This window comes from Pseudonocardia sp. DxW, assembly GCF_058448985.1.
Window position 1 is genome coordinate 167,164 of sequence record NZ_JBZFLK010000011.1, and the last position, 56,618, is coordinate 223,781.

Sequence of the window (56,618 nt, forward strand, 5' to 3'; positions counted from 1 at the left end):
GGATCAGTCGTCGTTCAGTGACCGCCACTCGTCGTCGGTGAACAGCCGGGAGCGGATCAGGAACCGGACGCCCTCCGGCGCCTCGACCGAGAACCCGCTGCCCCGTCCCTTCACCACGTCGACGGTGAGATGGGTGTGCTTCCAGTATTCGAACTGTGACGCCGACATCCAGAAGCCGATCGGCTTCTCGATCCCGTCCACCCGGAGGTCCCCCAGATGGACGTCCGAGCCGCCGGTCTTGAAGTCACCGTCCGGGTAGCACATCGGGGCGCTGCCGTCGCAGCATCCGCCGGACTGGTGGAACATCAGCGGACCGTGCAGCTCGGTGAGCTTCACCAGCAGATCGGCGGCGGCCGGCGTCAGCGCCACCCTGGGGGTGACGGCGGCGTCCGGCTGCCCCATCAGAAGAAGCCCAGCGCGTTCGGCGAGTAGCTCTGCAGGACGTTCTTGGTCTGCTGGTAGTGGTCGAGCATCTGCTTGTGGTTCTCCCGCCCGATGCCGGACTGCTTGTAGCCTCCGAACGCCGCGTGCGCCGGGTAGGCGTGGTAGTTGTTCACCCACACCCGGCCGGCCTGGATGTCGCGGCCCGCCCGGTAGGCGGTGTTCGCGTCCCGGCTCCACACGCCGGCGCCGAGGCCGTAGAGCGTGTCGTTGGCGGTCCGGATGGCGTCGTCGTAGTCGGAGAAGCGGGCCACCGAGACGACCGGGCCGAAGATCTCCTCCTGGAAGATCCGCATCTGGTTGTTGCCCTCGAACACGGTCGGCTTGATGTAGTAGCCGCCCGCGAGGTCGCCACCCAGATCGGCCTTCTCGCCGCCGGTGAGGACCTTGGCCCCCTCCTGACGACCGATGTCGATGTAGGACAGGATCTTCTCGAACTGGTCGTTGGACGCCTGCGCACCGATCTGGGTGTCGGTGTCGAGCGGGTTGCCCTGCTTGATCTGCTCGGTGCGCTTGACCGCCTGCTCCAGGAACTCGGAGTAGATGCCGCCCTGGATCAGCGCGCGGGACGGGCAGGTGCACACCTCGCCCTGGTTGAGGGCGAACATCGCGAAGCCCTCGAGCGCCTTGTCGTAGAACGCGTCCTGCTGGGTGGCGACGTCGTCGAAGAAGATGTTCGGGCTCTTGCCGCCCAGCTCCAGGGTGACCGGGATCAGGTTCTCCGAGGCGTACTGCATGATCAGTCGGCCGGTGGTGGTCTCACCGGTGAAGGCGATCTTCGAGATCCGCTTGTTCGACGCCAGCGGCTTGCCCGCCTCGACCCCGAACCCGTTGACGATGTTGACCACACCCGGCGGAAGCAGGTCGGCGACCAGGTCCAGCAGCACGTGGATCGAGGCCGGGGTCTGCTCGGCCGGCTTGAGGACGACCGCGTTGCCCGCGGCGAGCGCCGGTGCCAGCTTCCAGATCGCCATCAGGATCGGGAAGTTCCACGGGATGATCTGGCCGACCACGCCGAGCGGCTCGTGGAAGTGGTAGGCGACGGTGTCGTCGTCGATCTGGGACAGCCCGCCCTCCTGCGCGCGGATCGCCCCGGCGAAGTAGCGCAGGTGGTCGATCGCCAGCGGGATGTCGGCGGCCAGGGTCTCCCGGCAGGCCTTGCCGTTCTCCCAGGACTCGGCGATCGCGACGGCCTCGAGGTTCGCCTCGATCCGGTCGGCCATCTTGTTCAGGATGTTCGCCCGCTCGGTCGGCGAGGTCTTGCCCCAGGCCGGCGCGGCCGCGTGCGCCGCGTCGAGCGCCTTCTCGACGTCGTCGGCGGTGCCGCGGGCGACCTCGGTGAAGTTCTGCCCGGTGATCGGCGTCGGGTTCTCGAAGTACTGCCCCTTGGCCGGCGCGACGTACTCGCCCCCGATGAAGTGGTCGTAGCGGGGCTTGAACGAGACGACGCTGTCCGGCTGACCCGGTGCCGCGTACGTGGCCATCGTTGGTCCTTCCCGTGGGAGATGTCGCAGTCGTTGCGCGTGATGCCGGACACTAGGAAGGTGGGGGTTGCACGGGAGTTGCACGCAGATGCGGAACCTGAACCTCCGGTGAGTGCCGATCACGCGGATTCGATTCAGGTAAGGCTGAGCTAACCGTAGGGTGAGTGTCGTGACGCGTGAACGAGCCGCACTGGAGCGGGCCCGCGGTGCCGCGCTGACCGGCTCGGCCGCGCCGGAGCTGCGCCCGGAGATCCGGGCGTCCTGGGAGCGCTCGCTGGCCGCCGCCGTCGATCCGGAGCGGTCCCGGCCGACGCACCCCTACCAGCCCGGCGAGGTCGCCGAGCTGCGCGCGGGGCATCCGCTGGCGCGGGTGCTGCCCGTGCTGCGGGAGACCCTCGTCGCCGCGGCCGAGCAGGCCCGGCACATGATGATCGTGACCGACGAGCGCGGGCACATCCTGTGGCGCGAGGGCGCCCGGGAGGTGCTGCGCCGGGCCGAGCGGGTGGAGCTCGTCGAGGGCACCCGCTGGAGCGAGGACGCGGTCGGGACCAACGCGATGGGCACCGCACTGTCCGACGACCGGCCGGTCCGGATCCACTCGGCCGAGCACCTGGTGAGCGCCTACCACCCGTGGACCTGCGCGGCCGCGCCGGTGCACGACCCGGAGACCGGCCGCCAGCTCGGCGCGGTCGACGTCACCGGGCCGGAGGAGACCTTCCATCCGATGACGCTGTCGCTGGTCACCGCGGCCGCCCGGCTCGCCGAGCACCGGCTGGCGGCGCTGACCGAGGAGCGCGACCGGCGGTTGCGGGACACCAACCTGCCGCACCTGGCCCGGCTCGGCGACGTGCCCGGCGCGCTGCTCTCGCCACGCGGCCGGGTGCTGGCGGCGACCCCGGCGCACCGCTTCCCGGCCCGGGTGCCGCTGCCCGAGCGCGGCGACCGGATCGTGCTCGACGACGGCGCGGAGGCCGTCCTGGAACCGCTCGGCGAGGGCTGGCTGCTCCGGGTGCCCGCGCCGGCCGGTCCGGTGCTGCCGACGATGACCCTGCCGTTCCTCGGGGCCCGCGCGCCGGTGGCCCGCCGGGAGGGGCGGCCGCTGCGGCTCGGCCTGCGGCACGCCGAGGTGCTCACCCTGCTCGCGCTGCACCCCGAGGGGATGACCGCCGACCAGCTCGCCGGCGCGCTCTACGGCGACGAGGGCCGCCCGATCACCGTCCGGGCCGAGATGCACCGCCTGCGCCGCTGCGTCGGCGAGGGCACCGTGCGCACCCAGCCCTACCGGCTCGCCGCCCGGGTGGACGCCGACTTCCTCCGGCTGCGCGAGGCACTGCGCGACGGCCGGGTGCGCGACGCCGCGGCCGAGGCGGCCCGGGGGCCGTTGCTGCCGACCTCGGAGTCGCCGGGGGTGCGGGCCGAGCGGGAGCACCTGGTGGCCGCGACCCGGACCGCGGTGCTCCGCTCCGGCGATCCGGACGCGCTGCTCGCGCTGCTGCGCACCGACCCGGACGACGAGCTGCGGGAGCGGTTGCGGGGCGCGCTGCCGGCCGGGGACCACCGCGTGCTGGACCTGCCCGGCCCGGACCTGCCCGGCTGATCCGTCGTGGCCGTCAGTGCGGGTCGGTGTGGTCGGGGATGCCGTCGTCGTCGGAGTCGGGCAGCCGCGGGTCGTCCTCACCGGCCCGGACGGCCTCCAGCTGCGCGGCCAGCGCCACCCCGGCCAGCAGCGCCACCCCGGTGACGTTCGCCCAGATCAGCAGCGCCATCACCGCGGTCAGCGGGCCGTAGGTCGCGCCGAAGTTGTCGGCGGAGGCCACGTACAGCGCGAGCAGCCCGGATCCGGCCAGCCAGGCCAGCACCGTCACCGTCGCACCCACGCCCAGCCAGGACAGGCCCGGCTGGCGGCGCCGCGGGGCGAACCGCAGCAGCGCGGTGGCCGCGACGACCAGCAGGGCGAGCCCGGCCGGCCAGCGGACGACGTCCCACACGGTCTCCGCGGCCGGGCCCCAGCGGTACACCTCGCGCACCGCGTCCCCGAACGGCTCACCGGCGACGATCAGCAGCAGCCCGGCCGCCATCGCGACCCCCGCGGTGGCGGTGAGCAGCGCGGCGCGGGCGTACTTCGCGAGCGCCGGCCGGTCCCGTTCGGTGCCGTAGATCCGGTTCGCGCCCCGCTCCAGCTGGGCGAACGCCGAGGTGGCCGCCGCGAACGCGGTGAGCAGCCCCAGCCCGAGCACCAGCTCGCCGCGCTCCCCGGCCGGGGTGTCGTCGCGTTCGGCGCCCGCGCCGGGCGGTGCCGGATCCGCGCCGGTCACCGCCTGCTGGACGAGTTCGTCGCTGGTGCCCGGCGACAGCGCCAGCACGGTCCGCGCGACGACCTCGGAGACGCCCTCGGCGCCGGCCGCCGCGGACAGCCCGACCCCGGCGATCACCAGCGGCACCGCGGCCAGCGCCAGCTGCAGGCCGAACGCCCTGGCGTGCGAGAAGCCGTCGCCGTAGCGGAAGCGCAGGAACCCGGTGCCGAGCAGGTGCCGCACGCCGTAGCGGCGCAGGGTGTGCGCGGCGTCGTCGGCGGAGAGCCGGTCGCCGGACATCAGCCGGGTCTCCGGCACCGGGCGCACCGAGCTCATGGCGAGAACGTAGCCCCGGCGGCCGCCGCGCGGGCACGATCCCTGTTCCGGGAGTGCAGGAGCCGGTTCCGGCGCGCCACACTCCCGGGACAGGGATCATGGTGCGCATGCCGGAGCAGCGGTTCGACGACCTGGTGGACCGGGCGGCGCGGCTCGTCCCGGCGGGCGGGCGGGCGCTGCTCGGCGTCGCCGGGGCCCCGGGGGCCGGCAAGACCACCCTGGCGCTCGCCCTGGTCCGCGCGCTGACCGCGGCCGGGGTGGCCGCGGTGCACGTCCCGATGGACGGCTTCCACCTCGCCGACGTCGAGCTGGCCCGGCTCGGCCGCGCCGGCCGCAAGGGCGCGCCGGACACCTTCGACGCGGCCGGCTACGCGGCCCTGCTGCAGCGGCTGCGCGCCGCGCCGGGGCGCGAGACCGGGCCGGTGTACGCGCCGGCGTTCGACCGGGAGATCGATCAGCCGGTGGCCGGGTCGATCCCGGTGCCGCCGGAGTGCCGGCTGGTCGTCAGCGAGGGCAACTACCTGCTCGTGGACGCGCCGCCGTGGCACGCGGTGCGGGCCGCGTTCGACGAGATCTGGTTCCACGAGACCGACGAGGCGCTGCGCCGCGAACGGCTGGTGGCCCGGCACGTGCGGTTCGGCAGGTCCCCCGCCGCGGCGCGGGAGTGGGTGCAGCGCACCGACGAGCCGAACGCGCGGCTGGTCGGGTCCACCCGCGGGCGGGCCGACCTGGTCGTGGGCCAGGCCGGCCCCCCGGCCTGACCCGTCTGGTGCGACATCGGGACGAGCCTCTACGTCGGCGACGACCGTGCGGGTCCTCGACATCATCGACGACCTCGTCGTGACCGACGGACCGCTGCACCCACAGCACGAGTGGAACCCTGCGCGAGGTGTGACCGCGGAGACGATGCAGGGCCCGCCCCGGACGTCCGGGACGGGCCCTGCATCAGGAACCGAGTGGGCTCAGCTCACTCCTCGCCGGCCAGTGCGGTCGGCGGGGTGTCCGGGACCGGCTCCGACGGCTTCGGCTCTCCGCGGAACACGAAGTGCGCCTTGTCGTCGTAGGCCTTCGAGTCCTCCGGTGCGTCGGTGTCGAGCCCCTCGACATCGACCAGGACGATCTGGCCGCCCTCGATCTCGCCGAAGAGGATCTTCTCCGACAGCTGGTCCTCGATCTCGCGCTGGATCGTCCGGCGCAGCGGCCGGGCGCCGAGGACCGGATCGAACCCGCGGCGCGCCAGCAGCTTCTTGGCGTTGTCCGTGAGCTCGATGGCCATGTCCTTGTTGGCCAGCTGCTTCTCCACCCGCCCGATCATCAGGTCGACCATCTCGATGATCTGCTCCTGGTTGAGCTGGTGGAAGACGATGATGTCGTCGATGCGGTTCAGGAACTCCGGGCGGAAGTGCTTCTTCAGCTCGTCGTTGACCTTGGTCTTCATCCGCTCGTAGTTCGACGCCTCGTCGTTGCCGGAGGAGAAGCCCAGCCCCACGGCCTTCGAGATGTCCTGGGTGCCCAGGTTGGAGGTGAAGATCAGCACGGTGTTCTTGAAGTCGACCGTGCGGCCCTGGCCGTCGGTGAGACGCCCGTCCTCCAGCACCTGCAGGAGCGTGTTGTAGATCTCCTGGTGCGCCTTCTCGATCTCGTCGAACAGCACCACCGAGAACGGCTTGCGCCGCACCTTCTCGGTGAGCTGGCCGCCCTCCTCGTAGCCGACGTACCCGGGAGGGGCACCGAACAGCCGCGAGGCGGTGTAGCGGTCGTGGAACTCACCCATGTCGATCTGGATGAGCGCGTCGTCCTCGCCGAACAGGAAGTTGGCCAGCGCCTTGGACAGCTCCGTCTTACCGACACCGGACGGGCCGGCGAAGATGAAGGAGCCGGACGGGCGCTTCGGGTCCTTCAGACCGGCGCGGGTACGGCGGATCGCCTGGGAGACCGACTTGACCGCGTCCTCCTGGCCGATGATGCGCTTGTGGAGCTCGTCCTCCATGCGCAGCAGCCGGGTGGTCTCCTCCTCGGTCAGCTTGAACACCGGGATGCCGGTCCAGTTGCCCAGCACCTCGGCGATCTGCTCGCCGTCGACCTCGGCGACCACGTCGAGGTCACCGGACTTCCACTGCTTCTCGCGCTCGGCCTTCTCGCCGAGCAGGGTCTTCTCCTGGTCGCGCAGGTGCGCGGCCCGCTCGAAGTCCTGCGCGTCGATCGCCGACTCCTTGTCCCGGCGGACGTTCGCGATCTTCTCGTCGAACTCCCGCAGGTCCGGCGGAGCGGTCATCCGGCGGATGCGCATCCGGGCCCCGGCCTCGTCGATCAGGTCGATCGCCTTGTCCGGGAGGAAGCGGTCGTTGATGTAGCGGTCGGCCAGCGTGGCGGCCGAGGCCAGCGCGTCGTCGGTGATCGTGACGCGGTGGTGCGCCTCGTACCGGTCGCGCAGGCCCTTCAGGATCTCGATGGTGTGCGCGACCGACGGCTCGGACACCTGGATCGGCTGGAAGCGCCGCTCCAGCGCGGGGTCCTTCTCGACGTACTTGCGGTACTCGTCGAGCGTGGTCGCGCCGATCGTCTGCAGCTCGCCGCGGGCGAGCATCGGCTTCAGGATCGAGGCCGCGTCGATCGCGCCCTCGGCGGCACCCGCCCCGACGAGGGTGTGGATCTCGTCGATGAACAGGATGATGTCGCCGCGGGTGCGGATCTCCTTGAGCACCTTCTTGAGGCGCTCCTCGAAGTCACCGCGGTAGCGGGAACCGGCGACCAGCGAGCCCAGGTCGAGGGTGTAGAGCTGCTTGTCCTTCAGCGTCTCCGGGACCTCGCCCTTGATGATCGCCTGGGCCAGCCCCTCGACCGCGGCCGTCTTGCCGACGCCCGCCTCGCCGATCAGCACCGGGTTGTTCTTGGTCCTCCGGGAGAGGACCTGCATGATCCGCTCGATCTCCTTCTCCCGGCCGATGACCGGGTCCAGCTTGCCCTCGCGGGCCTGCTGGGTGAGGTTGCGACCGAACTGGTCCAGCACCAGCGACGACGACGGGGTGCCCTCGCCGCGACCGGCGGTGCCGCTCTCGGCGGGCTCCTTGCCCTGGTAGCCGGACAGCAGCTGGAGCACCTGCTGGCGGACCCGGTTGAGGTCGGCGCCGAGCTTGACCAGCACCTGGGCCGCGACACCCTCGCCCTCGCGGATCAGCCCGAGCAGGATGTGCTCGGTGCCGATGTAGTTGTGGCCGAGCTGCAGCGCCTCGCGCAGCGACAGCTCCAGCACCTTCTTCGCCCTGGGGGTGAACGGGATGTGGCCGGACGGGGCCTGCTGACCCTGGCCGATGATCTCCTCGACCTGCTGCCGCACGCCCTCCAGAGCGATTCCGAGGGACTCGAGTGCCTTCGCGGCGACGCCCTCACCCTCGTGGATCAGGCCAAGGAGGATGTGCTCGGTCCCGATGTAGTTGTGGTTGAGCATCCTGGCCTCTTCCTGGGCCAGAACGACAACACGTCGCGCTCGGTCGGTGAACCTCTCGAACAATTCGCACTCCTTGCCTGCTGCGCCTCACGTACGGCGCGACCAGCATCTTCTGCCCGGACCCGGCACGCCAGGAACCGGCACTGCGCCTCGCGTGACACTGCGCCGGCCCGCCCCCGCGGGGGAAGGCCTCATACCACTGTATCGGTCGACCGGCCTCCGGCGCCTCCACCTGACGTGCACAGAGGGACTGCCGGGCGTAACAGCCGATCCGCCGGCCGTGTTCCCGGGTGCGGTCAGCCGGCCTCCGCGGCCGCTTCCTCGCGGGCCCGCTCGGCCGCCTTGAACTCGCGGAAGCCCTCCTCGTCGCGGCCGCGCCGCCAGTACCCGGAGATCGACAGGTCGTCGCGCGGGACGCCGCGCTCGCGGCCGAGATGGCGGCGCAGCTCACGGACCGCGATCGCCTCGCCGTGCACGAAGGCGTGCACCCGGCCCGGGCGGAAGTCCAGTGCGCGGACGGCATCGGGGAGCTGGACGCTGTCCGGGTCGCCACCGACGGCCGAGCGGTGCAGCCAGTGCACGGTGAGGTCGGCGTCGCCGGGAAGCTTCAGCTCGTCGTCCGGACCGTCGACCTGCAGCACCGCGACGGCCCGCCGGCCGACCGGGATCCGCTCCAGGGCGGCGCAGATCGCGGGCAGCGCGGACTCGTCGCCCACCAGCAGATGCCAGTCGGCCTCGGGATCCGGCGCGTAGGCGCCGCCCGGCCCGACCAGCCGCAGCCGGTCGCCGGGCCGGGCCGACGCCGCCCACGGCCCGGCGAGGCCGGTGTCGCCGTGGTGCACGAAGTCGATGACGAGCTCGCCCGCGTCGTGGTCGAGTGCGCGGACGGTGTAGGTGCGCTGCACCGGCCAGTGCTCGCGGGGGAGCTCGGCGTGCACCCGGTCCAGGTCGAACGGCTCCGGGTAGTCGACACCCGGCCGCAGGAAGAGGATCTTGACGTAGCGGTCGGTGTACCCGGTCTCCGGGAACGCCGCGAGGCCCGGGCCACCGGCGACGACGCGCACCAGGTGCGGGCTCAGACGCTCGGTCCGGAGGACCTCGAGTTCGGTGACGCGACGGGCCATGGCGGCTGCCTCCCGGTGCGGGGGTGGGAAGGGGCCCGGGCGACGGTACCCTTCTCGGCCGCCCCGCTCAGGTGAGCCTTGCCTGGTGTGACCGGTTCAACGCGCGGGGCCCTCAGTTCTCCTGGTGGTAGGCCTCGAGCACCTCGGCCGGGATCCGGCCGCGGTCGGAGACCTTCATCCCGCGCTTGCGGGCCCACTCGCGGATCGCCTGGTTCTGCTCGCGGTCGACCGACGGGCGACGGGCGGCGGAACCCGACACGGAACCGCGCCGCCGGGACGGCCCGGCCGCACGCCGGGCGGCGGCCACGTAGTCGGCGAGAACGTCGCGCAGCTTCTTCGCGTTGTCACCGGTCAGATCGATCTCGTAGTTGCGGCCGTCGAGACCGAACTCGATCGTCTCATCCGCCGCGTCGCCGGTCAGATCGTCGACGAGTCGGACCTCTTTGATCTGCGCCATCGTCGCAGCCTCCCTGAAAGACCGTGCAGGTATATGCGGGCGAACCGGTCCGGCGGACGCCGAAGCAATACCCGGACGCAATGACACTGACATGCAGAGCACCGGAACCGACTCGATTCAACAGTAACCGAGAATTGTTGGCGGCGTCGAGCGAGGGTCGAGTTCAATGCAGAATCCGGCCGAAAGCCACTCGATCGGGCCGCGCATAGCCGTCGTCCCCGGCCGCGGACGACGCGACCGGGGACGCCCGGCGGGGGGCCGGACCGTGCCTAGGATTCCCCGCGGACCAGCGGGAACAGGATGGTCTCCCGGATACCGAGTCCGGTCAGCGTCATCAGCAGCCGGTCGACGCCCATCCCGAGTCCGCCGGTCGGCGGCATCCCGTATTCCATGGCGCGCAAGAAGTCCTCGTCCAGCTGCATCGCCTCGGGATCGCCCGCCGCGGCCTTGAGCGACTGCGCCTGGAGCCGCTCCCGCTGCTCCACCGGGTCGACCAGCTCGGAGTACGCGGTCGCCAGCTCGACCCCGAACACGATCAGGTCCCAGGACTCCGACAATCGCGGGTCGTCCCGGTGCGCGCGGGTCAGCGGCCGCACCTCGACCGGGAAGTCGCGCACGAACGTCGGCTCGACGAGGGTGTGCTCGACGAGCTTCTCGAACAACTCCAGGACGATCTGTGCGGCCGTCGGATAATCGGTCACGTCGACGTCGTGCTCGGCCGCGATCCGCTGCAGATCCGACAGTTCCGTGTCCGGGCTCACAGCGCGTCCGACGGCATCGGAGACGGCGCCGTAGAGCGTGATCGAACGCCACTCACCGCCGAGATCGTGTTCGGTGCCGTCGTGGTGCCGGACGGTCGTCGAGCCGAACAGCGCCCGCGCCGAGGACTGGATCAGCTCGCGCGTCAGCACGGCCATGTCGTCGTAGGTCGCGTATGCCTGGTACGCCTCGAGCATCGCGAACTCCGGCGAATGCGTCGAGTCGATCCCCTCGTTACGGAACACCCGGTTCAGCTCGAAGACCCGCTCGATACCGCCGACCACGCAGCGCTTCAGGAACAGCTCCGGCGCAATCCGCAGGTACAGATCGGAGCCGAGCGCGTTCGCGTGCGTCACGAACGGGCGCGCGGTCGCGCCACCGTGCAGCAGCTGCAGCATCGGCGTCTCCACCTCGATGAAGTCGCGGCCGGTGAGCGCCTCGCGGACGGTCCGCAGCACGGTGGAGCGGGCCCGCACGGTCTCCCGCGCCTGCGGGCGGACGATCAGGTCGACGTAGCGCTGCCGGACCCGGTTCTCCTCGGAGAGCTCCTTGTGCGCGGTCGGCAGCGGGCGGACCGACTTCGAGACCATCGACCACTCGTCGGCCTGCACCGACAGCTCCCCCCGCCGGGAGGTGATCACCTCGCCGCGGACCAGCACGAAGTCGCCGAGATCGACCACCGACTTCCAGCGGGTCAGCTCGTCGGCGCCGACCCGGTCCAGCGACAGCATCGCCTGCAGCTCGGTGCCGTCGCCCTCGCGCAGCGTCGCGAAGCACAGCTTGCCGGTGTTCCGCACGAAGATCACCCGGCCGGCGACGGCGACCTTCTCCCCGGTCGCGGTGTCCGCGGGCAGATCGGGATGGGCGTCGCGGACCTGGCGCAGGGTGTGCGTGCGGGGCACCTGCACCGGATACGCCTCGGTGCCCGCGGCCAGCAGATCCGCGCGCTTCGCCCGGCGCACCCGCAGCTGCTCGGGCAGGTCCGCCTCGGATCCGGGGTCGCTCGGGGTGCCGGGAGTGTTCACGACCGGTCAGGCTATCGGCGCCGCCCGGGCCGCCCGGCCGTCACCCCCCGACGACGACCGAGCGGGCACCCACCGCGTCGGAGGTCCCGCGGGCCCGGGCGTCCCGGGTGGCGGGTACCGCCGGGAGCAGCTGCGGACCGGCGCCGTACCGCGAGACCTCTAGGGTCGGGGCCGCCGCCGAGATCGCACGGGTGCTGCGTCCGGACGGTTCGACCTGCCGATGCGCACGATCGTGCAGCGGGCCCGGCGCCGCTGAGCACTCAGCGGGCCGGGCGGTGGTGGCGCAGGTGGGTCAGTCGCAGGCCGTGCAGGGTGAGGTCCGGGACGTGCACGGTGACCGTGTCCGCCCGGCCGTACACCAGCTCGGCCAGTCCGCCGGTGACGGCCACGGTCACCGGCTGCGCGTCCGGGCCGAGCTCGGCCAGGATCCGGCGGACCAGGCCGTCGACCTGCCCGGCGGCGCCGTAGAGCACGCCGGCCTGGACGGCCTCGACCGTGGTCCGGCCGATCACCGAGCGGGGCTCGAGCAGGTCGACCGGGCGCAGCGAGGAGGCGCGCTCGGCGAGCGCCTGCATCGCGATGTCGATCCCGGGCGCCAGCGCGCCGCCGAGGAACTCGCCGCGCGCCGAGACGACGTCGATGTTCGTGCAGGTCCCGAGATCGACGCAGACGCAGGTGGTGCCGAACAGGTGGTGCGCGGCGAGGCTGTTCACCACCCGGTCGGCGCCGACCTCGCGCGGATGGTCGACCAGCAGCGGGACACCGGTGCGCACCCCCGGGCCGACGACCAGCGTCCGCATCCGGTCCGACCAGCGCGCCAGCAGGGTGCGCAGCTCGCGGGACGGGCCGGGGACGGTGGACAGCGCGGCGACCGCCGTCACCGCGGCGAACCGCGGCCCGAGCATCCCGGTGATCGTCAGGTCGAGCTCGTCGGCGGTGGCCCGGGTGTCGGTGCGCATCCGCCAGCCGTGCTCCGGCTCCGGGGTGAGCGAGGACGGGTCGGTCCCCGGCCCGGGCTCCGGGTAGAGCCCGAGCGAGACGTGGGTGTTCCCGACGTCGATGCAGAGCAGCACCGGCTACCGCGCCGCGGAGGACAGGAGCCCCGAGCCGGCCGGGGCGTGGCCGGGATCGGTGCCCAGCTCGGCGATCCGGTTGTCGGCGTCGACGAACACCACCCGGGACCGGTAGCCGCGCAGCTCCGCCTCGTCGTAGGCGCCGTAGGAGATCAGGATGACCAGGTCGCCGGGGTGCACCAGGTGCGCGGCGGCGCCGTTGATCCCGATCACCCCGGAGCCGGGCTCGCCGGTGATCACGTAGGTCTCCAGGCGGGCGCCGTTGGTGATGTCGACGATCGAGACCTGCTCGCCCTCCAGCAGGTCCGCCGCGGCCATCAGATCGGCGTCGACGGTGACCGAGCCGACGTAGTGCAGGTCGGCCTGGGTGACGGTCGCGCGGTGGATCTTGGACTTCATCATCGTGCGGTACACGGGATCTCCTCGGATCAGAGCGCGACGGGGACGTTGTCGATCAGGCGGGTGCGGCCGAACCGGGCGGCGACCAGCAGCCGGGCGGCACCGGTGCCGGGCGGCGGGTCGAGGTCCGTACCGCGCAGCGTCAGGTAGTCGAGCTCGATCCCGGGCACGCCGTCGAGCGCGGCCCGGGCGGCCGCCAGGACCGCGTCGTGGCCGCGGGCGGACACCCCGGCGCCCGCGGCGAGCGCCCGGGACAGCACCCCGGCGCGGACCCGCTGCTCGGGATCGAGGTAGACGTTGCGCGAGGACAGGGCCAGGCCGTCGTCCTCCCGGACGGTCGGCACGCCGACGATGTCCAGGCCGAAGTCCAGGTCGCGCACCATCCGGCGGATCAGGGTGAGCTGCTGGTAGTCCTTCTCGCCGAACACCGCCGCGTCCGGGACGACGATGTGGAACAGCTTCGCGACGACGGTGAGCACGCCGTCGAAGTGGCCCGGCCGGACCGCGCCCTCCAGCTCCGCGCCGAGCGGTCCGGCCGAGACCCGGATCTCCGATCCGGGCGGGTACATGTGCTCGACGCCGGGGGTGAGGACCAGTTCGACGCCCTCCTCCCGGCAGGCGTCGAGATCGGCCTCCAGCGGGCGCGGGTAGCGGTCCAGGTCCTCCCCGGCACCGAACTGCAGCGGGTTCACGAAGATCGACACGACCGGGACGACGGCGCCCGGCATCCGCCGGGCGTGCCGGATCAGCTCGCGATGGCCCTCGTGCAGGGCGCCCATCGTCGGGATCAGCACGACCTTGCGGCCGGCGCCGCGCAGCGCCCGGGTCACCGGGGCCAGCTTCGCCGGATCGGCGTGCACGGTCAGCCGGCCGGTCGCGTAGCCGTTGCGGGTGGCGGTCACCGGTCCTCCTCCAGGGCCTTCTCGACGTCGTCCAGGGCGGCCCGGTCCAGCAGCCCGGCGGCCGCGGCCCGCCGGGCGGTCCGCCCGGCCAGCGCGCGGTAGCCCGCGGCCAGGTCGGGATCCGCGGCCGTGATGCGTTCCAGATGGGTCCGGACGGTGCCCGAGTCACCCCGGGCGACCGGCCCGGTGAGCGCCCGGTCGCCGTGCCGCAGCGCGTTGTCCAGGGCCGCCGACAGCAGCGGCGCGACCAGCCGGTCGGCGGGCCGCACGCCCGCCGACTCCAGCAGCTGCACGCAGTCCCCGACCAGCGTCATCAGGTGGTTGGCGCCGTGCGCCAGCGCCGCGTGGTAGAGCGGTCGCACCGCCTCGGGGATGCGCACCGGCTCGGCGGACATCTCCAGGACCAGCGCCTCGGCGACGCTCCAGCCGACGGCGTCGCGCGGGTCCGCCTCCCCGGTGTCGGCGGTGCCCGGCGCGGTCACCCCGACGCAGCAGGAGGCGAGCCGCTCGACGTCCTCGGAGCGGCCGGTGAAGGTCATCGCCGGGTGCAGGGCCAGCGGCAGCACCCCGTGCGCCGCGGCGGGCTCCAGCACGGCGACGCCGTGCGAGCCCGCGGTGTGCACCACGATCTGGCCGGGGCGGAAGCAGTCCGCGGCGGCGAGGCCGCGGACCAGGCCGGGCAGCACGTCGTCGGGGACGGCGAGGAGCACCAGGTCGGAACGGGTGCAGACCTCGTCCGGCGGCAGCAGGGGGACGTCCGGGAGCAGCTCGGCGGCCCGGCGCAGCGAGGCGCGGGACACCCCCGAGGCGGCGACGACGTGATGGCCCGCGTTGGCGAGGGCGGCCCCCAGCACCGAACCGACACGGCCGGCGGAGACCACGCCCACGGCGAGCCGCGCAGGGCGGCCGGCATCGTTCACTTCTCAGTCCGTTTCCTCCCGCTCCGGTCCGTGTCGGTACCGGTCGGGCAATCCGCGGTGCACGCGACCTCCCGTGGCCGCGCCAGCCGCGAGGGTAGACGCGCCCGGGAACCCCCGAGCACCCGCTATGACGGGATTCACCTGATCACGGCCTGCGCATCGGGCGGGTCGGACCGGGGTCGCCGGGATCGTCGTGGTGGCGGCCGCGGGGCTCGGGTCCGGCGGGGCGCTCGACCGGCCGGGTGGCGCCCTCGCCCGGGTCCGGCCCGGGGCGTGCCGGATCGGGTTCGGCGGCGCGGCGCGGATCGGGGCCCGGCGTCGGCCCGGCACCCGGGTAGGGGCCAGGGCCCGGGTTGTGGCCGGGTCCCGGGCCGGGTCCCGGTGCCCCCGCCCACGGCGCTCCGCCCCTCGGGCGGGGCGGCGCCCAGCCCCGGGGCGGGCCGTCGCCCCCCGGCGGCACGTCGTCGAAGGTCGGGATCCGGTGCGCGCCGGAGAAGCTGCCGTCCGGGGCGGCGGGGGGCGGCGGCTCCCAGCCCGAGGGCCGCTGCCGGGCCCAGGCCGCGACCAGCGCCTCCGGCACCCCCACCGCGATCGCCCGGGTCCGCAGCACCGCGGCCAGCTTTTCGTCGTGCAGGGCGCGCGCCGACTCCCGCACCGCACCGCGCGCGATCCGGTTCCGCATGAACGCCAGCTCGGTGACCGCGGCCTGGTAGTCGGCGACCGCCTTGGCCGTGGCCCGGCCGGAGCGCTTCCGGACCAGCGCCCGCCAGCCCTTCCGCCGGGACAGCCGGGCCAGCAGCGGCACCTCGCTGGGCGCGATCCAGCCGGCCGCGGCGAACCCGGGGAGCTGGGCGGCGACGATCCGCGCCTCACGGCGGCGGGCGTAGACCACCAGCATGACCAGGCCGGCGAAGATCGGGACCATCACGAAGGCGTAGATCTGGAAGAAGCCGCCGGGCGTCGCGGCCAGCACGGAAGCGCCGTTCCACAGCGCGTGCAGCACCACCGCGGCGACGTAGCCGGCGGCGAGTGCCAGCACCCGGAGGCCGACGCTGCGACTGGCCACCGCCACCCCGGCCGCGATGCCGATCATGCAGGTGAACAGCGGGTGCGCGAACGGCGAGGCGACGCCGCGCATGAACAGCGTCGCGAGCACGCCCGCCGTCTCCGGGTCGGAGACCGCCCGGCCGAGATAGAGGATGTTCTCGCTGAACGCGAAGCCGGCGCCGACGATCCCGGCGTAGACGATGCCGTCGATGATGCCGTCGAACTCGCGGCGCCGGAACAGCAGCAGGCCGACCAGGAACAGCCCCTTGGCGAACTCCTCCACGATCGGCGCGACGACGACCGGGCCGAACAGGTCGCCGGCGCCGCGCCCGGCCGCGGCGTCGAGCACCACCGAGGCGCTGGTGTTGATCAGCAGCGAGACGAGCGCCGCGAAGCCGGCGCCCCAGAGGAACGCGCCCATCAGCATCCGCGGCGGTTCCGGCTCCCACCGGTCGACCCACAGGAACGCGGCGACCACCGGGACGACCGGGAGCAGCGCGGCGAGGGTGCCGACGACGACGCCGGCCGTCCCGACCGCCCGCTGCAGGATCCCGATCGTGATGACGGTCAGCAGCGCGAGGACGACGAGCCCGACGACCGGGAGCAGGACCCCGCGCCGCTTCGCCGAGGGGGCCGGCACCGGGGCGTAGGTGCGTCCGGACACGGCGGGAGATCCCATGGTCCGGAAGCCTAGAGAACTCGCCGCCGGTGCACCCGTCGCACGCGCCGCCGGTCCGGCTCACACCGGCGCGGGATCAGGAGCGCGCGGCGCCGTCGGAGTCGTCGGGGTCCTCGGGCGCCCGGCAGCAGTACTCCAGCCAGAGCGCGCCGCCGACCAGCAGCAACGCGCAGACCAGCCCGATCCCGGCGGTCACGCTGTCCCCGAACGCGGCCACCACGACGTCGGCCCGCGGCACCGTGTGCACCAGCAGGCCCGCCCACAGCCCGGCGATCACCGCGCCGGCCACCGAGGACGCCTTTGCCAGGAGCACCGCCCGCGCGGCCACCAGCGGGGGCACCGGCGCGGCGCCGCCGCGGCGCTCGATCCGGCGGCGCAGCACGATCCCGACGCCGAACTCGGCGACGGCGAGCACCCCGATCGTGACCCCGGCCGCGACCGGCAGCGGCGGGATGGTCGAGTACGTCAGCTGGACGAGAATGTTGCCGAGCAGGGTCGCGACCACCGCGATCGCGATCAGGTCGCGGTACCGGGTCGGCGTCACCGTGGGCCGCGGGTCCTCGCCGGAGCCCGGGCGGTACCGGCCGGGTCCGGGGCCGGTCATCGCGGGCCGTCCGGGCGCAGCGGCAGCAGGTCGTCGCGCCGGTGGACGCCGGCGCAGCCGTCCGGGCCGAGCCGGTCCAGCAGGTCGGCGACCGGTCCGTGGCCGTACAGGACGGCGCCGGGATCGGCGAGCAGCCACGGCAGCAGCACGGTCGCCCGCGCGGGCGTCCCGGGATGGGGCAGCAGCAGCTCGGGATCGTCGGAGAGCACCGGCCCGTCCGGGCCGTCCACCTGCACGACATCGACGTCGAGCGTCCGCGGGCCCCACCGCTGCTCGCGGACCCGGCCGGCGGCGTCCTCGAGTGCCTGGCCGCGGCGCAGCCAGCCCCACGCGTCCCGCGCGGGATCGTCGGCGACGACCACCGCGTTCAGGAAGTCCGGCTGGTCGGTGACCCCCCACGGTGCGGTCTCGAACACCGGCGAGACGGCGACGAGGGCAGGCCCCAGGTCCGCGACGACGGCCCGCAGGTGGCCGATCCGGTCGCCCAGGTTGGAGCCGAGGGAGAGCACGGCGCGGGTCACGCCCGGCTCCGGCGCAGCACGACCGCGACGTCGTCGAAGGTCAGCGGGATCGGCGCGGACGGCTTGTGCAGGGTCACCTCGACCTCGCGGATGCGCCCGTCGGAGCCGAGGACCGCGTCGGCGACGGAGCCGGCGACCGACTCGATCAGGTTCCGCGGCGGCCCGCCGACGACGGTCGCGGCGAGCTGGGCGAGCGCGCCGTAGTCGAGGGTGTCGGCCAGCTCGTCGGACGCCGCCGCGGCGGTCAGGTCGGCGTGCACGACCAGGTCGACGACGAACTCCTGGCCGTCGCGGCGCTCGTGGGCGAAGACCCCGTGCGTGCCGCGGACCCGCAGCCCGCGCAGCTCGATGCGGTCACTCACCGCCCGGCCCCCGGGACGATCCGGGCGTGGACCGGGCCCGGGTCGCACCCAGCCGGCAGGCTGCGCTCACCGCGACGGCGTCCATCGTGGACTCGACGTCGTGCACCCGGACGCCCCAGGCGCCGGCGTTCGCGGCGATCGCGCTGATCGCGGCGGTGGCGATCTCGCGCCCGGCGGGCGGGCGCGGGGTGCCGTCCTCGGCGGCCAGCAGCTCACCGAGGAAGCGCTTGCGCGACGCACCGACCAGCACCGGGAAGCCCAGCCCGACGAGCACGTCGAGGCGGCGCAGCAGTGCCCAGTTGTGCGCGGCCGTCTTCGCGAAGCCGAGGCCGGGATCGAGCACGATCCGGCCCGGATCGACCCCGGCCATCACCGCGTGGTCCACCCGGGCGACGAGCTCCTGGCGCACCTCGCCGATGACGTCCTCGTAGCCGGCCAGCTGCTGCATCGTGGAGCTGTGGCCGCGCCAGTGCATGAGCACCCAGGGCACCCGGGTCTCGGCGACGACGGCCGCCATCCGCGGATCGGCCAGGCCGCCCGAGACGTCGTTCACCATCGCGGCGCCCGCCTCGACGCAGGAGGCGGCGACCTCGGAGCGGGTGGTGTCGACGCTGACCCGGACGCCGGCGTCGACCAGCTCGCGGACCACCGGCAGCACCCGGTCCCGCTCGGTCGCCGCGTCCACCCGCTGCGCGCCCGGCCTGGTGGACTCGCCGCCGACGTCGACGAGATCGGCGCCGGCGTCGCGCATCGCGATCCCGTGCGCGACGGCGTGCGAGCGGTCCAGGTAGCGGCCGCCGTCGGAGAACGAGTCCGGGGTGACGTTGAGGATCCCCATCACCGCGCAGCGGCCCAGGTCGGGGAGGGTGCCGTCGGGGGCGACCACGTCAGGCCCCCCTGATCAATGACAGAGCCTCCGCGCGCGAGGAGGCGGAGCTCTTGAACAGGCCACGGACCGCCGAGGTGGTGGTGCGCGAGCCCGGCTTGCGGATGCCGCGCATGGCCATGCACAGGTGCTCGGCCTCCATCACGACGATCACCGCGCGCGGGTTCAGCTTGCGCACCAGCGCGTCGGCGACCTGGGCGGTGAGCCGCTCCTGCACCTGCGGGCGCTTGGCGTAGAGATCGACCACCCGGGCGATCTTGGACAGGCCGGTGACCTGGCCGTCGACCGCCGGGATGTAGCCGACGTGCGCCACCCCGTGGAAGGGCACCAGGTGGTGCTCGCAGGTCGAGAACATCGGGATGTCCCTGACCAGCACGAGCTCGCCGTGGCCCTCGTCGAAGGTCTTCTCCAGCACCGTGTCCGGATCGACGAACAGCCCGGCGAAGATCTCGCCGTAGGCGCGGGCGACCCGGGCCGGGGTCTCCCGCAGGCCCTGGCGGTCCGGGTCCTCGCCGATCGCGATCAGCAGCTCTCGGACGGCGTTCTCGGCGCGGGCGAGGTCCACGCCCGCCGGCACGGCGTCGGTGATCCCGGCCGCGACGGCGGCCGGGTGCACGGTGCCCGGCTGGCCGTCCGTGGTCGACGTGCTCAGTGTCCTGCCTCCGGGTCGCTGCCCCGCCGGTTCTCGCCGGGCTCGGTCGTGCTGCCGCCGTCGGCGCCGGATCCGGTCCACGGGCCGTTGCGGGACGGGCCGCCCTGCTGCTGGTCCTCACCCTGACCGGGTGCGGGTCGGCCGGGCTGCTGTGCCTGCTGGCCGCTCCAGTTCGGCGGCGGCCAGGTCTGGCCGCGCGGCGTCGTCGCCGGCCGCCAGTCCGGCGGGGCGCCGTAGTTCGGGGCGACGGCGGGCGGGGGCTGCGGGTAGCCGCCCTGGTAGCCGGTCCGCGCCGGGCCGGCCGGGGCGCCGCCCCAGCCGTTGCCGCCCTGGGCGCCGTTGCCGTACGGCGCGCCGCCGTTCGGGGCACCACCGTGGGGGGCACCGCCGTGGGGCGCGCCTCCGTAGGGGGCCCCGCCGTTCGGGGACCCGCCGTTCACGGCACCACCGTTCGGGGACCCACCGTTCGCGGCGCCACCGTTCGGGGCGCCACCGTTCGGGGCACCACCGTTCGGGGCACCACCGTTCGGGGCACCACCGGAGGGCGCGCTGCCCTGCGGTGCACTGCCCTGCGGTGCACTGCCCTGCGGGGCGCTGCCGTGCGGGGCGCCGTTGCCGTTCCCCGCGCCGTAGCCGCCGTCGTTCGGCGCGTCCGGCCGGGCCTGGGTCGATCCGCCGGCCGGGAACGGGGAGGCGCCGGGCATGCCCGGGGCGTCGCCGTAGCCGTTGACGCCCGCACCCACCTGCGCCGGGGTCCGCTCCTGCTCGTCGGGCAGGACCTCGCCGCGCTCGTGCGCCAGCTCGCGCGGCGTCTTGATCGGGGGCTTCTCCGACGGCGTGCGCTCACCGAAGTCGTCGAACGCGGTGATCCGCGGCCGCTTCTCCACCGAGCCGAAGATCCGCTCCAGGTCGCGCCGGTTCAGGGTCTCCTTCTCCAGGAGCTCCAGCACCAGGTCGTCGAGCACGTCGCGGTAGGTGTTGAGGATCTCCCACGCCTCGGTGTGCGCCGCCTCGATCAGCTTGCGCACCTCCTCGTCGATCTCGTGGGCGATCTCCAGCGAGTAGTCCGCCTGGTTGCCCATCGACCGGCCGAGGAACGGATCGCCCTGCTCGCGGCCGTAGCGCACGGCGCCCAGCTTGGCGCTCATGCCGTACTCGGTGACCATCGCGCGGGCGATCTTGGTGGCCTGGTCGATGTCCGACGAGGCGCCCGTGGTCGGCTCGTGGAACACCAGCTCCTCGGCCGACCGGCCGCCCATCGCGAACACCAGGCGGGCGATCATCTCGGCCCGGGTCATCAGGCCCTTGTCGTCCTCCGGGACGACGAGCGCGTGCCCGCCGGTCCGGCCGCGCGGCAGGATCGTGAGCTTGTAGACCGGCTCCAGGTCCGGCATCGCCCACGCGGCCAGCGCGTGCCCGCCCTCGTGGTAGGCGGTGATCTTCTTCTCCCGCTCGGAGACGATCTTCGACTTGCGCTTCGGGCCGCCGACCACGCGATCGACCGACTCCTCCAGCGCCGCGCCGTTGATCAGCGTGCCGTGTTCGCGGGCGGTCAGCAGGGCCGCCTCGTTGATCACGTTGGCGAGATCGGCGCCGGACATGCCGACGGTGCGCTTGGCGAGCGACTCGAAGTCGACGTCGTCGGCGAAGGGCTTGCCCTTGCTGTGCACGTTCAGGATCGCCCGGCGGCCGGCCAGGTCGGGGGCGCCGACCGGGATCTGCCGGTCGAACCGGCCCGGGCGCAGCAGCGCCGGGTCCAGGATGTCCGGCCGGTTGGTGGCGGCGATCAGGATGATGCCGCCGCGCGCATCGAAGCCGTCCATCTCGACCAGCAGCTGGTTCAGCGTCTGCTCGCGCTCGTCGTGCCCGCCGCCGAGGCCCGCGCCGCGCTGCCGGCCGACCGCGTCGATCTCGTCGACGAAGATGATGCACGGCGCGTTCTGCTTGGCCTGCTCGAACAGGTCCCGCACCCGGGAGGCACCGACACCGACGAACATCTCGACGAAGTCGGAGCCGGAGATCGTGTAGAACGGCACGCCCGCCTCGCCGGCGACCGCGCGGGCCAGCAGCGTCTTGCCGGTGCCGGGCGGGCCGTAGAGCAGCACGCCCTTCGGGATCTTCGCGCCCAGCGCCTGGTAGCGGGCCGGGTTCTGCAGGAAGTCCTTGATCTCGTGGAGCTCCTCGACCGCCTCGTCGGAGCCCGCCACGTCCGCGAACGTGTTCTTCGGCATGTCCTTGTTCAGCTGCTTGGCCTTGGACTTGCCGAAGCTCATCACGCGGTTCCCGCCGCCCTGGGCGTTGTTCAGGAACCAGAACAGGATGATCAGCACCAGCGCCAGCGGAATCATCATGATCAGCAGCGAGGACAGGAACGAGTCCTGGCGCACCACGGTGTCGTACTCGCCGATGCCCGGGACCCCGCGCAGCGAGTCGAAGATCTGCCCGGACAGCTGGGCCGGGTACTGGGTGATGAGCTGGGTCTCGCCGTCGACCGGCGTGTTCAGGGTCAGCCGGAGCTGCTGCTCGCGGTCCTCGACGAGGGCGTCACGGACGTTGCCCTCCTGGATCTGCGCGAGCGCCACCGAGGTCGGGACCTCCGTGTAGCCCCGGGTGTCGTCGAACATGAAGCTGAACCCGAGATAGATCAGGAGCGCGACGAGGATCCAGATCAACGGGTTGCGGAGCAGGCGCTTGCGATCCATGCAACGTCGGCCTGGGTGGCCTTCACCTTCCCGAGAGTGGTTCACGGCAGCGGCGGCGGAGAGTGCGACCGCCCCGCCGGACGGCCCTGACCCGCCAGGATAGCCGCACGCCGGAGCGAGCGCGCCGGGCGGATCCGGCTGTCGACGACCGTTCCCGGCCGTCCACCCGATCAACGCCCGGCCGACCTGCCCGGTTCCCCCACAGGGGTGTCCCGCCGCACACCTGCCGCGCGGGGTGTGGGACAACTGTGCGGCACGCTCGGTGCCGGACCGGCGGCACACCGCGCTCGGGTCCTGCTCCGTCCGGCCGAACCGGGCTGGTCTGCGGGTCGGGAGGGGCGGATCGGATGACATGGCGCGCTGGCGGCGGTGCCCGCCGGACGGTGCCGGCGCTGGCGGTCGGTCTGGCCGTCTCGGCCGCGCTGACCCTGGCCGTCGCGCCGTCGGTCCCGCCGGCCGCGGAGCCGGCCCCGCCGGGGACCCGGCCGGCCGGGACCGTGACCACCGCCCGCGCCGAGCCGGTGCCCGCCCGCCCGGCGGTCCTGCCGGGCCCGGCGCCGGTCGGGCCGGGTGTGGTGACCGAGACCGCGGGCGCCGGGCTGTGCACCGCCGGGTTCGTGTTCACCTCCGGCGACCGGACCTTCCTCGCGCAGGCCGCGCACTGCGGCGGGACCGGCGACGAGACCGAGACCGACGGCTGCACCTCCGACGCGGTGCCGCTGGGCACCCCGGTGACCGTCCGGGGCACCGACCGCACGGTGACCGGGACCCTGGCGTGGAGCTCGTGGAACACGATGCAGGCCCGCGGCGAGCGCGACAGCGACACCTGCGCCTACAACGACCTGGCGCTGGTCGAACTGCCCCGGGACGCCCGTTCCGCGGTGGGCGCCGCGGTGCCGTTCTTCGGCGGCCCGGACCGGGTCCGCACCGCAGCGCCGGCCGTCGGCACGCCGGTGTTCGGCCTGGCCAACCCGCCGGACGCGGCCGGGGTGCGCACCGTCGGGGCGCGGGCCGGGGCGATCGCCGGCGAGGTCGGCGGCGGCTGGGGGCACTCGGTGTACTCGCTGACGCCGGGCGTGGCCGGGGAGTCCGGCAGCCCGTTGCTGGACGGCGAGGGCCGCGCCGTCGGCGTCCTGTCCAGCCTGTCGACGACGGCGGACCGGCCCAGCATCGAGTACACCGACCTGGCCCGCGCGCTGGCCTACGCCGAGCGAACCGACGGCCCGCCGGGGCTGACGCTGGCCGCGGGCGCGCCGTTCACCGCGACCCCGCCCGGGGTGGACCCGCGGGCGCTGGCGCTGCCGGCCGGGCCCGGGCTCGGCCGCTGAGCCGCCGGCCGGGCACCGCTCAGGCGTAGACCTTCGGGTCCAGGGTGCCGATGTAGGGCAGGTCCCGGTAGCGCTCGGCGTAGTCCAGGCCGTACCCGACGACGAACTCGTTCGGGATGTCGAAGCCGACGTAGCGGACCGGTACGTCGACCTTCACCGCGTCCGGCTTGCGGAGCAGGGTGACCACCTCGAGCGAGGCGGGCGAGCGGGTCTGCAGGTTGCCGCGCAGCCAGTTCAGGGTCAGCCCGGAGTCGATGATGTCCTCGACGATCAGCACGTGCCTGCCCGCGATGTCGCGGTCGAGGTCCTTGAGGATGCGCACCACGCCGGACGACGAGGTGGACGAGCCGTAGGAGCTCACCGCCATGAACTCGAGCTGGGTCGGCAGCGGCAGCGCCCTGGCGAAGTCGGTCATGAACATGACCGCGCCCTTGAGCACGCCGATCAGCACCAGGTCGTGCTCCCGGCCGCCCTGCACGACGTCGGCGTAGTCCTCGGCGACCTGTCGGGCCAGCTCGGCGGTCTTGTCCCGCACCTGCTCCTCGGTGACCAGCACCGACGAGATGTCACCGTCGTACACGCGCTCACGTCTCCCTCGTGCCCGGCACCCACCGGTCCCGGCCGGCTCTCCGCCACCGGGCGGTCTCGGTCACGCCCGGTCACGCCCCCAGCGACGGCGGCGCAGCACGAGCCTGCCACGCGTGCGGACCAGCTCCAAGCCGCCGCCGAGGGCGGGTCCGCCCTGCCCGCGCCACCGGCCGACGAGATCGTCGGCGCGCCGCAGCTGCTCGTCGGTGAGGGCCAGTACGCCGTGCCCGGTGAGCCATTCACGCAGCACCCGGCGGCGCACGGCGGCCGCAGCGGTGACCAGGACCGCGGTGTCGAGAGCGGGCGCGACCGGGTCGCCGGGGCCGGCGGCGGGCGGTCCGGCGGGCCCCGGCGGGCCGGGCGCGGGGCTGTCGCTGTCGCTCAGATCACCCGCCGGCGCGGGTGCCGGCGGGTCCGGCGGACCGGTGCGGGAGGCGAGCTCCCGCAGCCGCACCGCCGCCTCGGTGAGGGCGGCGTCGTCGTCGGCCAGCTGGGCGGCGGTGCGGGCGAGCGCCGGGGCGACGCCGCCGCCCAGGACCTCCTCCAGCAGCGGCAGCACCTCCCGGCGCAGCCGCACCCGGGTGAACCGCGGATCGGCGTTGTGCGGGTCGTCCCAGACCGGCAGCCCGAGCTCGGCGCAGGCGGCGACGGTGTCCGCCCGGCGCAGGCCCAGCAGCGGGCGCAGCCAGGGCGCCGACCAGGGCCGCATCCCGGCGAGCGAGCGCGCCCCGGACCCGCGGGCCAGCCCGAGCAGCACCGTCTCGGCCTGGTCGTCGAGGGTGTGCCCGAGCAACACCGGGGACCACGGGCCGGGGCGGGCGGCCAGCAGCGCCGTCCGGCGGGCCCGGCGGGCCGCGGCCTCGGTGCCGCCCGGGCCGGTAACCCGGACCGCCTGCACCGCGGCGTCCACCCCGCAGCGGCGCAGCGCGGCGGCGAGCTCCGCGGAGCGTTCCGCGGAACCGTCCTGCAGGCCGTGGTCGACGACGAGCGCGTGCACCGGACCGTCGACGACCTCGCGGACGGCGTGCACCAGGGCCGTGGAGTCGGCGCCGCCCGAGCAGCCGACCAGCGGCGCCGCGCAACCGGGCCGGTCGGGGTCGCCGAGCAGGTCGAACGCCTCGCGCACCGCTGCCAGCACCCGCCGCGCGGCCGGAGGGGTCACCTCAGCCGGCGCGGCGCAGCCACGCCTGCGGCTCGGCCAGCTCGGCCCGGGTCGGCAGGGTCTGCGGCGACTCCCAGACCCGGTTGAGGCCGTCCATCCCGACGGCGGCCTCGATCTCCCGGCAGAACGCCGCGCCGACCGCGTACTGCCGCATCTTCGCCTCCACGCCCAGCAGGGTCCGCAGCAGCCGGTCGACCAGCCCGCCGCCGCGGCGGCGCTCGGTGAACCGGCGGCGGATCACCGCGACGTCCGGCACGACGTCCGGCCCGACCGCGTCCATCACGTGATCGGCGTGCCCCTCCAGCAGGGTGGACAGCGCGAGCAGCCGGTCGAGCACGGCCCGCTGCTCGGGGCCCTGCAGCAGCTCGACGAGCGCGAGCACGTCGCCCTTCTCGCCGTTCTCCCCGCGCATCGAGCGGATCGCCTCGGGCAGCCGGGTGAGCTTCGCGGTGTCCGGCTCCTGCAGCGACAGCAGCTCGGTGACCAGGCCGGCGAAGTGGTCGCGCAGCCACGGCACCGCGGTGAACTGCAGCCGGTGGGTGGCCTCGTGCAGGCAGACCCAGAGCCCGAACTGCTCGCCGTCGACGCCGAGGGTGTCGGTCGCGGCGTGCACGTTCGGGGCGACGACGATCAGCCGCCCGGCGCCGTCCGGGCCGCCGAAGGGGTCGTACTGGCCGAGCACCCGGGCGCCGAGGTAGGCGAGCAGCGCACCGAGCTGGACGCCGGAGCCGGCCGCGGTGACGCTGCGCAGCGGCCACGGCGAGGCGGGCAGCTCGGCGCCGGAGGTCAGCGCGTTCATGCCCTCGGTGGCGGCCCGCGCCCAGGCCGGGCGGTCCAGGACGTCGGCGGGCAGCAGCGGCAGGCCCGCGCCGAGGCCGGTGACGTCGCGGACGTGCCCCTCGGCGCGCGCCGAGTCGGTGCGCAGCCGCTCGACCAGCTCGCGCGCGGCCGCCGGGGTGGTGCGCGGGCCGGCCGGCATCAGCCGGGTCGCGGTGCTCGCCGCCAGCGACCAGTTGACGGGCAGGCCCCGCGCGGCGCGCCGGTCGGACGCGGGTGCGGGATCGGTCACGGTGGCCGGGCCGGTCGCGTCGGGCTGCATGGCCGCCACGCTACCCGCGACCGCGCCGCGGGCCGGTCCGCCGAGGGGGCCGCCGGTCAGTCCCGGCAGCCGCAGCGGCTCAGGGTGGCGGCGATCCGGTCCAGCGCCGGGCGGGCGTCGGCCGGCGAGGTGCCGTTGGACAGCAGCGCGAAGACCAGCAGCCTGCCGTCGACGTCGGTGACCACGCCGGCCAGGCTGGACGCCCCGCTGAGGGTGCCGGTCTTGGCCCGGACCACGCCCCGGCCGGCGATCGACGGCCCGTCGGTGAACCGCTCGGTCAGCGTGCCGGCGCCGCCGGCGACCGGCAGCCCGGTGAGGATCGGCCGGAGGAACTGGACGTCGGCGGGGCTGTCCGACTGGGCGGCGGCCGAGGCCAGCACCGCGCCGAGCAGCCGGGCCGGGACCCGGTTCTCCCGGGACAGCCCGCTGCCGTCGGCGGCGACCAGGCCGCTGACGTCGTACCCGGCCTGCACCAGGGCCTCGGTGACCGCGCGGGAGCCGCCGTCGAACGACGCCTCGGTGTCCCGGACGATCGCGACCTGGCGGGCCAGCGCCTCGGCCGTGACGTTGTCCGACGCGGTGAGCATGTACTCGACGAGTGCGGCGATCGGCGGGGAGGCGACGCTGCCCAGCACCGGCGCGTTCGGGGCGGCGGTGCCCTCCCGGACCTCGGTGGCGCCGAGCGCGGCGGCCAGCGCCTGCCCGGCGGCCCGGGCCGGGTCGGACGAGCGCGGCCCGTCCTGCTGCTGCGGGTCGGTGCGGCCGCCGTCGAGCATCAGCGGCGACATCGGCGCGACGTAGCCGTCGGCGACGTCGCCGGGGCCCCAGCCGGGCGAGAGCGCGGGCCCGGTCCACTGCGAGGTGTCGACGTAGACGGTGCGCACCGGCTGGTCGACCGCCTCCCGCACCTCGGCGGCGAGATCGTCGATCCGGGACGGGTCGGGATAGAGCCCGGTCTCGCCGGCCGGCAGCGCGGTCAGCGTCGGGTCGCCGCTGCCGACGAGCACCACCGAGCCCGGGTCCGGGCCGGGCACCACCCGGGTGGCGAGCCGGTCGGTCGGGTTCATCGACAGCAGCGCGGCGGCCGCGGTGAGCAGCTTGGTGGTGGAACCGGGGACCATCGCCCGACCGCCGTCGCGCTCCCACAGCGGCTCCACGCCGCGCGGCGCCGAGGAGTCGATGACGACGCCGGTCACGTCGCCCAGCGCCGGCGACTCCAGCTGGTCGGCCAGCGCCTGGGTGATGCCGGCCGCGGTCGGGACCGGGGCGGTCGGGGTCAGCGGGCGCAGCGCGGGCATCGGGACCGGCGGGTACTGGGCCGCCGTCTCACCGAGCCCGAGCCGGTCGCGGGTCTCCGGACCGGCCAGCGCGACCGCGCCGAACAGCGAGGCGAGTGCCATCACCGCGACCGCGATGACGGCGATCCGCCGGGTGCTGCGGTCCGGCCGGCGATGCCTGCGTCCCACTCCGCCTCCTGCTCGTGACGTCCGGTCCCGGGCTCCGGGACCGGCCGACCTGCCCGGCCGATGGTGCGACACCCGCCACATCAGCACCGGTTCGGGGTCACCGGCCTGCCACCGTCGGCCCCCGGTCCCTCACACTAGGGGGCAGCACAGACACCGCCGGAGTGGGCGGGCCACCCGGCTCCGCCCGGCCCCGGCGCGACCGTGACCCTCTTCAAGGAGCAACGAATCGTGGACTTCGACGTCACCATCGAAATCCCCAAGGGTGGCCGCAACAAGTACGAGGTCGATCACGAGACCGGCCGGATCCGGCTGGACCGGACCCTCTTCACCGCCACCCAGTACCCGGCCGACTACGGGTTCATCGACGACACCCTCGGCGAGGACGGCGACCCGCTGGACGCGCTGGTGCTCGTCCAGGAGCCGACCTTCCCCGGCTGCGTGATCCGCGCCCGGACGATCGGCATGTTCCGGATGAAGGACGAGGCCGGCGGCGACGACAAGGTCCTGTGCGTGCCGGCCAGCGACCCGCGCCAGGAGCACCTGCGCGACATCCACCACCTGGCGGAGTTCGACCGCGCGGAGATCCAGCACTTCTTCGAGATCTACAAGACGCTCGAGCCGGGCAAGAGCGTCGAGGGCGCCACCTGGGTCGGCCGCGCCGACGCCGAGCGCGAGATCAAGGCGTCCTACGAGCGGGCCAAGCAGGCGGGTCACTGATCCGCGCACCCGGGGCGGCCCGGCCGGCCGCCCCGGGGCCGGTGTTCAGACCTTCTCGAACACGGCGGCCAGGCCCTGCCCGCCGCCGATGCACATCGTCTCCAGCCCGTACCGGGCGTCCCGGCGGTGCATCTCCCGGGCCAGCGTGGCCAGGATCCGGCCGCCGGTCGCACCGACCGGGTGGCCCAGCGAGATCCCGGAGCCGTTCACATTGGTCCGCTCGAAGTCGGCCTCGGTGAACTTCCACTCCCGGGTGCAGGCCAGCACCTGAGCCGCGAACGCCTCGTTCAGCTCGATCAGGTCGATGTCGGCCAGGCCGAGCCCGGCCGCGCCGAGCGCCTTCGCCGTCGCCGGGACCGGCCCGATCCCCATCGTCGCGGGCGGCACCCCGCCCAGCCCCCAGGACACCAGCCGGACCAGCGGCCGCAGCCCCAGCTCGGCGGCGGCCTCCGGGCTGGTCACCACACAGATCGACGCGCCGTCGTTCTGCCCCGAGGCGTTGCCCGCGGTGACCGTCGCGTCCGGGTCGTCGCGGCCCAGGATCGGGCGCAGCGTCGCCAGCTTCTCGACCGAGGAGTCCGGCCGGATGTGCTCGTCGGCGTCGACCACGGTGTCGCCCTTGCGGCCGGGCACCGTCACCGGCACGATCTCGTCGGCGAACCGGCCCGCGGCCTGCGCCGCCGCCGCCCGCCGGTGCGACCGCACCGCGAACTCGTCCTGCTCCTCGCGGGCGATGGCGTACTCCCGGCGGAGGTTCTCCGCGGTCTCCAGCATCCCGCCGGGCACCGGATGGTTCCGCCCACCCGCGGTCACCCGGCCCCGGGCCAGCGAGTCGTTCAGCAGCACCCCGGCGCCGCCCTTGACCCCCCACCGCATCCCGGTGGAGTAGAACGACGCCCCGGACATCGACTCGGCGCCGCCGGCCAGCAGCACCTCGGCCGCGCCGGTCTGCACCTGCATCGCCGCGTACAGCACCGCCTGCAGGCCCGATCCGCAGCGGCGGTCGATCTGGATCCCACCCGCGGTCACCGGCAGGCCGGCGTCCAGCGCCGCGACCCGGCCGATCGCCGGCGCGTCCATCGTCGGGTAGCAGTGGCCCAGCACCACGTCGTCGACGGCGGACGGGTCCAGCCCGGTCCGCTCCATCAGCGCCCCGATCACGGTCGAGGCCAGGGTGTGCGCCGGCACGTCGCGCAGCGACCCGCCGAATCCGCCCACCGGGGTCCGCAGCGGCTCGCAGATCACCGCATCACGCATGAACTCGCTCCTTCGACGTTCCACTCAGACGTACTGGCGGGTGAGCCACTCGGCGACCAGCGCAGGCTTCTCGGAGCCCTCGATCTCGACGGTCACCCCGATGGTGAGCTGCACCCCGCCGGTGACGTCGGCGACGTCGACCAGCTCGACCCGCGCCCGGACCCGGCTGTCGACCGGGACGGGGCTGGTGAACCGGACCTTGTTGAGGCCGTAGTTGACCCCCATCCGCACGCCGTCGATCCGGTAGACGTCCTGTACCAGCCTCGACAGCAGCGACAGGGTCAGGAAGCCGTGCGCGATGGTGGTGCCGAACGGACCGTCGGCGGCCTTCGCGGCGTCGACGTGGATCCACTGGTGGTCCTCCGTCGCGTCGGCGAACCCGTCGATCCGCTCCTGGGCGACCGCGAACCACTCCGAGACACCGACCTCGGTCCCCTTCGCCGCCCGCAGCTCGTCGACCCCGTTGAAGACGCGCATCCGTCACTCCCCTCGCTCCGGCACACCCACCGGTGCCGATCACCGTGTCTCTACCCCACCACGGGTACCCGGAGTCGGTGAAGTCACCAAACCCACACGCCCCGTCCCGCGCGATCGGCGCTCCTTGGCTATGGTCGGAGCGCGTAGGACGGCCTGCAGCCCGCCGGGCCGACTCCGACGTGGAGCGCCGACGCCGATGAACACGACCCACCGCCAGTGCCGATGAGCTCGCCCCCCACGACGCAGGATCCGCTGCCCGGGCTCGTGCACCGGGCCGTGCCGTACCGCACCCCGGAGCACCAGGCCCAGGTGCTGACCGGGCCGGTCACCGGGGCGCTGGAACGCGGCCGCCGGGCGATCGTCGTCGTCGAGCCGCGGTGCCGCGCCGAGCTGGAGCGGGCGCTCGGTGACGAGGCCGGGGTGCGCTACGTCCGGCCGGAGGAGCTGCACTCGGCGCCGCCGTTCACCGTCGCGGGCCGGTGGAGCCGCACCGTGCGGGACGCGATCGCCGAGGGCGCGTCCGGCGTCTGCGCGGTCGCCCAGCCGGTCGCCCTGCCCGGGGCCGATCCGTCGTACTGGACCCGGCTGGATCTCGCGATCGGGTACGCGATGCGGGCGCTGCCGGTGGAGATGCTGTGCTGCTTCGCCGACCAGGACGGCGCCCGCGAGCAGGCCGGCGCGCTGCACGACGAGTTCCTCGTCGACGGCGCGGCCGTGCCCAGCACGCACCGCCGCGACGACCACGAGCTGCTGCAGGAGAACCCGCAGCGGCCGCCCGCCGATCTCGGGGGGCCGCTGCTCGTCGAACCGGTCGAGCTGCACCGGCTGTCCGGGATGCGGCACACCGTGCGCCGCGAGGGACAGCTGTCCGGGCTCGGCCCGGCCCGCGTCGAGGACCTGGTGCTCGCGGTGAACGAGCTGGTCAGCAACGGGATCGAGCACGGATCGGGGTGCCCGGTGCTGCGCATGTGGCGGACCCCCGCCGGCCTGGTCGCCGAGATGACCGACACGGTGCCCGGCCGGCTGGCCTTCCCCGGCCTGGCCGCCCCGCCGCCGTCCGGCGAGCGGGGCCGCGGCCTGTGGCTGGCCTCCGAGCTGGCCGACGTGCTGCAGGTGTGGACCGCCGACGACGATCCCGGTCAGGTCCAGGGCACCGTCGTCCGGGTCGTGATGAACCCGCCGTGACGGATGTGACGCGGCCGGAGGTGCCGGGGAAGTGACAGAGTGACGCGGTGACGCAGCCCGATCGCGCCGCCGACCCGGTGTCCCGCTTCCTCCGGATGGTGACCGGCCCGGAGCCCTCGCTCGACGAGGGCGCCCTCGCCATCGCCGCCGGAGCCGCCGCCGACCCGGCGCGGGCCGCCGCCGACGCGGTCCGCGCCCGCACCCGCCTCGACGAGCTGGCCGACGGCGTCAGCGGGCCGGAGTCGCTGCTGCACCGGCTGTTCACCGAGGCCGGGTTCACCGGCGACAGCGCGAACTACCGCGACCCGCGCAACTCGTTCCTGCCCGACGTGCTGGAGCGCCGCATCGGCATCCCGATCACGCTGTCGGTGGTGGCGATCGAGGTCGGGCGCCGGGCCGGGGTGGCGCTGGAGGGCGTCGGGATGCCAGGGCACTTCCTGGTCCGGCTGCCCGGCACCCAGCGCTACCTGGACATGTTCGACCAGGGGCGGCGGCTGGACCCGGCGGGCTGCGAGGCGCTGTACCGGGCCACCACCGGGGCCGGGCCGGAGGTGCCGTTCGGGCCCGGCCTGCTCCCCCGCACCTCGACCCGGCAGATCCTGGCCCGGATGCTGGACAACCTGCGCGCCAACTACGCCCGCACGAAGGACCACGTGAACCTGGAGTGGGTGCTGCGGATGCGGCTGGGCCTGCGGCACCAGGGCCCCGACCTGATCCGCCAGCTCGGCGAGGTGCTGGCCGCGCAGGCCCGGTGGGACGAGGCCGCCCGGCTGATGGAGTCCTGGGCGGACGGCCCGGGCCGGGGATCGCGGTCCGGCGCCGAGGTGCTCGACGAGGTGCGCGTCGAGGCCCGCAGGCACCGCGCGCACCTGAACTGAGCGCCGGGCCGGACCGTCAGGAGTGCGGCGCCCTGGTCGGCGCGCCGGAGTCCTCGCCGAACCGCCACGGCTGCCCGGTCGACTCCAGCACCGCCATCCACAGGTCGCCGTGCGGGTCGACCTGGTTGCGCCGGCTCACCGCGAGGGTCATCGGGATGTGCACGAACCGGCGCCGGACCCGGCCGACCACCATCGACGTCCGCCCGGACATCGCCGCGTGCACCGCGGCCTGCGACAGCCGGACGGTGTAGACGCTGTCGTAGGGGTTCGCCGGGACGCTGCGGATGATGTAGCTCGGATCGACGTAGCGGACCGTGGTCTCCATGCCGGCCTCGGCGAACGAGTCGCCGATCCGTTCCTTGAGCCACGGGCCGATGTCGGCGAGCTTGGCGTTGCCCGAGGCGTCGGTCCGCCCGACCGGCGGCAGCAGCTCCTGCCCCGCCCCCTCGGCGACCACGACGACCGCGTGCCCGCGCTGGGACACCCGCCGGCGCAGGTGGTGCAGCAGGCCGGTCTCGCCGTCCAGCTCGAACGGGACCTCCGGGATCAGCACCGCGTCGGCGTCGGACCGGACCAGCGAGGCGTAGCAGGCGATGAAACCGGAGTGCCGGCCCATCAGCTTCACCAGGCCGACCCCGCCCGGGGTGGACTTGGCCTCCACCGTCACCGACCGGATCGCCTCGCTGGCCTGCGAGAACGCCGTCTGGAAGCCGAAGCTCTGGTCGATGAAGGGGATGTCGTTGTCGATCGTCTTCGGGATCCCGACGATGGCGATCCGCAGGCCCCGCTCGGCGACCACCCTGGCGATCTCCATCGCCCCGCGCATGGTGCCGTCGCCGCCGATCACGAACAGCACGTTGAGGTGCATCTGCTCCAGGCAGTCGACGATCTCGCCCGGGTCCTGCGGGCCGCGCGAGGTGCCGAGGAAGGTGCCGCCGTCGACCGGGATGTCGCGCACCGACTCCGGGGACAGCTCGACGACGTCGTGCCCGTAGGAGGAGATGAAGCCGCGGTAGCCGTTGCGGAAGCCGACGACCCTCCGGACGCCGTAGTGGTAGGTGAGGGTGCGGACCAGGCCGGCGATGACGTCGTTCAGGCCGGGGCACAGCCCGCCGCAGGTGACGATCCCGGCCCGGGTCTTGGACGGGTCGAAGTAGATCTCGCGGCGCGGGCCGCACGGCTCCAGGCCGGGCAGCTCCTCGACGTCGACGCCGCGCGACTTGAGCCCGGCGGCGGTGTCGTCGAGCAGCACCCGGTCCCCGGCGTCCACGTAGTGCTCGGTGGTGCGGCGGGCGTCCAGCAGCGGGGCCAGCGGCGAGGTGATCCGGGCCGGTCCGAGCGTGTCGATCGCCAGGTCGTCCGGGGTGATGCTGCTGTACTCCCAGGTCGTCACGCTGTCCTCCTCCGGATTCCGGGTGGATCGATGCAGACGGTCCGCGCAGCGATCCGGTGCCCGATCATGCTGCACCACCGGTCCCGGTGTCAGGCCGGGCCGCGCCTAGTGTGACGAGCGTGCCCCTCGCCCTGCTGACCAACGACGACGGCGTGCACGCCCCCGGCCTGCACGCGCTCGCCCGAGCGACCCGTGACACCGGTCTGGACGTGATCGTCGCGGCCCCGGCCGGGGACGCCAGCGGTGCCGGCGGATCGGTCCGGTGCGTGCTGACCGACGGGCACATCGGTGTCACCGAGCACACGATCCCGGCGCTCGACGGAATCCCGGCCTACGGCGTCGACGCCGATCCCGGGTTCATCGTGCGCGCGGCCGGGCAGGGCTGGTTCTCCCGGGAGCCCGACGTCGTGCTGTCCGGGATCAACCCGGGTGCGAACACCGGCGGTCAGGTGCTGCACTCCGGCACCGTCGGGGCGGTGCTGGCCGGCTCGCTGAACGGCTGGTCCGGGATCGCGTTCTCGCTGCACTGCGGTCTGCGGCTGCCCGAGCACCCGCACTGGGCGGCGGCCACCGGGCTGCTCCCGGAGCTGCTGGAGCGCCTCGCCGCCCGCCCCGCGGGAACCGCCTGGTCGGTGAACGTCCCGGACGTCGCGCCCGCGGAGCTGCCCGCGCCGCGCGAGGCGCGACTGTGCGACTCCGGCGCGGTCCGGGTGCGGATGGTGCACCGCGGGCCCGACGGAGGGCGGCCCGCTGGCCTGCGGGCGCTGGTCTCCGAGCAGTACGGCGAGGCCGAGCCCGGCACCGACGTCGCACTGCTCGCCGCAGGCCACCCGACCGTCACCGAGCTCGCCCCGATCGGGCACCGGGACGGCGCCACCGGCTACCCGGCGGGCACCGCCCCGGTCCCGGGCTGAGCGCGCTCAGCCCTTCGCGTCGGCGAACCGCTGCGCGGCGTCCGCCCAGTCGACGACGTTCCACCAGGCCTTGACGTAGTCCGGCTTCACGTTCTTGTACTGCAGGTAGAACGCGTGCTCCCACATGTCGAGCAGCACGATCGGGGTCTGGCCGGCCGGCAGCTGGGACTGCTGGTCGTAGAGCTGGTGGATCAGCAGCCGGCCACCGAGCCGGTCGTAGCCGAGGATGGCCCAGCCGGAGCCCTGGATGGTGGTGGCGGCGGCGGTGAAGTGCGCCTGGAACGCGTCGAAGGAGCCGAAGTTCTCGTCGATCGCCGAGGCGAGGTCACCGGTGGGCTTGTCGCCGCCGTCCGGGGAGAGGTTCTTCCAGAACGCGGAGTGGTTGACGTGCCCGCCCAGGTTGAACGCGAGGGTCTTCTCGAGACCGACGATCGCACCGAAGTCGTTGCGCTCGCGGGAGTCGGCGAGCTTCTCCAGGGTGGCGTTCAGGCCCTGCACGTAGGTGTTGTGGTGCTTGGAGTGGTGCAGCTCCATGATCTCCGGCGCGATGTGCGGCGCCAGGGCTGAGTAGTCGTAGGGCAGGTCCGGAAGCGTGTAGTCGGCCATGCGGCTCAGCCAACGACCTCAACCCCGGTTGAGGTCAAGTGTGAGCTGCGCCGCTGTCCCAGCCGCTCGTCGGTGCCCGGGTGGAACAGGTGGACCGCGGCGGGATCGACGGCGACCCGGACGACACCCCCGATGGTCGGGGACGGCGTCGAGGCGGGCAGCCGGACGGTCAGCCGGTGCCCCTCGCCGCCGGCGTCGGTGTACCGGCCGTGCAGGAAGCTGTCCGAGCCGAGCTCCTCGACCAGGTCCACGACGATCGGCAGGCCGTCCGCGGCGAGCCGCAGCCCCTCCGGCCGCACGCCGACCCGGACCGCGCGGTCCGCGCCGAGCTCGTCGAGCCGCCATCCGCTCGCGTCACCGATCCGGTGCGTGTCGACGACGATCCCGTCGTCGACGATCCGGCCGGGCAGCAGGTTCATCGCGGGCGACCCGATGAACCCGGCGACGAACGCGTTGACCGGCCGGTCGTAGAGCTCGCGCGGCGGGGCGCACTGTTGCAGGCGCCCGTCGCGCAGCACGGCGACCCGGTCGCCCATCGTCATCGCCTCGGTCTGGTCGTGCGTGACGTAGACGGTGGTCGTGCCCAGCCGCTGCTGCAGCGCGGCGATGTTGGCCCGGGTCTCGACCCGCAGCTTGGCGTCGAGGTTGGACAACGGCTCGTCCATCAGGAAGACCGACGGCTCCCGCACGATCGCCCGGCCCATCGCCACCCGCTGGCGCTGCCCGCCGGACAGCGCCCGTGGCCGACGGTCCAGGTAGCGGGTAAGATCGAGTAGCTCGGCGGCCGTCTCCACCCTGGCGCGGCGCTGCACCGGTGGCACCTTCTGCAGGCGCAGCGCAAACCCCATGTTCTCGGCGACGGTCATGTGCGGGTAGAGCGCGTACGACTGGAACACCATCGCGATGTCCCGGTCCTTCGGCGCCGCGTCGGTGACGTCCCGGTCGCCGATGTGGATCGCGCCCTCGTCGGTGTCCTCCAGGCCGGCGAGCATCCGCAGCGCGGTGGACTTGCCGGAGCCGGACGGGCCGACGAGGACCAGGAACTCACCGTCGGCGATGCTCAGGTCCAGGGTGTCGACCGCGCGCACCGGCGGGGTCCCCGGGTAGATCCGGGATGCCTTGTCGAAGGTGACGGCTGCCATGGGGTCTCCTCGTCGAGTTCGTGCGGGATCGGGGCGGCGGTGCTCAGCGCACGACGGCGCCGTCGGGCAGGCCCAGCAGGGACAGCTCGTCGCGGCGGGGCAGGCCCTCCCAGTCGCCGCGGGCGGTGACCGCGAAGGCCCCGACGGTGACCGCCCGGCGGAGCCGTTCGGTGCGGTCGGCGCCGTCCAGCAGGGCCGAGAGCCAGCCGGCGCAGAAGGCGTCGCCTGCGCCGACCGGGTCCACCGCCCGGACCCGCAGCGCAGGCTGGTGCCGGGTCCCGTCGGCGTCGTGGCTGGTCGCGCCGTGTGCACCGTTCTTGACCACGACCTCGCCGGGGACCCCGGCCAGCAGGCCGGCCGGGTCGGCCGCCCCGATCAGGTCGAACTCCTCGGGGGATCCGATCACGACATCGGCCAGCCCGGCCAGTGCGGCGAGCTCCGGGCCCGCCACGTCGCCGGGCCACAGGGCGGGGCGGTGGTTGAGGTCGAACGACACCACGGCGCCGAGCAGGCGGGCCCGGCGGGCGAGCTCGGCGCAGGCCGCGCGACAGGACTCGGACAGCGCCGCGGTGACCCCGGAGAGGTGTACCGCCCGCGGCCGCAGGGCGAGCGCGGGAGCGAGGTCCGCAGGCCCCCACCGGGACCCGGCCGACCCGCGCCGGTGGTACTCGACCCGGGTCAGGTCGGGCGTGCGGCGCTCGAAGAGCACCAGCCCGGTGGTGGCCTCCGGATCGGTGACGACGGCGTCGAGGGCCACCTGCTCGGCGGCCAGCGTGCGCCGGACCAGTGCCCCGGACTCGTCGGCGCCGACCCGGCCGCCCAGCGCCGTGCTGTGCCCGAGCCGGGCGGCGCCGATCGCGACGCCGGCCTCCGCGCCGACCACCGACACCGTCGCGCTCCCGCCGAGGCGCAGCGGGCCGTCGCAGCGGACCGCGGTCATCACCTCACCGGCGACCAGCAGATCGATCACGGCTGCACCGCCTGCAGGAACGCGCGGGTCCGGTGCCGCAGGGCCGCCAGGTCGCCGCCGTCCGGGGCGTCACCGCACAGCGGGCCGGCGACCCCGACCGCACAGGCGCCGTGAGCGAGGTACTCGACGGCCTGGTCCTTCCCGATCCCGCCGACGGGCACGGTGTCCAGACCGGGAAAGGGCCCCGCCAGCGCGTCCAGGTAGCCGGGGCCGACGGTCGACGCCGGGAAGATCTTCACCGCGGTGGCGCCGTGCCCGACCGCGGTGGCCACCTCGGTCGGGGTGAGGGCGCCGCAGAGCACCGGCAGCCCGGCCGCGACGGCGTGCGGCACGGAGCCGGCCACCGCGGGCGTCACCACGAACCGGGCACCGGCCGCGACGGCGGCGTCCGCCTGGGCGGGGGTGAGCACGGTGCCTGCGCCGACCGCGGCCCGGCCCGCCGTGCGCGCCGCCACCTCCTCGATCACCGCGAGCGGTTCGTGGCCGCTCAGCGAGATCTCCAGCGCCCGCACCCCCTCCTCGACCAGTGCCAGCGCGGTGGCCACACTCGCCACGCGGTCCGCGCCGCGCACGATGGCCAGCAGCCTGGTCTCGCGCAGGGTCGCCATCAGGTCCTGTGCGGCGGTCATCCCTTCACCGCCCCGGCCGTCATCCCGCGGGACAGGAACGGTTCGAGCACGATGAACAGCAGCACCATCGGCACCGTCGACATGAGGCCGATCGCCATCAGGCCGGACCAGTCGATGCTGAACTCACCGATGAACGTCGCGATCCCGACGGTCACCGTCCAGCCCTGCGGATCGCCCATCAGCGTGCGGGCGAAGAGGAAGTCACCCCAGGTCAGGATGGATGCGTAGACGAAGGTCGCGGCGATCCCCGGCTTGAGCAGCGGGACCACCACATACCAGAGCGCGCGCAGCCGGCCGCAACCGTCGATCATCGCGGACTGTTCGAGCTCGGCGGGTACCGAGTCGACGAACCCCTTCATCAACCAGGTGGTGAACGGAACGGTGGCCGCGATGTTGACCAGCGTGACCGACCAGAGGTTGTTCACCATCCCGAGCCCGGCGAACAGCACGAACAACGGGATGATCAGCAGGGTTCCCGGCAGCATGCGGCTGAACAGCAGGGTGAATCCCATCGCCTGCTGACCCGCGGTCCGGAACCGGGACAGGCTGTACCCGCCCAGGGTGCTCACCGCGGTCGAGATGATCGCCGCACCGAGCGTGGTCACCGTCGAGTTCCACAGCCAGCGGCCGACCGGCTGGTCGTCGATCACCCCGGTCCACGCCTCGGTCGTCGCCGAGTCCGCGGGCGGTACCAGCGGCGGTTCGGCCACCAGCAGGTCGTTGCTGGGAACCAGCGACGTCATGATCATCCAGTAGACCGGGAACATCAGCACACCGGTCACGACGACGGCCAGTGCGAGCAGGCTCCACCGGCGGCCGCCGGAGAGCGCCGTGGCACTCATGAGAACTCCCGTCGGATCGAGCGGCCACCGGCCAGCAGGAAGAACCCGCAGATCGCCATCGTGACGATGCCCAGCGCGGTCGCGGTGCCCATCTCGAAGTACTGGAACGCCTCGGTGTAGATCCGCACGGCCAGGGTCTGGGTGGCCTCGTTCGGACCACCCCCGGTGAGCGGGAAGATGAAGTCGAACTCGCGGAACACCCCGATCGCGGTGATCACGACGGCGAGGGTGGACGCGCCCGCGATCGCAGGCCAGGTGATGTGCCGGAACTGCCGCACCGGCGAGGCACCGTCGACCCGGGCCGCTTCATACAGCTCGGCCGGGATCGACTGCAGCTGCGCGAGCAGGATCAGGGTGAAGAACGGGTAGTACTTCCACACCGTCGGGACGATCACCGCGGCGAGCGCGGTCCGGCTGTCGGCGAGCCAGGCGACGTTCTCGTCGATCAGCCCGACCGTGCGCAGCAGGTAGTTCACCACGCCGTAGGACGAGTCGAGCATCCAGCTGAACGCGGCGGCGACGACCACGCCCGGCACCGCCCACGGCAGCAGCACCAGCGGCCGGATGATCCGCCTGCCCGGGAACGCCCGGTTGAGCAGCAGCGCGAGGCCGAGCCCGATCGCGAACGCCGGGACCACCACCCCGAGCGTGTAGACGACGGACCGGACGACGTCGGCGAGCAGGCCGGACGAGCTCAGCACCTCGGCGTAGTTGCCGAGCGTGTAGGGATTGTCGCTCAGGTCCAGCAGGTCGGAGATCTGACCGCCGCGCAGGCTCAGGTCCAGGGCGACGTAGAGCGGGTAGGCCATCAGCACGGCGACGACCAGCAGGGTGGGTGCGAGCGTGCCGTAGGCGAACAGCCGTCGGCGCCGCTGGGCGCGCCGCTGGAGCGGACGCGGCCCGGGGGCGGGGCCGGTGGACGGACCCGGTGGGTCCGCGGTCGTGGTTCCGGTGGCCGGTGAGATCATGGGCGGACCGCCTCCTCGAGCTGATCCTGGAGCGTGTCGGCGATCGCCGTGGTCGGCTCCCGGCCGGTGATGAGCGAGACCGCGGCGGCCGCGACGATGTCGCTGATCCGGCCGAACCGTTCCCGCTGCGCCTCGCTGTCGGGGAAGATCGAGGTCGCCTCGTCGGCGAGCTGCTGGACGAGTGCGAGCTCGCTCCCCGCGGCCGGCTCGTCGTCGAGGTTCCGGCGCGGTATCGGGTTCCCGGTCAGCTCGCGGTAGCGGTGCTGCCACTGCGGGGAGCAGGCGAGCCGGATGAACTCCCAGGCCGCCTCGGCCCGCCGGGGATCGGTGCCCTCGGGGATGTGGATGCTGTTCGAGGTGCCGCCGGGGGTGCGGGCGAAGGGGGCCCGCGCGACGGTGAGCCCCGGCCGGATCCGCTCGTCGGCGTCCTCCAGCTCAGAGGCGAAGAACGGGCCCTCCAGCAGCATCGCGATCTTCCCGGTGAGGAACAGCTCGTTGCGCTGCTGGCTCTGGATCCCGCGCGGCGCCTGCGCGACCGCCCGGCGATAGGCGTCCAGGCCGCGGATCGTCTCGGGAGTGGTCGCGGTGACCCGGTCGCCGTCGAACAGGCTGCCTCCGGTGCCGACGACGAAGGCCGCCAGCTCGGTGTAGTTGTCCGGGTTCTGGGTCGTGGTCGCGCCGAAGCCGTAGACGCCGTCGCCGGTCACCGCCTCGGCCGCCGCGAGCAGCTCCTCGGTGGTCCGCGGCACCGGGTGCCCGGCGGCGCTGAGCAGGGACTCGTTGCAGTAGAGGCTGTATCCGTAGCCGAGCAGCAGTACCCCGTAGTGGTCGCCGTCGGAGGCCATCTCCTCCTGCAGCGGCGTCCAGGACGACACGATGTCGGTGCCGTCCAGCCGGGTCTGCAGCGACTCCAGCCAGCCACGCCCGGCGAACTCGGCGGCGTTGCGGGCCGGCAGGTGCAGGATGTCCGGCCGCTGGTTCGCGGCGAACCGGATCGTCAGCTGGTCCGCGTAGCTGTCGAATGGCATCGGGTAGAGGTTGATCCGGATCCCCGGGTTCCGCTGCTCGTAGGCGGCGACGAGCTCGCGCCACCACGGCGCGAAGCTGCCCTCCTCCGCCTGCCAGGACGGGAACTCCAGGACCAGGTCACCGGTGCCGGTCTGCTGCCGACCGCATCCCACCAGCGACGCCGTTGCCGCCGCCGCGGCGAGACCGAGGAATCCCCGGCGCGAGGTGAGCGCCGCGGCGCTCACGACCGCCCCGCCGGCGGGACGGTGCCGACCTCGGCCGGGCTCGTGTAGCCCAGCGTCACGCTGATCGCGTCGGCGGTCTCGATCGCCTGCACCGAGAGCTCCCGCTCCCGCCGGGCCAGGTCGATCACCGACAGCGAGCCGGAGATCGAGACGGCGGCGACGACCAGGCCGTCCGCGTCGTGCACGGGGGCCGCGACGCAGGCCCGCCCGAAGGCCAGCTCCTCGATCTCGGTCGCGTAGCCGCGCTCCCGGGTTCGGTCCAGCTCGTCGTCCAGCGGGTCGTGTGCGGCGATGGTGTGCCGGGTGAAGGACTGCAGCTCGCCGAGCACGTCGCGGCGCTGCTCCGGCGTGGAGTCGAGCAGCAGGCACTTCCCCATCCCGGTGGCGTGCAACGGGTTGTGCCTGCCGGCCAGGGTGGCCGCGCGCGGCGCGTCCGGGCCCTCGAAGTTGGCGAGGTAGAACACCGACCAGTCGCGCAGTACCGACAGGTTCGCCCCGAGCCCGGTGCGCCCGGCCAGGTCCTGCACTGGCTGGCGACCGGCCCGGAACACCGGGTGCTGGTTCAGCGCCGCCGCGGACAGCTCGATCACCGCGGCCCCCAGCCGGTACGTGCCTGCCGCATCCCGCTCGACGTAGGCCAGCGCCTCCAGGGTCGCGAGCATCCGGGAGGTCGTCGACTGGCCGAGGCCCGCCCGGTTCGCGACATCGGCGACTCGCAGCGCCCGTGTGTCGGAGAACGCGGCGAGTACCGCCGCGGCCCTCTCGACGCTCTGATTGGTCGCCTGCTGCTCACCGGCCATCGCCACCTCCGTATCGACGTCGTTATCGACTCATCCACTCTCGATGACGTACGTTATCCGCTGTGTGCATGATGTCAACCAGTCAGTGGATGTATCGATGCGAATAGCTGCCGTAGACACCTTCGTCCTGAAGATCGACAACGACGAGCCCTATCTCGGCGTCCTCCCCGACGGCACCGGGCCCGCCGACGGTTACGCGGTCCGGCCGCCGTGGCGCAGCCTGTACTCGCCGCGCTTCGAGACGGTGCTGGTCCGGCTGACCGCCGAGGACGGCACCGTCGGCTGGGGTGAGGCGCTCGCACCGGTCGGTCCCGAGATCGTCGCCGCCGTCGTCCGCACGACCCTGGCCGGGCAGCTCGTCGGCGCGGACGCCCGCAGCCCGCGCCCGGTCGGCCGGGCCGCCGCCGAGCTGATGCGCGAGCGCGGCCACCTGGTAGGGCACCAGGCCGACGCGCTCGCCGCCGTCGACATCGCCCTGTGGGACCTGGCCGGCCGGCTCCTGGAGGTGCCGGTCGCCACCCTGCTCGGCGGCGCGTACCGGCAGCGGATCCCGACCTACGTCTCGGGACTGCCCCGCGCCTCCGACGCCGAGCGGGCCGAACTCGCACGCGACTGGGTCGCCCGTGGCGCGACGGCCGTCAAGCTCCATCTCGGACACGGTGTCGAGCAGGATCTGGCCACCGTGGACGCGGTCCGCGCGGCGGCGCCGTCGCTGCGGGTGGCGGTCGACGGGCACTGGGCCTACCGGCGCCACGACGCGCGGCGGCTCGCCCGCGGGCTCGCCGCGCGGGACGCCTGGTTCCTGGAGGCCCCGCTCGCCCCGGAGGACGACCGTGGCCATCGCGCCCTCGGCGACGAGACGATCCCGATCGCGGTCGGCGAGAGCCTGCGCAACCGGTTCGAGTTCGCGCACTGGCTCGCGACGGACGCACTCGCGATCGCCCAGCCCGACATCGGCCGGACCGGTATCACCGAGGCGATCGGCATCGCCGAGCTCTGCGCCGCCCGGCACGTCCCGGTCGCGCCGCACCACTCGGTCGCACTCGGGATCGCGCTGGCCGCGGGGCTGCACGTCGCCGCTGCCGTCGAGGACCTCCTCGCGTTCGAGTACCAGCCCACATCCACCGAGGTCGGGCAGCGGATCCTGCGGACGCCGCTGCAGGTGGGCGCCGACCACATGCAGCTGCCGGACGGGCCGGGGCTCGGGATCGAGATCGACACCGAGGCCCTGGCCACCCACACCACATCGGAGACGACACGATGACCGCCACCCGCGGACTGATGCCCATCCTGGCGACGCCCTTCGGGCCCGACGGCGCACTCGACCCGGACTCGCTGCGCAGGCTCGTGAGCTTCCAGCTCGATTCCGGCGCCGACGGGGTCGCGGTGTCCGGGATGGCGAGCGAGGCCTTCGCCCTCACCGCCGACGAGCGCAGCACCGTCACCCGCACCGTCGTGCAGACCGTCAACGCCGCCGCCGCCGGCGCCGTGCCGGTGGTGTGCGGGGTGAACGCCACCTCGACGGTGACCGCCGTCGAGCAGGCGCTGGCCGCCGAGCAGGACGGCGCGACCGCGCTGATGGTGCTGCCGCCCTACATGGTCAAGCCGTCGCCCCAGCAGATCGTGGAGTTCTACGGCGAGGTCGCCGCCGCCACCGCCTGCGAGGTGATGGTCCAGGACGCACCGGGCGTCACCGGTGTGGCGATGTCCCCGGAGCTGATCGCCCGGCTCGCCGACCTGCCGGGGGTCACCTCGGTGAAGGTCGAGGCCCCGCCCACCGCGCCCAAGGTGGCCGCGGTCCGGGAGGCCGTCGCCGACCGGGACTTCGCCGTGCTCGGCGGGCAGAACGCCCAGTTCTGTCTCGACGAGTACGCGGGCGGCGCGGTCGGGACCATGCCGGCCTGCGAGTTCACCGACCTGCTCCGACCGGTCCTCGACGACTGGACGGCCGGGGAGACCGCCCGCGCGCGGGACGGGTTCGCCCGGCTGCTCCCGCTGATCGTCTTCGGGCTCCAGCCGGGCCCGGCCTGGGCGGTGCACAAGGAGGTGCTGGTCGCCAGGGGCATCATCGACGACGCCACGGTCCGCGCACCGGCCCGGCCGCTGGCCCCACGGGCGCGGACCGGTCTGCGCGAGATCCTCGCGGGAGTGGGTGCCCCGCAGGCCGGGTAGCCCCGATTCAGTGCTCGTCGCGGCCGGTCAGCGCGTGCTCCAGCTCGTCGGCCAGGTGCACGACCTGCCGGAACGGGAACTCGAAGCCGTCGAGCGCTGCCGGCCGCAGCGGGATCGAGTGCCGGTACACCAGGACGCCCTCCTCCGCGGCCAGCCCACCGACCGGCGACGGGCCGGCCAGCTCCAGCGCCCGCGCGACATCGACCTCGGCGAGCCGGGCCACCGGGGACTCGATCTGCACCCACACCTGGTCGGGATCGGCGACGGCCGCTGCGGCGTCGGTCACCTCGACTCCGGGGCGCCCGGCGCCCTCCTCGACCCGCTTCACGACGACGAGCTGACTCCGCTCCCCGGTCGTCGGCAGCCGGAAGCGCAGCTCGTCGGCGCTCTGCCGGACGATCTCGTACCGCACCCGCACGTAGGACTGCAGATCGTCCCAGGTCGCCACGTCGTGTCCCCCTCGATGGTTCCGCCCCGACGTCGGCGACCCTAGCGGTTCCCCGCCGCGGTGGTGATCAGCTGGTCGACCGGGGCCCGGTCGTCGGTGAGCACCGGCGCGTCCCCGGCGAACGCGGCGGTGCGGGCCGGATCGAGCACCGCGCCGGGCTCGCCCCACCCGGTGACGGCGGCGTCCAGCGCGACCGGGTCGATCGGCCGGTCCGCGGCGACGAGCACGACGTTGCCGCCCCCGCCGGGTTCGAACTCGTCGGGCCGGGCGACCACCATGGTGGTGCCGAACCGGGTGTCCACGGTCGCGACCGAGGCGCGGACCAGGTCCAGCGGGTGCCGGTCGATCACGTTGAGCAGGTAAAGCCCGCCGGGCCGCAGCACCCGCTGGACGTGGTCGAGGAACTCGGTGGTGGACAGGTGCCAGGGCACCGAGCGGGCGCCGAACGCGTCGCCGATCAGCACGTCGGCCGAGTCGTCGGGCAGCTCGGCCAGGCCGACCCGGGCGTCGCCGGTGTGCACGGTGGTGCCGGGGATGCCGCCCGCCTCCAGCTCGCGGACGGCCAGGTCGATCACGCCGCCGTCCAGCTCCAGCACGGTGGACGTGCCGCCGGGGCGGGTCGCGTCCAGCCAGCGCGGCATGGTGAGCGCCCCGCCACCGACGTGCACGACGTCCAGCGGCCGGCCGGGGGCGAAGGCGGTGTCGATCGCGGCGGCGAACCGCTGGGTGTAGGCGAACTCCAGGTGCGCCGGGTCGCCGAGGCGCACGTAGGAGTGCCGCAGGTCGTCGAGCACCAGGTAGCGGCCGGCCGGATCGGTGGGATCGGCGGTGACCGAGGCGCAGTAGTAGGTGGTGTCGGCGTCGCAGCGGCCCGGGACGGCGACCAGCGCGACGGCCAGCAGCACCGCCGCCGCGCCGCCCTTCGCGACGTCGGCGCACCGCCGCCGGGGCGCGACGACCAGCCCGAGCAGCAGGCAGGCGGCGGCGGTCACCAGCAGGATCGCGCTCACCGGCAGCAGCGCGACCAGCACGAAGCCGGTCAGGAAGCTGCCGGCCAGCGATCCGAGCGTGCCGGCGGCGGACAGCCCGCCGACCACCTCGCCGGAGCGGTCCAGCCCGGTCAACCGGGCCTTGGTCACCGCCGGGGTGACGGCGGCCAGCGCGGTCACCGACACCAGGGTGGACGCCGCGACGAGCAGCACCGCGGCGACCGGGCCGGCGCCGAGCAGCGGGCCGAGCAGCCGGACGACCGGGCGCACCGCGAGCGTCCCGAGGCCGCCGATCACCAGCATCAGCGCGGCGACGGCGACCGGGTCGTGCCGGTCCGCCCAGCGCCCGCCGAGCGCGGCGCCGGCCGCGATCCCGGCCAGCGCCACCCCGATCACCGCGGTCGTCGACTCCAGGGTGAGCCCGACGTAGGGCGCGACCAGCCGGGTCGCGAGGGTCTCGACCACGAGGATCGCCGCCCCCGAGACGACGACGGCGGTCCGGGCGATCGCGAGGCGCACCCCGCCATCATGGAGGTCCGCGCCGCGGCCCCGGGCCGGTGGGGCCCGATCAGCCGGTCAGCCGGTCAGCCGGTCAGCCGGAGCACCAGCTTGCCGGTGTTCTCGCCGCGGAACAGCCGCAGCAGCACGTCCGGGAAGTCGTCCACGGTGCCGTCGACGACGTCCTCCCGGCTGCGGATCCGGCCCTGCGCCAGCCAGCCGGACAGCTCGGCGGCGGCCTCGCCGTAGCGGTCGGCGTAGTCGAACACCACGAAGCCCTCCATCCGGGCCCGGTTGACCAGCAGGCTCATGTAGTTCGACGGCCCGGGCGGCGGCTCGGTCGCGTTGTAGGTGGAGATCGACCCGCAGATGACCACCCGGGCGCCGCGCCGCAGCCGGGTCAGCGCGGCGTCCAGGATCTCGCCGCCGACGTTGTCGAAGTACACGTCGATGCCGTCCGGTGCGGCGCTGCGCAGCGCCTTCCGGACGTCCTCGGTGCGGTAGTCGATCGCGGCGTCGAAGCCGAGCTCGTCGACCAGCCAGGCGCACTTCTCCGGGCCGCCCGCGATGCCGACCACCCGGCAGCCCTTGATCTTCGCGAGCTGCCCGACGACGGAACCGACCGCGCCGGCCGCGCCGGACACGACGACGGTCTCGCCCTCGGCGAGCGCGCCGACGTCGAACAGCCCGAAGTACGCGGTCATCCCGGTCATGCCGAGCAGCGCCAGGTAGCGCTCCGGCGGCACGTCGCCGGTGGGGGCTACCTTCTGCAGCCCGGAGCCGTCGCTCTCGGCGTGGGACTGCACGCCGAAGATCCCGGTGACGACGTCGCCGACGGCGAAGTCCGGGTGCTCGGACGCGACGACCTCGCCGAGCCCGAGCGCCCGCATGACCGCGCCGATCTCGACCGGCGGCACGTAGGACCGGCCGGCGTTCATCCAGCCGCGCATCGCCGGGTCCAGCGAGATGTGGCTGACCCGCACGACCAGCCGGCCCGGCCCGGGGACCGGGACCGGCTCGGTCGTGTGCTCCCAGACCTCCGGGCCCGGCGTGCCGGTCGGCCGGGCCGCGAGCCGGACCTGGTGGTTGACCGTCGTGTTCCCCTCGGAGTTACCCATGAGTACGTTCTACTCCCCGGGCGGCCGGGAGTCAGAGACCCAGGTGCCGCGCGATCAGCATCTTCTGCACCTCGGAGGTGCCCTCGCCGATCTCCAGGATCTTCGCGTCCCGGTAGAACCGCCCGACCGGGTACTCGTTCATGAAGCCGTAGCCGCCGAAGACCTGGGTGGCGGCGCGCGCGTTGTCCATCGCGGCGTTGGACGCGACCAGCTTCGCGATCGCCGCCTCGTGCTTGAACGGCTTGCCCTCCAGCATCAGCCGGGCGGCGTGCTGCCAGGCCAGCCGCGCGGTGTGCGCGCGCACCTCCATGTCGGCGATCGTGAACTGGATCGCCTGGTAGGAGCCGATGGTGTGGCCGAACGCCTCGCGCTCGCCCGCGTAGCGCAGCGACTCGTCGACGCAGCCCTGGGCCAGCCCGACCGACAGCGCGGCGATCGCGATCCGGCCCTCGTCCAGGATGGACAGGAACTGGGCGTAGCCGCGGCCCCGCTCGCCGAGCAGGTTCGCCTCCGGCACCCGGACGTCGTCGAAGAACAGCTCGCGGGTGTCCGAGCAGTTCCAGCCGACCTTGGAGTACTTCTCGCTCACCGTGAACCCGGGCGTGCCGGCCGGGACCAGGATCGCCGAGATCTCCTTGCGGCCGTCCGGCTTCTCCCCGGTCACCGCGGTGACCGTGACGACCGAGGTGATGTCGGTGCCGGAGTTGGTGATGAAGCACTTCGAGCCGTTGATCACCCACTCGCCGCCGTCGAGGCGGGCGGTGGTGCGGGTGGCGCCGGCGTCCGAGCCGCCGCCCGGCTCGGTCAGCCCGAAGGCGCCGAGCGCGCGGCCGGCGGCCAGGTCGGGCAGCCAGCGGGCCTTCTGCTCGTCGGTGCCGAACCGCATGATCGGCATCGCGCCCAGCCCGACGCCGGCCTCGACGGTGATCGCGACCGACGAGTCGACCCGGGCCAGCTCCTCCAGGGCCAGGCAGAGGGCGTAGTAGTCGCCGCCCTGGCCGCCGTACTCCTCGGTGACGGGCAGGCCGAACAGGCCCATCGCGCCCATCTTGGCGACGATGTCGTACGGGAACTCCTCGCGGATGTAGAGGTCCCCGATCACCGGGGCGACCTCGGAGCGGGCGAACTCCTCGACGGCGGCGCGCAGCGCCTCGTACTCCTCCGCGGAGGTCTGCTCGGTGGTGGTCATGCCTGCTCCCCTTCGTTCTCGGGCTCGACCACGCACAGCACCGCGTCCTTGGCGACGGTGGCTCCGGGGCGCGCCCTCAGCTCGCGCACCGTCCCGTCGACCGGGGCGGTGAGCACGTGTTCCATCTTCATGGCCTCGACGACGACCAGCTTCTGACCGGCGGTGACGGTGTCGCCCTCGGCGACCTCGACGACGGTCACGGTGCCGGGCATCGGTGAGACCACCGGCCCGCCCGCGGTGCCGCCCGCGGTGCGCGCGGCCTCCAGCGGCTCCTGCTCGCGCACCCCCCAGGTGCGGCCGTCCCGGGAGATCCAGACGATCCCGCCGGACGCCTGGGCGATCCGGTAGCGGCGGGTGCGACCGTCCTGGCTGTGCTCGACCACCCCCGGCGCGACGGCGACGGTGCGGCAGCGCGCGACCGGCACCTCGGGCAGCGCCAGGTCGAACCCGGCGGCCCGGCCGCGGACCCGGACCTCGACGGCGTCCGGGCCGTCGGTGACCAGCCGGCGCACCGTCCAGGCCGGCTCGCCGACCCGCCAGCCGCCGGGGACGTCGAACGGGTCGACGACGGCGCCGTCCGGTTCCAGCCCGAGCAGCGTGTTCCCGGCGACCGCGCCGAGCACGTCGGCGGGCACGCCGGTGTCGGCGAGCGCGGCGCCGCGGCGGGCGATCAGGCCGGTGTCCAGCCGGCCGGCGCGGACGTCGTCGTCGGCGAGCAGCCGGCGCAGGAAGCCGATGTTGCTGTCCAGGCCGAGCAGCGTGGTGCCGCCCAGCGCGGCGTCGAGCCGGCGCAGCGCCTCGTCCCGGTCGGCGCCGTGCGCGATGACCTTGGCGAGCATCGGGTCGTAGTCCGAGCCGACGATGGTGCCGGTCTCGATCCCGGCGTCGACCCGCACGCCGGGCGGCGGGTCCCACTCCAGCACCGGCCCGCCGGACGGCAGGAAGCTGAGCGCCTCCCCGGACACGGCGGTGGCCTCGGCGTACACCCGGGCCTCGATCGCGTGCCCGGTGAGCACGACGTCGTCCTGGGTGATCGGCAGCGGCTCGCCGGCGGCGACCCGCAGCTGCAGCTCGACCAGGTCCAGGCCGGTGACCTCCTCGGTGACCGGGTGCTCGACCTGCAGCCGGGTGTTCATCTCCAGGAAGAAGAACTCGCCCGGGTTGTCGGAGCTGACGATGAACTCGACGGTGCCGGCGCCGGTGTAGCCGACCGCGCGGGCGGCCTCGCAGGCGGCGCGGCCCATCTCGGCGCGCTGCGCGGGGGTGAGCAGCGCCGACGGCGCCTCTTCGATGATCTTCTGGTGCCGCCGCTGCAGCGAGCACTCGCGCTCCCCGAGGTGCACGACGGTGCCGTGCGTGTCGGCCATCACCTGGATCTCGATGTGCCGCGGCGTGGTGACCAGCCGCTCGACGAGCAGCGTGTCGTCGCCGAAGGAGTTGCGGGCCTCGCGCCGGGCCCCGGCGATGGCGTCGGCGAGCTCCGGTTCGGCGTGCACCTCGCGCATGCCCTTGCCGCCGCCGCCGGCCGACGGCTTGAGCAGCACCGGATAGCCGACCTCGGCGACAGCCGCCGCCAGGTCGCCGTCGTCGCCGCCGGACAGTCCATCGACATCCGAACCGGGCACCACCGGCACGCCGGCCTTGGCGACGGTCTGCTTGGCGCGGATCTTGTCGCCCATCGCGTCGATCGCCGACGACGGCGGGCCGACGAAGGCGATCCCGGCCGCCTCGCAGGCGGCGGCGAACGCGGTGTTCTCGGAGAGGAAGCCGTAGCCGGGATGGATCGCCTGCGCGCCGGTGGCCCGGGCGGCGTCGATCACGGCGTCGATCGACAGGTAGGACTCCGCGGCCGCGGCCGGGCCGATCCGGACGGCCTCGTCGGCGGCCCGGACGTGCGGGGCACCGGCGTCGGCGTCGGAGTACACGGCGACGCTGCGCACGCCGAGCGCGCGCAGCGTGCGGATCACCCGGACCGCGATCTCGCCGCGGTTCGCGACGAGCACGGTGTCGAACATGCGGGACATGTCGGGCCTCACATCCGGAAGACGCCGAAGGCCGGATCGGCCAGCGGCGCGTTGGCGGCGACGGACAGGGACAGCCCGAGCACGGTGCGGGTGTCGGCGGGGTCGATCACGCCGTCGTCCCAGATCCGGGCGGTGGAGTAGTAGGGGTGCCCCTGGGTCTCGTACTGGGCCCGGATCGCGTCCGGGTCGGCGTTGCCGACGGTCGTGAGCACCGTCGCGGCCTGCTCGCCGCCCATCACCGAGATCCGGGCGTTCGGCCACATGAACAGGAAGCGCGGCGAGTACGCGCGGCCGCACATCGCGTAGTTCCCGGCGCCGAACGAGCCGCCGATGACGACGGTCAGCTTGGGCACCCGGGTGGAGGCCACCGCGGTGACCATCTTCGCGCCGTTGCGCGCGATGCCGCCGGCCTCGTAGTCGCGGCCGACCATGAACCCGGAGATGTTCTGCAGGAACACCAGCGGGATGCCGCGCTGGTCGCACAGCTCGACGAAGTGGGCGCCCTTCACCGCGGACTCGGAGAACAGGATCCCGTTGTTCGCGACGATCCCGACCGGGTGGCCGTGGATCCGGGCGAAGCCGGTGACCAGCGTCGTGCCGTACTCGGCCTTGAACTCGTGGAACCGGGAGCCGTCGACGACCCGGGCGATGACCTCGCGCACGTCGTAGGGGGTCCGGGAGTCGGTCGGGACGGCGCCGTAGAGCCCGGCCGGGTCGACGGCGGGCGGCTCGGTGGGCGCGACGTCCCACGGCCGCGGCGCGCGCGGGCCGAGCGTCCCGACGATCGCGCGGACCCGCGCCAGCGCGTCCGCGTCGTCGTCGGCGAGATGGTCGGTGACCCCGGAGATCCGCGAGTGCAGCTCGCCGCCGCCCAGCTCCTCGGCGGTGACGACCTCGCCGGTCGCGGCCTTCACCAGCGGCGGGCCGCCGAGGAAGATCGTGCCCTGGTTCCGGACGATCACCGCCTCGTCGCTCATCGCCGGGACGTAGGCCCCGCCCGCGGTGCACGAGCCGAGCACGGCGGCGATCTGCGGGATGCCCTGGCCGGACATCTGGGCCTGGTTGTAGAAGATCCGCCCGAAGTGCTCGCGGTCCGGGAACACCTGGTCCTGCTCGGGCAGGTAGGCGCCGCCGGAGTCGACCAGGTAGATGCAGGGCAGCCGGTTGTACAGCGCCACCTCCTGGGCTCGGAGGTGCTTCTTGACGGTCATCGGGTAGTAGGTGCCGCCCTTGACCGTGGCGTCGTTGGCGACGATCACGCACTCCCGGCCGGCCACCCGGCCGACGCCGGTGATCATCCCGGCGCCGGGGGCCTGGCCGTCGTACATGCCGTGCGCGGCCATCGGGGACAGCTCGAGGAACGGCGACGACGGGTCGACCAGCGAGTCCACCCGGTCGCGCGGCAGCAGCTTGCCGCGCTCGACGTGCCGGGCCCGCGACCGCTCCGGCCCGCCGAGCCGGGCGGTCGCCAGCGACGCGTTGAGATCGGCCACCAGGTCGCGGTGCGCCGCGGCGTTCGCGGCGTACTGCTCGCCGGCCGGATCGACCGCGCTCCCCAGCCTCGGTGCCAGTTCCGGGACGACCATGCTCACCTCGCGCTCGAAGTTAACGAACACTAACAGGTTAGCGGTCGTTAACACCGGGCGTCCAGTCCCGGGTGCCCGGGCCGGTCTGCTCAGGCCGGTCACAGTCTCGGTCACTACGGTGGGACCCGTGCGCCTGCTACTGGTCGAGGACGAGAAGCCGCTCGCCGAGCTCGTCCGGCGCGGTCTGGCCGCCGAGGGGCACGAGGTGGAGCTCGCGCACGACGGCGACACCGGCCTGCGGTACGCGCTGTCCGGCCGGCACGACGTGATCGTGCTGGACATCATGCTCCCCGGCCTGTCCGGGTACCGGATCCTGCAGCACCTGCGCGACCGCGGCGTGTGGACGCCGGTGCTGATGCTCACCGCGAAGGACGGCGAGTACGACGAGGCCGACGCGTTCGATCTCGGCGCCGACGACTACCTGACCAAGCCGTTCTCGTTCGTCGTGCTGCTGGCCCGGCTGCGCGCGCTGCTGCGCCGCGCCGGGGAGGTCGCGCCGAGCGTGCTGCGGGTCGGTGACCTGTCGCTGGATCCCGGCACCCACCGGGTGCACCGGGGCGACGTCGAGATCTCGCTGACCCCGCGCGAGTTCGGCGTGCTGGAGCACCTGATGGCACACACCGGGCAGGTGGTCACGAAGACCGACATCCTGCGCTCGGTGTGGGACGCGCACTACGACGGCGAGGTCAACGTCGTCGAGGTCTACGTCGGGTACCTGCGCCGCAAGATCGACACCCCGTTCGGGACGCACAGCATCGAGACGCTGCGCGGGGTCGGCTACCGGATGTCCGAGCCGAGCCCGGCGCCGCCGCGCTGAGCCCGCGCCCGGCTGCGGCTCAGCGGGTGCGGTCGCCGGCCCGGCGGGGCGGGTCGCCCGGCTCGGCGGCCGGGCCGCCCCGGTACACCGGGATCGGCCGGGTGGCGTTCTCGTCGTAGGGGCTGGCGACGGTGTCCGGGCGGATCGGGACCTGGGTCGGCACGTGCACCGCGGGGGTGCCGTGGGCGCCGTTCACCGGCGGTGGGCCCGGACGGACCCCGTTCCCCGGGCGGCGCTGCGGGCCCGGGTGCGTCCCGTTCACCGCAGGCTGCGGGCCGGTCCGTGCCCCACCGGCCGCAGGCCACGGCCCGGACGGCCGGGCGGGCTCGTCCCACCACCCGGCCGGGGCCGGGACGCCGCGCGGCGGCGTCGGGGCGGGCCCGGGCCGCGGTCCCGGATCGGTGATCGCCGGATGCGATCCCGCGGGCACCGGCTCGGCACCGGGCCGCCCCGCGCGGGCGGGCTCGGCGGGCTCGGCCGGGCCGGCGGGGCCCTCGGCGGATCCGCCGGGATCGGCAGCGCCCTCGGCACCCTCGGCAGCGCGCTCGGCATCCTCGGCAGGGCCCTCGGCATCCTCGGCAGGGCCCTCGGCACCCTCGGCGGGATCGGCGGCCGCGGCGTCGGCGACGGCCGGGACCGTCACCCGGAACCGGGCGCCGCCCAGCTCCGGCGAGTCCAGCGCGGCGACGGTGCCGCCGTGCGCGGCGACCAGCTCGGACACGATCGACAGCCCGAGCCCGGAGCCGCCGTCACCGCGCGAGCGGGCCTCGTCCAGCCGCACGAACCGCTCGAACACCCGGCTGCGGTCGGCCTCGGGGACCCCGTTGCCGTCGTCGTCGACGTCGATCACCGCGACCCCGTCGGCGGCCCGCACCGACACTGCCACCGTCGACGCCGCGTGCCGCTTGGCGTTGTCCACCAGGTTCCGGACGATCCGCACCAGCTGGCCGCGGTCGCCGACCACCCGCACCGGCTCGGTCGTCACCCGCACCGCGACGGCGGCGTCGGCGGACGGCCGGACCCGCTCGGCCTCGGCGATCTCGTCCAGGTCGACCTCCTCGCGGCGGGGCGCGATGCCGCGCTCGTCGGCGCGGGCCAGGAACAGCAGGCCCTCGACCAGCCCGGTCAGCCGGGCCGTCTCGCCGCGCAGGGTGTCGACGGTGCCCCGGTCCGCGGAGTCCGCCGGCATCCCGGTGCCGAGCAGCTCCAGCCCGGTCGACACGGTGGCCAGCGGGCTGCGCAGCTCGTGGCTGGCGTCCGCGACGAACCGCCGCTGGGTGGTCTGCGAGGACTCGATCCGGCCGAGCATCTGGTTCATCGTGCGGGCCAGGCGGCCGACCTCGTCCCGGGCCACCGGCTCGGGCACCCGCTGGGAGAGGTCCTTGTCGCCCATCCCGGCCACCCGGGTGCGCATCTGCTCGACCGGGCGCAGCGCCCGGCCGGCGAACAGGTAGGTGAAGTAGCCGGTGACCAGCACCAGGATCGGCACACCGCCGAGGACCAGCCAGCCGACGGTCTCCACCGCCTGGTGCACCGGCCCGAGCTCCTGGGCGGCGTAGACGGTGATCGGCCTGCCCTGGGCGCGGGCGCCGATCCCGACGACCATCATCTCCTGGACCTCGACCTGGTCCCCGCCGGCGGTGTCCGGCCCGACCCGGACCTCGATCGGGACGTCGGTCTCGTAGCGCTTCTCGTCCGGCGCCAGCAGCCAGTCGACGATCTTGGGCTGGCCGTCCAGCGGGTCCGAGGAGCCGATGACCTGGACGTCCTCCTGGTCACCGTTGGACCCGACCATCCAGTCGGGGGCGTTGGTCTCGTCGCTGTAGGCGGTGACCACCTGGACGATGTCGGTGCGCTTGCCGGTCGCGTCGATCGCGTTGCGCTTCGCGTCGCCGGTGGCGGAGAAGTTCGCCTCGATCCGGTTCGCGAGCTGATCGGCGTTCGCCTCCAGCGCGCTGCGGGTGTTGCTCTTCAGCGTCTGGTCCAGCAGCAGGACCAGCGACAATCCCGCGACGACGAGCACCACCGCGACCGCCGCCGCGGCGGCCAGCGCGGACGCCGCGCGCACGCCCGTGCGCTCGCGCAGCCGGCCGAGTGTGCCCATCACACCGACGAGGGTATCGGCGACCACCTGTGCGCCGACTGAGACGAGGCGCGCACCACCCGGCCACATGGGTGAACGAACGTTAACCGGAGCGCTACGATCGGACGATGGCCGCCCCGGACACCACCCCGACGCGGCGCGAGCAGATCCTCGCGGAGGCCGCGCGGCTGTTCGCCCGGCACGGCTTCCACGGGGTGAGCATCGCCGACCTGGGCGCGGCCGTCGGCGTCAGCGGACCGGCCCTCTACCGGCACTTCCCCGGCAAGGAGGCGCTGCTCGCCGAGATGCTCATCGGCATCAGCGAGCGGCTGCTCGACGGCGGGCGGGCCCGGGTGCACCACGACGACCCGCGGGACTCGCTGGAGGACCTGGTCGACTTCCACATCGGCTTCACCACCCGCGAGCCGGAGCTGATCGTGGTGCAGGACCGGGACCTGGCGAACCTGCCGGAGGACCCGCGGCGGACCGTGCGCCGGCTGCAGCGCACCTACGTCGAGCTCTGGGTGGACACCCTGCGCCGGGTGCACCCCGGCGTCCCGCCGGCCGACGCGCGCACCGTCGCGCACGGCGTGTTCGGGCTGCTCAACTCCACCCCGTACGCACCGCAGGCGGTCCAGGGCCCGGCCCGCGGGACCGACGCCCGGGTCGCGGTGCTGCGCCGGATGGCACTGGCCTGCCTGGACGCGGCCCCCGGCTGAGCGCCCGCGCGGGCCGGTCCGAATCCGCCATCGGTGCGCGTTTCCGCCCAGTCCGCCACCGCCCGCACCGCGCACCGGGCCGGCCCGGTGACACTGGCCGCGGGCCGGCGTCCGGCCGGTCCGGGAAGGTGGAGCGATGCCCGAGTTCGACGACGGCCGGCCGGCGACGGAGCCGCCGACCGGCGCCACCGTGGAGACCGACGTGCTGGTGGTGGGATCGGGGCCGGCCGGTGCGGCCGCCGCGCTGTTCCTCGCCACCCTCGGCGTCCGCACCATCATGATCACCAAGTACCGCTGGACCGCGAACACCCCGCGGGCGCACATCACCAACCAGCGGACGATGGAGATCTTCCGGGACATGGGCGTCGAGCAGCAGGTGCTCGCCGACGCCACCCCGCACGAGCTGATCGGCGACACCGTGTTCTGCACCTCGCTGGCCGGCGAGGAGATCGGCCGGATCCGGACCTGGGGCACCGGCGCCGACCGGTCGGGCGACTACCGGCGCGCCTCGCCGTGCCTGACCGTCGACATCCCGCAGACCTACCTGGAGCCGGTCCTGGTGCGCAACGCCACCGAGCGCGGCGCCCAGACCCGGTTCTCCACCGAGTACCTCTCGCACGTCCAGGACGCCGACGGCGTCGACGTCGAGGTGCTCGACCGGCTGACCGGGCACCGCTACCGGATCCGCGCCCGCTACCTGATCGGCGCCGACGGCGCCCGCTCCCGGGTCGCCGCCGACATCGGCCTGCCGTTCGAGGGCGCGATGGACATCGCCGGATCGATGAACATCACCTTCCGGGCCGACATCGCCGAGCTGTGCGCGCACCGGCCGTCGGTCCTGTACTGGGTGATCCAGCCGGGCTCGGACGTCGGCGGCATCGGCGCCGGGCTGGTGCGGATGATCCGGCCCTGGGACGAGTGGCTGGTCGTGTGGGGCTACGACATCGCGGGCGAGCCGCCGCAGGTCGACGACGCCACCGCCGCCGGGATCGTCCGCAACCTGCTGGGCCTGCCCGAGCTCGACGTCGAGATCACCGGCAGCTCGCTGTGGGGCAACAACGAGATGTACGCGACCCGGCTGCACACCGGCCGGGTGTTCTGCGTCGGCGACGCCGTGCACCGGCACCCGCCGAGCAACGGCCTCGGCTCCAACACCTCCGTCCAGGACTCCTACAACCTCGCCTGG

At 74.0% G+C, this 56,618-nt stretch carries 52 protein-coding genes (1 of these 52 running past the window's edge); 12 read left to right on the top strand and 40 right to left on the bottom strand.

Translation table 11 applies throughout. From position 1 onward, the window contains the following. Nucleotides 1-3: 3 nt before the first annotated feature. Both ACVJO7_RS18830 and adh read right to left on the bottom strand, forming a co-directional pair. The gene (locus ACVJO7_RS18830; protein WP_344021368.1) at nt 4-402 is read right to left on the bottom strand and encodes a DUF779 domain-containing protein; all 399 of its coding nucleotides are present in this window, start codon (nt 400-402) and stop codon (nt 4-6) included. Further along, complete coding sequence (gene adh, locus ACVJO7_RS18835) at nt 402-1,925, bottom strand: aldehyde dehydrogenase (protein WP_344021370.1); 1,524 nt, start codon at nt 1,923-1,925, stop codon at nt 402-404. The genes ACVJO7_RS18830 and adh overlap by 1 nt, the downstream gene beginning before the upstream one ends. Nucleotides 1,926-2,094: 169 nt before the next feature. Here adh and ACVJO7_RS18840 point away from each other — a divergent pair, with 169 nt between their 5' ends. Next, nucleotides 2,095-3,522, top strand: a complete 1,428-nt coding sequence (locus tag ACVJO7_RS18840; RefSeq protein ID WP_491673969.1) for a GAF domain-containing protein — start codon at nt 2,095-2,097, stop codon at nt 3,520-3,522. A 13-nt stretch (nt 3,523-3,535) separates the two neighbouring features. On the opposite strand, the gene ACVJO7_RS18845 is transcribed toward ACVJO7_RS18840, so the two are convergent. Then, on the bottom strand, nt 3,536-4,555 hold the full coding sequence (locus ACVJO7_RS18845) for a YihY/virulence factor BrkB family protein (protein ID WP_491673970.1): 1,020 nt from the start codon (nt 4,553-4,555) through the stop codon (nt 3,536-3,538). 98 nt (nt 4,556-4,653) lie between these two features. Between ACVJO7_RS18845 and ACVJO7_RS18850 the strand changes: the two genes are divergently transcribed. Beyond that, a complete protein-coding gene (locus ACVJO7_RS18850) occupies nt 4,654-5,316 on the top strand; it encodes a nucleoside/nucleotide kinase family protein (RefSeq protein ID WP_491673971.1) in 663 nt (220 codons plus the stop codon). A gap of 206 nt (nt 5,317-5,522) precedes the next feature. Here the strand turns inward: ACVJO7_RS18850 and ACVJO7_RS18855 are convergent, their stop codons facing one another. The 15 genes from ACVJO7_RS18855 to ftsH all read right to left on the bottom strand — a co-directional run bounded on the left by ACVJO7_RS18855 (nt 5,523) and on the right by ftsH (nt 22,115). After that, nucleotides 5,523-8,066, bottom strand: coding sequence for an ATP-dependent Clp protease ATP-binding subunit (locus ACVJO7_RS18855; protein WP_344021390.1), 2,544 nt, complete (start codon nt 8,064-8,066; stop codon nt 5,523-5,525). Nucleotides 8,067-8,299: 233 nt separating this feature from the next. After that, nucleotides 8,300-9,127 (bottom strand): siderophore-interacting protein, encoded by an 828-nt coding sequence (locus tag ACVJO7_RS18860; protein ID WP_491673972.1) that lies wholly within the window; start codon nt 9,125-9,127, stop codon nt 8,300-8,302. 112 nt (nt 9,128-9,239) lie between these two features. Next, the gene (locus ACVJO7_RS18865) at nt 9,240-9,584 is read right to left on the bottom strand and encodes a histone-like nucleoid-structuring protein Lsr2 (RefSeq protein ID WP_491673973.1); all 345 of its coding nucleotides are present in this window, start codon (nt 9,582-9,584) and stop codon (nt 9,240-9,242) included. Nucleotides 9,585-9,853: 269 nt separating this feature from the next. Continuing rightward, a complete protein-coding gene (lysS, locus tag ACVJO7_RS18870) occupies nt 9,854-11,368 on the bottom strand; it encodes a lysine--tRNA ligase (protein WP_344021396.1) in 1,515 nt (504 codons plus the stop codon). Between the two features lie 260 nt (nt 11,369-11,628). After that, nucleotides 11,629-12,441, bottom strand: coding sequence for a type III pantothenate kinase (locus ACVJO7_RS18875; RefSeq protein ID WP_491673974.1), 813 nt, complete (start codon nt 12,439-12,441; stop codon nt 11,629-11,631). 3 nt (nt 12,442-12,444) lie between these two features. Continuing rightward, nucleotides 12,445-12,855 carry an aspartate 1-decarboxylase gene (gene panD, locus ACVJO7_RS18880; protein ID WP_344021402.1) on the bottom strand — a complete coding sequence of 137 codons (411 nt, stop codon included), beginning with the start codon at nt 12,853-12,855 and terminating at the stop codon, nt 12,445-12,447. 14 nt (nt 12,856-12,869) lie between these two features. Then, nucleotides 12,870-13,742 carry a pantoate--beta-alanine ligase gene (panC, locus tag ACVJO7_RS18885; RefSeq protein ID WP_491673975.1) on the bottom strand — a complete coding sequence of 291 codons (873 nt, stop codon included), beginning with the start codon at nt 13,740-13,742 and terminating at the stop codon, nt 12,870-12,872. Continuing rightward, complete coding sequence (locus ACVJO7_RS18890; RefSeq protein ID WP_491673976.1) at nt 13,739-14,662, bottom strand: Rossmann-like and DUF2520 domain-containing protein; 924 nt, start codon at nt 14,660-14,662, stop codon at nt 13,739-13,741. The genes panC and ACVJO7_RS18890 overlap by 4 nt, the downstream gene beginning before the upstream one ends. A gap of 145 nt (nt 14,663-14,807) precedes the next feature. Further along, a complete protein-coding gene (locus tag ACVJO7_RS18895) occupies nt 14,808-16,388 on the bottom strand; it encodes a PrsW family intramembrane metalloprotease (RefSeq protein WP_491673977.1) in 1,581 nt (526 codons plus the stop codon). Between the two features lie 76 nt (nt 16,389-16,464). Beyond that, nucleotides 16,465-16,992: a DUF3180 domain-containing protein gene (locus ACVJO7_RS18900; protein ID WP_491673978.1), complete on the bottom strand. Its 528-nt coding sequence runs from the start codon at nt 16,990-16,992 to the stop codon at nt 16,465-16,467. Beyond that, on the bottom strand, nt 16,989-17,513 hold the full coding sequence (gene folK, locus ACVJO7_RS18905; protein WP_491673979.1) for a 2-amino-4-hydroxy-6-hydroxymethyldihydropteridine diphosphokinase: 525 nt from the start codon (nt 17,511-17,513) through the stop codon (nt 16,989-16,991). The genes ACVJO7_RS18900 and folK overlap by 4 nt, the downstream gene beginning before the upstream one ends. Beyond that, complete coding sequence (gene folB / locus ACVJO7_RS18910; protein ID WP_344021414.1) at nt 17,510-17,875, bottom strand: dihydroneopterin aldolase; 366 nt, start codon at nt 17,873-17,875, stop codon at nt 17,510-17,512. The genes folK and folB overlap by 4 nt, the downstream gene beginning before the upstream one ends. Further along, nucleotides 17,868-18,713 (bottom strand): dihydropteroate synthase, encoded by an 846-nt coding sequence (gene folP / locus ACVJO7_RS18915; RefSeq protein ID WP_344021761.1) that lies wholly within the window; start codon nt 18,711-18,713, stop codon nt 17,868-17,870. Before folP ends, folB begins: the two co-directional genes overlap by 8 nt. Before the next feature lie 49 nt (nt 18,714-18,762). After that, a complete protein-coding gene (gene folE, locus ACVJO7_RS18920; RefSeq protein WP_425563602.1) occupies nt 18,763-19,377 on the bottom strand; it encodes a GTP cyclohydrolase I FolE in 615 nt (204 codons plus the stop codon). A 32-nt stretch (nt 19,378-19,409) separates the two neighbouring features. Further along, nucleotides 19,410-22,115 (bottom strand): ATP-dependent zinc metalloprotease FtsH, encoded by a 2,706-nt coding sequence (ftsH, locus tag ACVJO7_RS18925; RefSeq protein ID WP_491673980.1) that lies wholly within the window; start codon nt 22,113-22,115, stop codon nt 19,410-19,412. Nucleotides 22,116-22,462: 347 nt separating this feature from the next. Between ftsH and ACVJO7_RS18930 the strand changes: the two genes are divergently transcribed. Continuing rightward, the gene (locus tag ACVJO7_RS18930) at nt 22,463-23,443 is read left to right on the top strand and encodes a S1 family serine peptidase (RefSeq protein ID WP_344021418.1); all 981 of its coding nucleotides are present in this window, start codon (nt 22,463-22,465) and stop codon (nt 23,441-23,443) included. Between the two features lie 19 nt (nt 23,444-23,462). Here the strand turns inward: ACVJO7_RS18930 and hpt are convergent, their stop codons facing one another. The 4 genes from hpt to dacB all read right to left on the bottom strand — a co-directional run bounded on the left by hpt (nt 23,463) and on the right by dacB (nt 27,758). After that, nucleotides 23,463-24,023: a hypoxanthine phosphoribosyltransferase gene (gene hpt / locus ACVJO7_RS18935; protein ID WP_344021420.1), complete on the bottom strand. Its 561-nt coding sequence runs from the start codon at nt 24,021-24,023 to the stop codon at nt 23,463-23,465. A gap of 69 nt (nt 24,024-24,092) precedes the next feature. After that, nucleotides 24,093-25,193 carry a tRNA lysidine(34) synthetase TilS gene (gene tilS, locus ACVJO7_RS18940; protein ID WP_491673981.1) on the bottom strand — a complete coding sequence of 367 codons (1,101 nt, stop codon included), beginning with the start codon at nt 25,191-25,193 and terminating at the stop codon, nt 24,093-24,095. 1 nt (nt 25,194) lies between these two features. Beyond that, on the bottom strand, nt 25,195-26,292 hold the full coding sequence (locus ACVJO7_RS18945; protein WP_491673982.1) for a zinc-dependent metalloprotease: 1,098 nt from the start codon (nt 26,290-26,292) through the stop codon (nt 25,195-25,197). Nucleotides 26,293-26,348: 56 nt separating this feature from the next. Beyond that, entirely contained in the window at nt 26,349-27,758 is a 1,410-nt protein-coding gene (dacB, locus tag ACVJO7_RS18950) for a D-alanyl-D-alanine carboxypeptidase/D-alanyl-D-alanine endopeptidase (protein WP_491673983.1), read from the bottom strand. Nucleotides 27,759-27,986: 228 nt separating this feature from the next. On the opposite strand from dacB, the gene ACVJO7_RS18955 reads away from it, so the two are divergent. Next, a complete protein-coding gene (locus ACVJO7_RS18955; RefSeq protein WP_085913285.1) occupies nt 27,987-28,475 on the top strand; it encodes an inorganic diphosphatase in 489 nt (162 codons plus the stop codon). A gap of 45 nt (nt 28,476-28,520) precedes the next feature. Here ACVJO7_RS18955 and ACVJO7_RS18960 read toward each other — a convergent pair whose 3' ends face one another. After that, a complete protein-coding gene (locus tag ACVJO7_RS18960) occupies nt 28,521-29,732 on the bottom strand; it encodes an acetyl-CoA C-acetyltransferase (RefSeq protein ID WP_491673984.1) in 1,212 nt (403 codons plus the stop codon). A 24-nt stretch (nt 29,733-29,756) separates the two neighbouring features. Next, nucleotides 29,757-30,209: a MaoC family dehydratase gene (locus tag ACVJO7_RS18965; RefSeq protein WP_491673985.1), complete on the bottom strand. Its 453-nt coding sequence runs from the start codon at nt 30,207-30,209 to the stop codon at nt 29,757-29,759. Between the two features lie 222 nt (nt 30,210-30,431). On the opposite strand from ACVJO7_RS18965, the gene ACVJO7_RS18970 reads away from it, so the two are divergent. Together ACVJO7_RS18970 and ACVJO7_RS18975 are read left to right on the top strand one after the other, a co-directional pair. Next, the gene (locus ACVJO7_RS18970; protein WP_491673986.1) at nt 30,432-31,394 is read left to right on the top strand and encodes an ATP-binding protein; all 963 of its coding nucleotides are present in this window, start codon (nt 30,432-30,434) and stop codon (nt 31,392-31,394) included. A 47-nt stretch (nt 31,395-31,441) separates the two neighbouring features. After that, nucleotides 31,442-32,272, top strand: coding sequence for a transglutaminase family protein (locus tag ACVJO7_RS18975; RefSeq protein WP_491673987.1), 831 nt, complete (start codon nt 31,442-31,444; stop codon nt 32,270-32,272). 16 nt (nt 32,273-32,288) lie between these two features. On the opposite strand, the gene ACVJO7_RS18980 is transcribed toward ACVJO7_RS18975, so the two are convergent. Further along, nucleotides 32,289-33,665: an ATP-dependent 6-phosphofructokinase gene (locus ACVJO7_RS18980; protein WP_344021436.1), complete on the bottom strand. Its 1,377-nt coding sequence runs from the start codon at nt 33,663-33,665 to the stop codon at nt 32,289-32,291. Nucleotides 33,666-33,784: 119 nt separating this feature from the next. Between ACVJO7_RS18980 and surE the strand changes: the two genes are divergently transcribed. Next, entirely contained in the window at nt 33,785-34,579 is a 795-nt protein-coding gene (gene surE / locus ACVJO7_RS18985) for a 5'/3'-nucleotidase SurE (RefSeq protein WP_491673988.1), read from the top strand. Nucleotides 34,580-34,585: 6 nt separating this feature from the next. On the opposite strand, the gene ACVJO7_RS18990 is transcribed toward surE, so the two are convergent. The 8 genes from ACVJO7_RS18990 to ACVJO7_RS19025 are packed head-to-tail and all read right to left on the bottom strand — an operon-like array spanning nt 34,586 to nt 41,789. Beyond that, entirely contained in the window at nt 34,586-35,185 is a 600-nt protein-coding gene (locus ACVJO7_RS18990; protein WP_491673989.1) for a superoxide dismutase, read from the bottom strand. Between the two features lie 5 nt (nt 35,186-35,190). Beyond that, complete coding sequence (locus ACVJO7_RS18995) at nt 35,191-36,327, bottom strand: ABC transporter ATP-binding protein (protein WP_491673990.1); 1,137 nt, start codon at nt 36,325-36,327, stop codon at nt 35,191-35,193. Nucleotides 36,328-36,370: 43 nt separating this feature from the next. Next, the gene (locus ACVJO7_RS19000; protein ID WP_232021307.1) at nt 36,371-37,297 is read right to left on the bottom strand and encodes a sugar kinase; all 927 of its coding nucleotides are present in this window, start codon (nt 37,295-37,297) and stop codon (nt 36,371-36,373) included. Beyond that, nucleotides 37,294-37,926, bottom strand: coding sequence for a bifunctional 4-hydroxy-2-oxoglutarate aldolase/2-dehydro-3-deoxy-phosphogluconate aldolase (locus tag ACVJO7_RS19005; protein ID WP_491673991.1), 633 nt, complete (start codon nt 37,924-37,926; stop codon nt 37,294-37,296). The genes ACVJO7_RS19000 and ACVJO7_RS19005 overlap by 4 nt, the downstream gene beginning before the upstream one ends. After that, entirely contained in the window at nt 37,923-38,768 is an 846-nt protein-coding gene (locus ACVJO7_RS19010; protein WP_085913293.1) for a carbohydrate ABC transporter permease, read from the bottom strand. Before ACVJO7_RS19010 ends, ACVJO7_RS19005 begins: the two co-directional genes overlap by 4 nt. After that, on the bottom strand, nt 38,765-39,736 hold the full coding sequence (locus ACVJO7_RS19015) for a carbohydrate ABC transporter permease (RefSeq protein ID WP_491673992.1): 972 nt from the start codon (nt 39,734-39,736) through the stop codon (nt 38,765-38,767). The genes ACVJO7_RS19010 and ACVJO7_RS19015 overlap by 4 nt, the downstream gene beginning before the upstream one ends. After that, complete coding sequence (locus ACVJO7_RS19020; RefSeq protein WP_491673993.1) at nt 39,733-40,989, bottom strand: ABC transporter substrate-binding protein; 1,257 nt, start codon at nt 40,987-40,989, stop codon at nt 39,733-39,735. The genes ACVJO7_RS19015 and ACVJO7_RS19020 overlap by 4 nt, the downstream gene beginning before the upstream one ends. Then, a complete protein-coding gene (locus ACVJO7_RS19025) occupies nt 40,986-41,789 on the bottom strand; it encodes an IclR family transcriptional regulator (RefSeq protein ID WP_491673994.1) in 804 nt (267 codons plus the stop codon). The genes ACVJO7_RS19020 and ACVJO7_RS19025 overlap by 4 nt, the downstream gene beginning before the upstream one ends. Before the next feature lie 97 nt (nt 41,790-41,886). Here ACVJO7_RS19025 and ACVJO7_RS19030 point away from each other — a divergent pair, with 97 nt between their 5' ends. Beyond that, nucleotides 41,887-43,053, top strand: a complete 1,167-nt coding sequence (locus ACVJO7_RS19030) for a mandelate racemase/muconate lactonizing enzyme family protein (protein ID WP_085913396.1) — start codon at nt 41,887-41,889, stop codon at nt 43,051-43,053. Next, nucleotides 43,050-43,961, top strand: a complete 912-nt coding sequence (locus tag ACVJO7_RS19035) for a dihydrodipicolinate synthase family protein (RefSeq protein WP_491673995.1) — start codon at nt 43,050-43,052, stop codon at nt 43,959-43,961. The genes ACVJO7_RS19030 and ACVJO7_RS19035 overlap by 4 nt, the downstream gene beginning before the upstream one ends. A gap of 7 nt (nt 43,962-43,968) precedes the next feature. Here the strand turns inward: ACVJO7_RS19035 and ACVJO7_RS19040 are convergent, their stop codons facing one another. The 6 genes from ACVJO7_RS19040 to ACVJO7_RS19065 all read right to left on the bottom strand — a co-directional run bounded on the left by ACVJO7_RS19040 (nt 43,969) and on the right by ACVJO7_RS19065 (nt 51,813). Then, nucleotides 43,969-44,409: a hypothetical protein gene (locus tag ACVJO7_RS19040; RefSeq protein ID WP_085913297.1), complete on the bottom strand. Its 441-nt coding sequence runs from the start codon at nt 44,407-44,409 to the stop codon at nt 43,969-43,971. A gap of 41 nt (nt 44,410-44,450) precedes the next feature. Further along, a complete protein-coding gene (locus ACVJO7_RS19045) occupies nt 44,451-45,917 on the bottom strand; it encodes a fused MFS/spermidine synthase (RefSeq protein ID WP_491673996.1) in 1,467 nt (488 codons plus the stop codon). Nucleotides 45,918-45,982: 65 nt separating this feature from the next. Next, on the bottom strand, nt 45,983-47,014 hold the full coding sequence (locus ACVJO7_RS19050) for an NADP-dependent oxidoreductase (RefSeq protein WP_491673997.1): 1,032 nt from the start codon (nt 47,012-47,014) through the stop codon (nt 45,983-45,985). 31 nt (nt 47,015-47,045) lie between these two features. After that, the gene (locus tag ACVJO7_RS19055; RefSeq protein ID WP_344021452.1) at nt 47,046-48,203 is read right to left on the bottom strand and encodes an acyl-CoA dehydrogenase family protein; all 1,158 of its coding nucleotides are present in this window, start codon (nt 48,201-48,203) and stop codon (nt 47,046-47,048) included. Next, nucleotides 48,200-50,218, bottom strand: coding sequence for an acetyl/propionyl/methylcrotonyl-CoA carboxylase subunit alpha (locus ACVJO7_RS19060; protein WP_491674023.1), 2,019 nt, complete (start codon nt 50,216-50,218; stop codon nt 48,200-48,202). The genes ACVJO7_RS19055 and ACVJO7_RS19060 overlap by 4 nt, the downstream gene beginning before the upstream one ends. Before the next feature lie 17 nt (nt 50,219-50,235). Beyond that, nucleotides 50,236-51,813, bottom strand: coding sequence for a carboxyl transferase domain-containing protein (locus ACVJO7_RS19065; RefSeq protein WP_491674024.1), 1,578 nt, complete (start codon nt 51,811-51,813; stop codon nt 50,236-50,238). Between the two features lie 127 nt (nt 51,814-51,940). Between ACVJO7_RS19065 and ACVJO7_RS19070 the strand changes: the two genes are divergently transcribed. Beyond that, the gene (locus ACVJO7_RS19070) at nt 51,941-52,630 is read left to right on the top strand and encodes a response regulator transcription factor (protein WP_491673998.1); all 690 of its coding nucleotides are present in this window, start codon (nt 51,941-51,943) and stop codon (nt 52,628-52,630) included. Between the two features lie 19 nt (nt 52,631-52,649). Here ACVJO7_RS19070 and ACVJO7_RS19075 read toward each other — a convergent pair whose 3' ends face one another. Then, a complete protein-coding gene (locus tag ACVJO7_RS19075) occupies nt 52,650-54,734 on the bottom strand; it encodes a sensor histidine kinase (RefSeq protein ID WP_491674025.1) in 2,085 nt (694 codons plus the stop codon). Nucleotides 54,735-54,841: 107 nt separating this feature from the next. Between ACVJO7_RS19075 and ACVJO7_RS19080 the strand changes: the two genes are divergently transcribed. Further along, nucleotides 54,842-55,432 (top strand): SACE_7040 family transcriptional regulator, encoded by a 591-nt coding sequence (locus ACVJO7_RS19080; protein WP_344021458.1) that lies wholly within the window; start codon nt 54,842-54,844, stop codon nt 55,430-55,432. Nucleotides 55,433-55,568: 136 nt separating this feature from the next. Then, nucleotides 55,569-56,618 carry the 5' portion of an FAD-dependent oxidoreductase gene (locus tag ACVJO7_RS19085; RefSeq protein WP_344021460.1) on the top strand. 753 nt of this gene lie beyond the right edge of the window, so 1,050 of the gene's 1,803 nt are visible here — the first part of the coding sequence; it begins with the start codon at nt 55,569-55,571; its stop codon lies beyond the right edge, outside the window.

Excerpts from the sequence above, each read along its gene's own strand:
- ACVJO7_RS18830 (WP_344021368.1), bottom strand. The coding sequence starts at position 402 with ATGGGGCAGCCGGACGCCGCCGTCACCCCCAGGGTGGCGCTGACGCCG.
- adh (WP_344021370.1), bottom strand. The coding sequence starts at position 1,925 with ATGGCCACGTACGCGGCACCGGGTCAGCCGGACAGCGTCGTCTCGTTC.
- ACVJO7_RS18845 (WP_491673970.1), bottom strand. The coding sequence starts at position 4,555 with ATGAGCTCGGTGCGCCCGGTGCCGGAGACCCGGCTGATGTCCGGCGAC.
- ACVJO7_RS18850 (WP_491673971.1), top strand. The coding sequence starts at position 4,654 with ATGGTGCGCATGCCGGAGCAGCGGTTCGACGACCTGGTGGACCGGGCG.
- ACVJO7_RS18860 (WP_491673972.1), bottom strand. The coding sequence starts at position 9,127 with ATGGCCCGTCGCGTCACCGAACTCGAGGTCCTCCGGACCGAGCGTCTG.
- ACVJO7_RS18865 (WP_491673973.1), bottom strand. The coding sequence starts at position 9,584 with ATGGCGCAGATCAAAGAGGTCCGACTCGTCGACGATCTGACCGGCGAC.
- ACVJO7_RS18895 (WP_491673977.1), bottom strand. The coding sequence starts at position 16,388 with ATGGGATCTCCCGCCGTGTCCGGACGCACCTACGCCCCGGTGCCGGCC.
- ACVJO7_RS18900 (WP_491673978.1), bottom strand. The coding sequence starts at position 16,992 with ATGACCGGCCCCGGACCCGGCCGGTACCGCCCGGGCTCCGGCGAGGAC.
- folP (WP_344021761.1), bottom strand. The coding sequence starts at position 18,713 with ATGGGGATCCTCAACGTCACCCCGGACTCGTTCTCCGACGGCGGCCGC.
- ftsH (WP_491673980.1), bottom strand. The coding sequence starts at position 22,115 with ATGGATCGCAAGCGCCTGCTCCGCAACCCGTTGATCTGGATCCTCGTC.
- ACVJO7_RS18930 (WP_344021418.1), top strand. The coding sequence starts at position 22,463 with ATGACATGGCGCGCTGGCGGCGGTGCCCGCCGGACGGTGCCGGCGCTG.
- ACVJO7_RS18945 (WP_491673982.1), bottom strand. The coding sequence starts at position 26,292 with ATGCAGCCCGACGCGACCGGCCCGGCCACCGTGACCGATCCCGCACCC.
- ACVJO7_RS18960 (WP_491673984.1), bottom strand. The coding sequence starts at position 29,732 with ATGCGTGATGCGGTGATCTGCGAGCCGCTGCGGACCCCGGTGGGCGGA.
- ACVJO7_RS18965 (WP_491673985.1), bottom strand. The coding sequence starts at position 30,209 with ATGCGCGTCTTCAACGGGGTCGACGAGCTGCGGGCGGCGAAGGGGACC.
- ACVJO7_RS18970 (WP_491673986.1), top strand. The coding sequence starts at position 30,432 with ATGAGCTCGCCCCCCACGACGCAGGATCCGCTGCCCGGGCTCGTGCAC.
- ACVJO7_RS18990 (WP_491673989.1), bottom strand. The coding sequence starts at position 35,185 with ATGGCCGACTACACGCTTCCGGACCTGCCCTACGACTACTCAGCCCTG.
- ACVJO7_RS18995 (WP_491673990.1), bottom strand. The coding sequence starts at position 36,327 with ATGGCAGCCGTCACCTTCGACAAGGCATCCCGGATCTACCCGGGGACC.
- ACVJO7_RS19005 (WP_491673991.1), bottom strand. The coding sequence starts at position 37,926 with ATGACCGCCGCACAGGACCTGATGGCGACCCTGCGCGAGACCAGGCTG.
- ACVJO7_RS19010 (WP_085913293.1), bottom strand. The coding sequence starts at position 38,768 with ATGAGTGCCACGGCGCTCTCCGGCGGCCGCCGGTGGAGCCTGCTCGCA.
- ACVJO7_RS19015 (WP_491673992.1), bottom strand. The coding sequence starts at position 39,736 with ATGATCTCACCGGCCACCGGAACCACGACCGCGGACCCACCGGGTCCG.
- ACVJO7_RS19025 (WP_491673994.1), bottom strand. The coding sequence starts at position 41,789 with ATGGCCGGTGAGCAGCAGGCGACCAATCAGAGCGTCGAGAGGGCCGCG.
- ACVJO7_RS19030 (WP_085913396.1), top strand. The coding sequence starts at position 41,887 with ATGCGAATAGCTGCCGTAGACACCTTCGTCCTGAAGATCGACAACGAC.
- ACVJO7_RS19035 (WP_491673995.1), top strand. The coding sequence starts at position 43,050 with ATGACCGCCACCCGCGGACTGATGCCCATCCTGGCGACGCCCTTCGGG.
- ACVJO7_RS19050 (WP_491673997.1), bottom strand. The coding sequence starts at position 47,014 with ATGGGTAACTCCGAGGGGAACACGACGGTCAACCACCAGGTCCGGCTC.
- ACVJO7_RS19055 (WP_344021452.1), bottom strand. The coding sequence starts at position 48,203 with ATGACCACCACCGAGCAGACCTCCGCGGAGGAGTACGAGGCGCTGCGC.
- ACVJO7_RS19060 (WP_491674023.1), bottom strand. The coding sequence starts at position 50,218 with ATGTTCGACACCGTGCTCGTCGCGAACCGCGGCGAGATCGCGGTCCGG.
- ACVJO7_RS19065 (WP_491674024.1), bottom strand. The coding sequence starts at position 51,813 with ATGGTCGTCCCGGAACTGGCACCGAGGCTGGGGAGCGCGGTCGATCCG.
- ACVJO7_RS19075 (WP_491674025.1), bottom strand. The coding sequence starts at position 54,734 with ATGGGCACACTCGGCCGGCTGCGCGAGCGCACGGGCGTGCGCGCGGCG.
- ACVJO7_RS19080 (WP_344021458.1), top strand. The coding sequence starts at position 54,842 with ATGGCCGCCCCGGACACCACCCCGACGCGGCGCGAGCAGATCCTCGCG.